A 55,852-nucleotide genomic window follows, 5' to 3' on the forward strand; every position below is an offset into this window, starting at 1 on the left:
GGTCCGAACTCGGCAGGCATCTCCCGCCACTGCCCACTGGAACGGAACCGCCAGATCACTCCCTCGAACTGCTCCCGCAACCGCTTGGGATACGGCCCGTACCCACCGATCGGCAGATACGGCTCGATGAACTTCCACTGAGCATTGGTGAGTTGCCTACGCGTCACGACAACAGTCCTACCGGACTCCACCCCGCGAACGGGGCAGAACCCAACAGTTGATCACGACATCACACAGGCCCTAGAGCGTGCGGGTGGCTTCGTACGTAAAAGACGCCCGCTGTATCGCGATGGCCGAGGCCCTGGTGCCCTTACTGCGCCGTACGTGTCCCGAGAACGACGCAGGGTACGGCGGCTCGTTCCAGGTGAACCTGGACGATGAAGAGGCGGTCGGCCTGGGCGGTGTGGAACTCATCCGGGCCGCGATGAGAAAAGCGGCCAGGCAAGCCGGCTGGAAGGCCACCACGTTCGGGTGGATCGGTACCCGACACGGAACCATGGTCGGTGTCTCGGACCGGCGCGATGTGCCCGAGGAACACAGTGCCGTCATCAATACGGCGATGAACGAGAAGATGCGCGCCGCGCTGCACAAGGTGTGGGGCGAGCCGGGCCCGGCTCCCGTACAGCGTGGCTCGGTGGCCCTGATGACCCAGGAGTTCCGCGCGGCCGTCACCGCGGCGACGGCCTGACACCCTGCTGCTCGCGGGCCTCGGGCCAAGCGGTTCAGGCACACGCGCGTGACGGGGCAGGTCGCGTCGGCGGGTCCGGAGTTCGCACGGCACGTGCGGCACAGGCCGTGACGTGGCGCCCTGCCCGGATACCCCGCTGCCGATCGTCTCCCTTCATCAAGGACGACCCCGAAGCCTGCGCACCACAGGGTCCGGACGGAGCGAGGACTGGCGAGGTCTCACGGAGTTCCTTAACCCCCCTGTTCGGCGGGGGGCTTTGCCCGCAGGGCACCGACCCTGGCCCACCTCCCGTAGGCGCGCGCCCGATGCTTCTGGGTGCTTCCGGGCAGGTTCGCGTCACGGAGGGCGGCGCTGGTCGGCCTCACCGGGGAGCCTACGCCGGGCCGGGGTAGCTCCCCAGACCGTTTTCGACCTGGGCGAATGCCCGCTCGGCGCGTTCCGCGGCGTCGGCCGCGACCCAGCGGGCGGCCTCGCCGCCGAGGATGCGGCGCTGGTGCTCGAAGATCAGCGCGTTGCGGGCGCCGGTCAGCTGGGCGGCCGCGACCGCGGCGAGCATGGGGTCGCCGCCCTCCTCGGCGAGCAGGTCTGCGAGCTCCCGCTCGGCCTGGCGGAAGGCGTGGGAGGCGCGCTGGAGCAGCACCGGCGTGTTCATGATGAGCTGGCGGGCCTGGAGGGAGCGCGGGTCGTCGTTGAGGCCGACAGACGGGTCGCGCGCCGCGATCAGTTCGAGGAACTGGCGGCGCACCGCGGCGACCGCCGACTCCCCTGGCGCGCGGTCGCGCACGGCCCGTACGACATCGCCGACGTGATCCATCATCGGGGCGGTGACCAGGTCTTCCTTGGTGCCGAAGTAGTTGAAGACGGTCATCTTCGACACGTCGGCCGCGGCGGCGATCTCCGCCACCGAGACGTGGTCGAAGCCGCGCTCGGTGAACAGGTCGAGCGCGGTGCGCCAGATCCGCGTCGCGGTCTCCCGCTTCTTGCGCTCGCGCAGCCCTTCACCCTCAGCCATGGGCATCACTGTACCAGGATGAAATTTAGTCCGAGATAAAACATTGACTCGGTAAATTTTCTGCTTCATGGTGGTGCTCATGACCAGAGTCCAGACCCTCATCGCCTTCGCCGTCTGCATCGCCACGATCCTGCTTGCGGTCCTCGACATGAACATCGTCTCGGCGGCCACCGTGCCCATCGCCCGCGATCTCGACCCGGCGCACGGGGTCGACAAGATCCCCTGGCTGATCAGCGCCTTCGCGCTCGCCTCGGCCGCGGCCCTGCCCCTGTACGGAAAGCTCTGCGACAGCCTCGGCGCCAAGAAGGTCTTCGTCGGCTCCGTCGCCACCTTCCTGGTCGGCTCGGCGCTGTGCGGCGCCGCCCAGTCGATGGCCGAGCTGATCGCGGCCCGCGCCCTCCAGGGCTTCGGCGGCGGCGGCCTCATGAGCGTCACGATGGTGGTCCTCGCCCAGCTCAAGAGTCCGGACGGCAAGGGCGGCGGTACCAAGGGGAGCGGCATCGGCGGGATCGTCGCGGGCACCGGCATGGCGGCGGGGCCCTGGGTCGGCGGCACCCTCGCCGACCATGCCAACTGGCGCTGGATCTTCTACATCAACCTGCCGCTCGGCATCACCGCACTGGTCGCCGCGATCCTCGTACTGAAGCTCCCGGTCTCCGCGGTCCGCCACCGCATCGACTACCTCGGCGCGGCCCTCGCCGCGGCGTTCACCAGCAGCCTGCTCCTTGCCACCAGCTGGGGCGGCAAGCAGTACGCGTGGGCCTCGCCTCAGATACTCGGCCTGATCGCGGCGAGCCTCCTGTCGCTCGCGCTGTTCTTGCGCCGCCAGAGCACCGCCGCCGAGCCGGTCCTTCCGCTGTCGATGTTCAAGGTGCCCCAACTGCGGTACGGCTTCGCCATCCAGGGGCTGCTCGGCGCCGCAATGATGGGCGCGCTCGTCTACGTGATGGTCTATCTCCAAGCGGTGCGCGGCATCGCCCCCGCCGCGGCGGGCCTCTACCTCGTCCCCATGGCGCTCGGCATGGCCGTGTCCGGCCTCGCCGCGGGGAAGCTCGAAGGCCGCGGCTGGCGCGTCAAGACCTTCGTGCTGATCGGCACGGTCACCGCCGCCCTCGCCCTCGCCCTGCTCGCCACCCTCGACGCCGGTACCTCGCTCTGGCGAATCCGGACGGCCCTGCTGTTCATGGGCTGCGGATTCGGCCTGCTCATGGGCCAGCTCATCCCGTACGTCCAGAACGCCGCCCCCGCCCACCAGCTGGGCATCGCCACCACCGGCATCCGGTTCTTCCAGACGCTGGGGAACGCGCTGGGCGCCGCCGTCTTCGGCACGCTGCTCAGCCGGGTGTACGAGGCGAAGGTGCCGGGCGGCTCGACCAGCGCCATCGCCCAGTTGACGGGCGCCGCCCGCGACCACGCGGTGCACGGCTTCGTCACGGCGATGGACGCGGTGTTCCTGGCGGCCGCCGGGGTCATGGCGCTGGCCGCGGCCGTTGCCGCCCGACTGCCCGCCGAGCCCCGCGCCACCGCAGCACCGGCCGAGGACCGCGAACTCGTCGCCGCCTGAACGTACTTCGGCCCCGTACTCCCTCAACAGGGGTGCGGAACCGGGGAGTTGGCCTACGGCTAGGCCAGCACCGGGATGGTCGCCTCGTGGGCCGTGCGTAGCTCGTCCACCCCGAACACGAAAGCACCTCATCCTGACTGGTCCTCAGGAAGCGTCCGTATCGTGATCGATGAGGGACGTCCCGGATGCCAGAGCGCGGGCAGCGTCGGCGAAGTACTGCTCGTCGGCATCAGGGGCAAGACCGAGCGGGACGCCCTGGCTGAGGCCGACGAACAGTGCCCTGAGCGCGGTGGTCAGGCGTTGTGCCTGGTGCGGCGTCACGACACTGCCGTTGTGCGATCTTCCGGTGAACAGCGCGATCAGATGGTTCTCCTGTGCCCGGATGGACGCGGCGAGCTGGGATCCCAGCTCTGGGTCATGCAAGGCCATGTCCAGCAAGGTGATCTGGAGCGACAGGCCAGACAGTGCGTCCGGGGCGTCACAGGCGCGCCGGTAATGCCGGGCAAAGGCGTCGACCGCTTCCAGCAGGTCGAGTCCAGCGGGAACCGCCTGCTCGATCTCCTCGTAGTACGGCTTCAGGTAGTCGGCGACCAGGGCGACCACCAGGCCGTTCTTGCTCCCGAACAGCGAGTAGACAGCGCCGGTGGTCAGACCAGCGCGTTCGGCGATCTCATCAAGCCTGGCCCGGTACCCGTTCCGGGAGACGACCTGGAACGCAGCGTCCAGCAAGGCTCGCCGGTTGCGCTCCTTGGTCTCCGCTCTCGTCATTCTCATAATCTCATTATTACCGTAATCTTGTTACGGGACTAGTTGGGGCGAATTTCAAGGAGGACGCTCATGGCCCGGGTCGTGGCATCGCGGGGGAACCGCCGGGCGGTGGGTGCCATCGCCGATGGCGCCTTCAAGGTGTTACTCGCCGCTGTCTGCATCGCCGGCGCTGCCCCGCTCGGCCGGTTGCTCGGCGCGCCGACCTGGCTGATGGTCGCCGCAGGCATAGCCCTGCTGATCTGCGGAGGCATCGAGATCCGATACACGCGCAGCCGGTCGATGCGCACCTACACGCAGCTCATGATTGCCTACGACAGCGGCTGGGTTCTGACGGCTGTGACCGGCCTTCTGATGGCGCGGCAGGGCAGCAGCGCCGGGGGTGAAGTCTGGATGGGGTACCAGACAGCCGCTCCCATCGTGTTCGCCACACTCTTGGTCGCCGCTGCCCCTACGCAGATGGCCTCGGGAACTCAGCGAGATGCCCTCGGATTGAGCGAGACAGTCGCCCCGCCCCCGTCTCGCTCACACTGAGGCACCCCAGGTCAGGCAACCACGCCCCATTTTCAGCGAGACCGGACACGCGCGCCGTGGTGGGGGGCGTGGCTGCTGGACGCAGGGAGCCACGGTCTGGTGGTGAGAGGGGTGCTGGGCCGTTGGCATCTTCCCTTCCGGCGGGGAACAGCGGCGCAGGCGGGCCGAGCGTCAGCGGTGTGGTCTCGGGCTGTCAGCGGACGTGCTTGTTCTGCGGGGTTGTTCGTCTGGGGAGCGACGGCATGCCACGCCACGAGCTGAACGCACGGCCACCGCATCCCCGCCCCGGACACACGGCCGCTGCCCGATCCGCAGCCGCGTCAGCCCCGCCTTGTCCCGCAGGAGCTCCACCGTGCTATGGAAGGGCTATAGTTTTCCTATGGCGTCGACGACGATTCAGGTGCCCAGGGAAACGCGTGATCATCTTGCCGAGCTCGCCCGGGAGCGGGGGGTGAGTATCGGGCAGCTGGTCCAGGAGCTCGCGGCCGCCCAGCCCACCGCCGCGCAGCGCGCGGAACGCCTGGCGGCGGACCGGGAGACGGTGCGCCACATGCTCGGAGTCAGCCTCAGCGACAACGACTTCGACCAGGCCCCCGACGTCCTGGGCAACATTTACAAGATCGCCGCCGAGAAGGCCCGCACCGCCCGGGACAGCGCCGCGTGATCATCCTCGACACCAGCGCAGTCAAAGCCCTCGCCACCGGCCACAAAGCACTCGCTCTGCTCGCCGGGAACATGGCCCGCACCCCCGGCGACCGCCTCACCATCCCCGCTCTGTGCCTCATGCAGGCCGAAGCCGACGACGAACACCTCTCCCGCCGCATCCTCGCCCTCTCCGCGGTCACCATCGACCCCCTCGACACCATCGCCTCCGTCAGCGTCGGCACCATGATCCGCGACGGCTATGGCGGACCCGACACCTGCCATGCCCTCTACTGCGCCCTGCCCAGGGCGGAGTTCACCGGCATGTCCATCCTCCTGACCGCCCACGAGGACGCCTACCCGCCCGGCGTGGTCACCGTCGACATCGACTCCCCGGGCATGCTCGGCTTCCACTGACCGCCAAGGGCACGTGGGTTGCCAGGCGCCCCCCTTGCCATCAGGCCAAGAGGTGCCGCTCCCGCCACTGCTGGGCTTGTCCTCCGGTACCGAGTGAATGTCCACGGGGCCCGGGGGCATGTCCGGGTAGCACGAAGTCCCGGGATTTGACCGTGCTCCCTCACTGTGTCTGGTTCGTGGGTTGTCCACCACCAGCAGGCCACCGCCCTCGGGCGGGTTTGGTGATCGTGTGCCCCAGCTGGAGCAGCAGGCCCGAGACCACGGCCTGGACGGCTGCTCGCAGGCTGTCGTCGGATGCTGGTGGTAGCCGGCGAGGGTGGCGGCGGCTTGCGGTACGGCTCGTCCGCAGCGCACCCTGCACGCCACGCAAAGAACGCCCAGCCGGGCACGGCCCCACCCGGGGTAACTATCCGCGGGGCTGCTTCGGCGGCGGCCATAGCCGGCGCCTTGGACCTGGACGCCAACTTGGCGTCCTTGACGGGGGCAGGGCGTGCGCGGGCCCCGGGATTCGGCATCACGCCTCTGCCCCAGAGGTATTCTCACCGGTATACTCGGGTGTGTGGACACCACTATCAAGATCGATTCTGTGGCGCGGGACCGGCTCGCCGCGCTGGCGCAGGCCCGCGGGACGACGATGCGGGCGTTGATCGAGGAGTTCGCCGCCGCCTCCCTCACCCCGCGCCAGCTGCACGAGCGCGCGGAGCGGACGCGAGCGTTTCTGGAGGCCGAGTTCGGCCACCGCCTGACCGAGGACGACACCACCACGCTGCGGGCCCGGATGCGTGAGGCGCAGGCCGCGCACCGCCAGCGGCTGGAGAAGCCCGGAGCGGGCTCGAGTGAGGCGGCGTGATCCTTGAGAACTACGTCCTGGACACCAGCACCCTGCTGGCACTCGGCGGGAACAAACAGGTGTCCGGCCTGATCCACATCGCCGCCGGCGACCCCACGGTGCGCCTGTGGGTCCCCGTCATCAGCGCGCTGGAAGCCGAAAGGGAACGACAGGGAGTCGTCGACTACCTCGGCATCCTGGACACGTTCCACACCCTGGACGCGGACTACGAAGCCGCCTACGCCATCGCCGTGCTCCATCGCCGCCAGATCCCCTTCGGGGTGGCGGCGGCCGTCCACGCCGCCCGCCCCACCATGGAACGCCCCGACGGTGCCCTGATCGCCACCGTCAGCCCCGACGCCTACGACGGGCTCGGCGTCCCGGTGATGGACCTCAACTGTTGAGGCTGGTCCCGCTCCTTGGGGCTGGGAGCCGACGTCCCGGAAGCACGCACGAAGTGCATGAGGACCGCCTTCGCATCGGCCTCCGGCAGCAGGACCCCGGGAATCGGTCATGCCATCCCGGGTCTGCATGCACTTCAGTTGACCGTCAGGACCAACGACCAACACCAGCCTCTGCCACGCCCAGTCGATGCCGAGCTTGCGCAGTGCGGCGAGTTGTTCCGGGCTGAGGTTGTCCCGCCTCCTTGGTGTTGCTGTACCAGATGCCGCACTTGGTTTGGGTCCCGTCGGGCAGGACCTCTGCCGCCTTCCGCGGTACCGGCCGGCCCGCGCCCTCCCGCTCGACCCCCTGCTCGAGGGCCGCGAGGCCGCTGCGCCTTGCTCTTCGGCGCACGCGTGGTGGCCGGGGCGGGAGACGGCGCTTCATGCGGTGTCACGCCTAGCCGGGTCAGCCCCTCCTGCTGCTCGGGCAATAGCCGTGCCCCAGGTGGCTGGTTGCTTCTAGCCGTCACCGTGGGAGGCGCCGCCGCACGCCACAACGCGGCGGGAAGATGGGGCATCGGGTGTGCGGGAGACCGTCCCCGCGCCGCGCGCCCGGACGGCGCCCCGGTCTACGTGATCATCGACAATCCTCTCCGCCCACAACGGCAAGAAGATCCTGCGCTGGGCGAAGAACAACAACGTCCACCTGTGCTTCACCCCGACCAACGCTTCCTGGGCGAACCCGTTCGAGGCGCACTTCGGACCACTGCGCCAGTTCACCCTGGCGAACTCGAACCACCCGAACCACCCGAACCACCCGGCCCAGACCCGCGCGCTGCACTCCTACCTGCGCTGGCGCAACGCCAACGCCCGCCACCCCGAGGTCCTCGCAGCCCAACGTCCAGAACGCGCCCGTATCCCCAGCGAGAAGAGACTGCGCTGGGGCGGGCGGCCCCTGGCTGACATGGCCTGAACGCGTTCCCTCGTGGGAGAGGGACTTCAGCGGCGCCGCCGCCCCGGGACCAGGGCGCTGAGCAGCGCACAGAGGGACGCCCCGAAGAGCAGCCCGCCCCACGGCATCCCGTCGACCGGGTAATGCCGAATCACCCCATAGACGAAGGAGCCAAGCCCGCCACACACGAAGAAGAGCAGGAAGCCTCGAAGCGCGGACCACCATCTCGGGCGGGCTATGTCTGAAGTCACGGGAGGCATTATCCACACGCGACGGTGTCTGACCACGGCCACAGAACTGAGCACTCCGGCATGCCGATGAACAATGCGGTCAAAGCACTATGGGGCATCGGCCTGGACGACTGCAGCGCCCCACGAAGTTCCGGGATCTGACCGTGATCCCGGTGCCCTCTTCGTGTACTTCCTTGACCGCCCGCTCAACGATCACACGCAACCTCGGTCACCCTGTTGCGGCCTTCGGCTTTGGGAGGCGGCGAAGAGCGCGCCGAACTCGTCCATGTCACGTCGGATCCCGCCAGTGAAGGCGAGCAAGGACGGGTCCGACAGGGTGGCGGAGCCGGGTTTGCCGATCTCACCGACGAGGGTCACTCTCCACGATCACGGTACGCCCGCCCTGGCGTGGTCGTTCGGCCGCTTCCTCCTGCGTGCGTGCCGACCTCGCCTGCTTCCCCGCGGCGCTGAACATGTCCAGCAGGGTCATCAGGCCTTCTCGGATCACCGCCTGGTCGTCGAGCATTGCCGCTAAACCCTTGGCGCTGTCCCTTCCCTGTCCTTCCCACGTCCCAGGATGACCGGTCAGATGTCCCAAGCCGCAGGTCAGCGCTCTGGGACGAGTAGAGACGTCCCCTGCCAACGTCCCAGCGGGCCAAACGGGTTCGGGCCTGGTGCAGAATCCTCGCTGTTGGCTCCGGGGTAAACCGACGGATCACCGGGCGATTGCCTGATCCTCTTCGAGAGCGGCTTCGGAATGAACAACGCGGTGCAGATGGACGGCAAGTACGGCCAACACACCTACGACGACGTGATCTGGGTCCAGCACTGCAACGGGCTGTCGGAGGACGGCATTGTCGGCCCCACCACCTGGGAGAGGCTCTACCCCCCCAACTACGTGTGCCAGCGGTTCGACAACTGACGGTTCCGTGCAGCACCGACGGCCGACGCGGGAACCGCCCGGCCCACCCACCACTTGAAGGGCAGACTCATGAAGGCAGCAGGCAAGCGTGCCGTACGTAACACCGCGATGCTCGGCGCGGTGGTGGCAGCCGTCGCAGGACTGACCGCAACGCCGGCCCAGGCGCAGTACAGCTACTGGCAGGCCTGCATGCAGGAGGTCGGCAGCTACCACTACCTGGGCTGGGACCTCCCGAACGTGACGCTCGGCAAGGGCTCGGGAGGCGTCTGCGTCAAGGAACTGCAGTCCGATCTCGTGCAGTTGGGCCTCGTCCCGAGCCAGGACGTCGCCAACTTCGTGGACGGGGACTTCGGCGGCAAGACGTACGACGCGGTCGTGGCCTACCAGCGCAAGTACTCCGACGCCGGCGGCGTGGACGGTCTGGTCGGACGGAACACCTGGCACGGCCTGATCGCACGTACCGAGTTCGAGTAGGCCGTCCTGGACGGCGCGGGCGGCGGCGGGGTCCGCGAGCCCGGCGGCCCCTGACCTACGCGCCAACGCTGCGCCGCTCAGTGCTGTCAGTCCTTCGGGGCTTTCTGGACCGCTCCGCCTTCCGCGAGCACCCCCAGACGGCGCGGACATCCGGCTGCTCCCCGGCCGACGAGGGCAGGGTGACCTTCAGGCCGCGCCGCCCGTGACACGCAGGCGAGGGTGATTGTTTTCCGAGTGGCCACCGACGTCCAGTTCGTCCTCGGGGACGACGAGTCCGAACTCGACCGCTACGAGGCCGTGATCGAGCATCAGGCCAACCACGCCCAGTACCTTGCAGTCGACGCCCCCGACGACGCCCCCGTCGGATACTTCACCCGACTTACGCCGAGTTGGGCAGCCAGTGCGTGCGCGCAGCCGTGCCGGCAGCCTCCGGCCGCTCTCGCGGTCGATGGGGTGTCCACCACGATGTGCCTCTTGCGGCCATCCACCCGCTTCCCGGCATCGAAGCCTCGGCTCGCGGCCGGCACGGGATGTGGCCCCCTTCACCGACTGGGACATCCGGGATGCCCCGTTGAAGGCGATTGCGCAGGCTGGCAGCGGCCGGTGTCTGCCCGGGAGCCCGCCAGGCACCGTCCCGCCCGGCCTGTGCGAGGCCTCGGCCGCCGTTGTGGGGGGAGTGGTTGGCGGGATGGCCCGCGCGGGTCATCGTATTGACGTCCGGGCCGCCGCCCGTCCTCGCCGCTGTGCCGGTCGCTTGGGTCGCTGCTCCTGGGCGTGTCATCGGCCAGGAGCAGGCCGACCGCGTCCATCTCGGCCTCCATCTCGCCGCTGTCCGGGTGCTGTTGCTGCTGCCGCCGTCCGGGCCGGCGTGCAGCGGGATCGTGGTGACCGTCCTCACCGCGCTGGTCGTCCTGGAAGGCGTGGCACTGGGCAAGTTCGAGGACAGCCTGACCCAGCACGGGCACATCAAGAACCTTTCCGGAAGTGTGGCCGAACCCCTTCACCCGCGCCCGCGCCAGGGGAAACCCGTCCCACGTCGCGGGCCCGCTCCGTGGGACACGTCCCTGGGACGGACGGGACGTCCGTACACCTTTCGGAGGGGCCACGGAGCACGGCAGAGTACGGCGAGTCCTGCCGCAACAGGGTGGCCACGCGTCGGCGGCGCCAACCCGTCCGACGCCTACCGGCGGCAGCACCCCCGAACGTCGACCGAGTCGCGCCCCGCGTGGCGGAGTCCGACGCGGCGACCCGATCAGGCATCACGCCCCGTACCGCCGGGGGCCGTTCATCCCGAGGGCACACCGCCCCGACCCCGTCTCGCGAGGAGAAGCACATGAGCAGGAAGCCCTTCGGCCGCGCCGCGGCGGCACTGGCCCTGGCCGGTGCCGCCCTGCTCACCCTGGCCGGGCCCGCCAGCGCAAGCCCCAGCGCCCCGACCCTCGGCGATGGTTACGCCAACAACACCCACGCCGTGTGGTGCGTCCAGCACAACCTCAACCACTTCCTGAATGTCACCACTCAGGCCGACCACCCCGCGCCGGTGGCGGAGGACGGGATCTGGGGCCCGCAGACCAAGTCCGCTGTCCAGTGGCTGCAGTCCCACACCATCCTCGGCGGCCGGTCGCTCCTCGCCGACGGCTTCGTCGGCCCGCTCACCGGCAACGCGATCATCAGCGACGGCGACCCGTACTACGTCGGCAGTTACGACGCCTACTGCTGGCAGTACATCCCCACCACCTACGGCCCCTGATCACAAGTACCGCGAGGAGCAACACATGACCGCGAAGTCCTTCGGCCGCGCCCTGCGGGCAGTGGCCATGGCCGGAACCGCGCTGCTGGGCCTGGCCGGCTCCGCCAGCGCGTCCGACACCGCTGGCTACATCGGCGACGGCTACGCCAACAACAGCCGGGCCGTCTGGTGCGTTCAGCACCTGATCAACGACGTCGCCCGGAACAACAACCGGGCGACCATCGACGAGGACAGCATCTGGGGCCCGCGGACCAAGGACCAGGTCCTATGGTTCCAGGCCTTCGTCCACGTGCAGCCGGACGGCATAGTCGGCCCCTTCACCGGCGACAACATCCTCTACCGCGGTGATCAGACGTACGGAGGGAAGTCTGGCTCCTGCTTCGCCTACGTCCCCAGCGACGCGGGGCTGTTCGAGTAGCGCCCGCCCGTCGAGCACACCGGGCGACAGGGGGCGGAGCGTCCGCGTTCCCCTGACGCATCACCACGGATCCGGAGAACCCCCGCTGTGAAGTCCATCCTTCCCGCCCGGCGCCACTGGTCGCTGGGCCTGGCCCTGGCGGCCGCACTGACCGGCTTCGGCGCCTACACCGCCTCCGCCGCGACCGCGCCGGCCCCGATCCCGATCACCTCCCCGGCCTGCCCGGCCGACCTCCAACAGGGCGAGGCCGACGGCTGCGTCACCCAGCTCCAGGCGGAGCTCAACCTGACCGGCGCCCACCTCACCGTGGACGGCCAGTTCGGGCCCGCCACCGACAGCGCGGTGCGCGCCTTCCAGGGCGCGCACCGCCTCACCGCGGACGGCATCGTCGGCCCGGCCACCAAGTCGGCGCTCGATGCCGCGGCGGCCGCTGCCTCGGGCACCGTGGACCTGCGTACCCAGTGTGGGGTCCTCCAGACCGGGGTGAGCGGGCAGTGCGTCTCAACCCTGCAGACGATGCTGAACACCTTCAACGCCGGCCGGCTCGTCGTGGACGGGCAGTTCGGGCCGACCACCGACACCGCCGTGCGCAACTTCCAGGCCGCACAGGGCCTGGCCATCGACGGGGTCGTCGGCACCGGCGTCAAGAACGCTCTCTTCACCGGCACGCCCGCCCCGCTGCCCAGCAGCCCGATCCACTCCGCCAGGGTCCTGAACGCGGCGAAGTCGTACCTGGGCGTTCCGTACGTGTGGGGCGGCGGGCACTCGCTGCGCGGCGAGGGCCCCGGCCCGTCGCTGGGCACCTGCGACGGCTACACCGGCTCGATCCAGCCCTGCCCGGCCAACACCACGGTGGGCATGGACTGTTCGGGCCTCGTCCGGGCGGCTTTCTGGTTCGGCGCCGGCATCGACCTCGCCAACGGCGGGGACACCACCGAGCAGACCCTGGACAAGCACCTCACCCCGATCACCGAGGCTCAGCGGCAGCCGGGCGACATCGAGTACTTCGGCACCGGCGCCCACAACACCGTGCACGCGGTGCTCTACGCCGGCACCGACTCCGCCACCGGCGCGGACATGATGTACGAGGCCAAGGAGACGGGCAGCAACGTGCACTACGTCACCCTGCACACCGGCGGCTACTGGTACCACGTCACGGCCTGACCGCCCGGCCACGTGCGGGGGACGCCAGTCGCCACCCGCACGACACCCGAAACCACCCACCCCGGGGCTGTCCGCCCAGCCATGCCGGCGGGGACTCACCGTCCGCCCCGGACCATCGACCTGACCCTTGTGAAGGAAACACCCATGCGTACCAAGCTCGCTGCCGTCGCCGCGGGAGCCGTCCTGCTCACCGGTTTCGGAATCGGCACCGCCACCACCGCGTCCGCCAGCACCCCCGCCGTGTGCTCCTACTACGGCTACAGCAGCGACAACGAGGCGGAGGTGAGCTCCGGCGACAGCGGCCCGGAGATCAAGGCGCTGCAGTGCGAGCTCAACTACAGCGTGCGCGGCGCCGGTCTCCAGGTGGACGGGGTCCTCGGCAAGAACACCCTCGCCGTCGTGAAGAAGTTCCAGGGGTGCGCCGGTCTCCGGCCCGACGGCATCGTCGGCCCGCTGACCTGGGCCAAGCTGGACTACCAGAGCGACATCGACACCCAGGCGAACTACCTCTGCTGATCCGGCCCGACCAAGTCCTCCCAGTCTGACGTGCGCGGGCCGGGCTCGGTGCCCTGGCGTCCAGTGGAGGGGCGGACCGGGCCGGCCCTGGCCTCCTCCGGCTCAGGCGGACCGCCTCCTTGGCTACTGGGCTGCGGGCGGGCGATCATGTCGAGCGCGCTCTGGATGGCATTCATCTGCGCGAGGACGTAGGCCAGCCGGCGGCTTTTGGGGAACAGCCGCGCATGCGGGTCGAGGACTCCCGTGATCACACTGCTGATCTGCGTGTACTTCACCTCGGCCCACTGCCGCTCCCACGCCTCCGGTTCGACTGGGGAAGAGGCGGTGTTCCAACCGTGCGCCATCCGGCTTCGCGTGCAGACTCAAGCAGTCTCGGGGCAGAAAAACGCTCGGCCGGGATCTCCCGGCCGAGCGTTTTCGCGTACGGCCCGTCGGGCCGGGCGGTGACCCACAGCCGGGCAGCGACCACGGCCGGGGCCCGTACGCGGCCACCCGGGCGGCTCGGCCCGTGAAGGGGAAGGGCGGCAGGATCCGGCAGACGGATTCCGGCGGCCGCCCGGACTCCAGTGGTGCGGGGGTTTCCATCCCGGTGTCGTAGAGCCAGGTCAGGACGGCGGCGACGACGAGCATGGCTGGCAGGCGGTACCGGCGGCTCCTCGGCCCGCGGCCCAGCAGTGCGCCGAGCGCCAGGAGTGCGACGAGCAGGACGGCCCACTGGGACACCGTGGCCGTCGCCAAGTTCGGGGCAGGCTCGTGGTCCTGGCCCAGGCAGAACCGCTAGGCCGCGATGATGCGGCTGTTGCCGAACAGCGTGCCGCCCGTGGCCAGGACCGCGGCGGCCGCCACCCATCCCCAGTCGGCTCCGCCGCTCCCGCGCCGACCGCACGCTGCCTCCACGTGTTCTTCGGTTCTTCCGGAAACGCAGATCGCCGGATTCCGGTTCCACGATGTCCGTCGGCCCGGGGCCGATTCCCGTCCCCACCGTCCCACGTCGTCTCGCAACGGGATTGGGGACGGTTGGGACGAGCTGAGGATGGCTGCCGGGGCCGGAATCGATCTAGGTTCAGGTCCGCGAGTCCCGCCGGCGATCCTGCGTTCCGGCGCGGCCGGCCGTGCCGTGCCCCTCCTGAACCGCGCGAGGCAGCGCACGCGGCGGGCCCTCTTCAGCCCTGCACCCCGCTCCGGCGGGCCGACTTCCCTTGGGTGGCGACCATGCCAGATCACCACACTCCGCAACCGGAGGCACCACTCCGCCGCACGTTCCAGGACGTGGTGGCCGCCGGCCTGTCGCGTCGTCAGGCCCTGACCGGCGGCACCATCGCCCTCGCCGCATTCCTCGGCCTCTCCACGTCCCCAGCCTCCGCCGCCTCCGCCGCCTCCGGCGGGCAGCCGGGCGCGGCCGGTGCGACGGCGCAACCGCTCGGCTTCACCGCCGTACCCGCGAGCAGCGCCGACACCGTCGCCGTGCCCGCCGGGTACTCCGTACAGGTGCTCGCGCCGTGGGGGCAGGCCGTGCGCGACGGCGGCCCGAAGTGGCGCGCCGACGGCGGCAACACCGCGGCGGAGCAGGCCGAGCAGGTCGGCTCCCACCACGCCGGCCTGCACTTCTTCCCGGGCACCGACGACTCCCGCGGCACCCTGGTGCTCACCCACGAGTACACCGACGCCGCCCTGCTGTACGGCCGCACCGGCGCGGCCACCAACGGACAGGTGAGCAGGGAGCAGGTCGCCAAGGCGCTCGCCGCGCACGGCGTCAGCGTGCTGGAGGTGCGCCGCACCGGCAGCACCTGGCAGCTCGCCGACTCCCCGCGCAACGTGCGCGTCACCGGTGGCACGCCCGTCGCGTTCTCCGGACCGGTGGACGCCGACCACCCGGCCCTGCGCACCGGCAAGCCCGCCACGGGCACGCTCGGCACCGGCGCACACGGCGTGACCCCGTGGGGGACGTTCCTGGCCGGCGAGCGCAACACCGCCGGCTACTTCGGCACCGACAGCAGGACGTGGCGGCCGACCCGCGCCCAGAAGCGGGCCGGTCTCAGCGCCCGCGGCGACGGCTACGGCTGGCACCGCGCCGACGCACGCTTCGACCTCGCGGCGAACGGCAACGAGGCCAACCGCTTCGGCTGGGTGGTGGAGATCGACCCGGGCAACCCGCAGGCGGCGCCCGTGAAGCGCACCGCGCTGGGCCGCTTCCAGCACGTCGGGGCGAGCGTGACCGAGTCCGCCGGCCGGGTCGTCGTCTACAGCGGCGACGACGAGAACGGCGGCTACCTCTACAAGTTCGTCGGTTCGGACAGCTGGTGGCGGCTGCGCTCCCAGGGCCGCAGCCCGCTGGACCACGGCACCCTGTACGTCGCCCGGTTCGAGGACGACGGCACCGGCCGCTGGCTGCCGCTGACCCACGGCCAGGGCCCGCTGACCGTCGCCAACGGCTGGGCCGACCAGGCCGACGTGCTGCTGCGGGCCCGGCAGGCGGCGGACTCGCTCGGAGCCACCCCGCTGGAGCGGCCCCAGCAGACCTCGGTCCGCCCCGACGGGACGGCCTTCTGCGCGCTCGCGAACAGCCCGGGCCTCGGCCACTGCGCCGCCGGCCCGAACGCCCGCCGGGCCAAGGTCAGCCCCCGCGCCGAGAACCCGTACGGCCACATCGTCCGCTGGCGGGAGGACGGGAACGCCGACCAGGGCGATGGCCGGGCGACCGGCTTCCACTGGGACGTCTTCGTGCTCGCCGGCGATCCGGCCCACGACCGCCAGGTCCACCTGGGCGCCGCCGGCATGTTCGCCTCGCCGAAGAACCTGTGGTCCGATGCCGACGGCCGGCTGTGGATCGGGACCGGCATCTCGGCCTACGACCAGAACCGGGCGGAGACCGGCCACGAACACCTGGGCAACAACGCGCTGCTGGCCGCCGACCCCGCCACCGGCGAGGTCCGCCGCTTCCTGACCGGGCCGCGCGGCGCCGAGATCGCCGGCGTGGTCACCACCCCGGACCGCCGCACCATGTTCGTCAACATCCAGCACCCCGGCGAGCACACCAACGCCTGGGGCACGCCCACCCCGAACGAACCCCGGGTGGTCAGCAACTGGCCCGACCACGACCCCGCCGGGCGGCCGCGCTCGGCCGTGCTCGTGATCCGGCGGACGGACGGGGGCGTCATCGGGGCCGCGTAGCGCGCCCGACGCCCGACTCGCCCGACCCCACCCGTCTGTCAGCAAGCTCAGCACGACTTCCGGAGAACCAGATGGTCACCATCATCTCGCGCAGTGAATGGGGCGCCCAGCTCCCCAAGGCCCCCGACTCCGATCCCTTCTTCCCGTGGCTCGGCGGCATCGTCATCCACCACGAGGGCGGCGGGCACAAGTCCGTCGAGCCCCACGGCCGGTGCGCCGCACTGGTCAGGAAGATCCAGGACCAGTCGATGCACCACGACCTCAGCCAGGATGTCGCGGAGTGGACCCACAATGGGGAGCCCGAGTACGACGACATCCCGTACAACTTCGTGGTCTGCAAGCACGGTGGCATCTACGAAGGGCGGGGATTCGGCCAGCGGTCCGCCGCGAACGGCACCGAGGTGATCGGGGCCAACGCCAACTACTACGCCGTGATGGGCCTGATGGGCGCCGACGACGACGTGACCCCGGAGATGGTCGCGGCCATCAGGGCGATCTGCGGCTACCTGCAGGACGAGAAGGGCGCGGGCCCCCAGATCCTCGGGCACACGGACGTCCGCCCGAAGAAGCACACGGACTGCCCCGGGAAGCTCTACCCGTACGTCAAGAACAACTCCTTTATCCACCGGGGGTCAGGCACCGGCGCCGGCCCCGACTCCGGCACGCTGCACATCTACCCCCGCGCCCAGTGGGGTGCCCGCCCGGCGAAGGACATCACGCCGGTGGCCATCGGCGACCGCACCGGGTTCACCGTGCACTACTCGGACGGGCCGACCACCCAGACGCTCCGGTCGATCCAGAACTACCACATGGACTCCAACGGCTGGTCCGACATCGGCTACAACTTCCTGGTCGACACCAGCGGCCGGATCTTCGAGGGCCGCGGCTGGTACCTCCAGGGCGCGCACGCCTACGGGGCCAACACCACCCACATCGGCGTCTGCTTCATCGGGGAGAGCGGAGACGCCACCGACATCGCGATGTCCGCGATCCGGTCGATGTACGAGAAGGCCTGCGACATGGCCGGCCACGTCCTCACCAAGACCTACCATGGCATGCTCCCCGGCAACTCCACCGACTGCCCGGGGGCTCAACTGCGCGCCTGGGTCCAGAACGGCATGCCGGCGCAGGTCCGCCCGATCGACTGGGCGGGCTCGGACTACACCCCGCCGCCCACCGACTCCAGCGGCGCGGGCGGCGGCGGCATGACCCAGGTACGGTCGGTCTCCGCCCAGCAGAAGGCGGTCAACGACCTGGGCTACAGCCCGGCGCTGGCCGTCGACGGCGCCTGGGGCCCGCTGACCGCCGCCGGCGTGCGCTGGCTCCAGGGCAAGGTCGGCGTCACCGCCGACGGCCTGTGGGGGCCCGGCACCGAGTCGGCGTTCAAGGCCTTCGGGGGCGGCTCCTCCGGCGGCGGCCCCATGACATCCGTGCGCTCGATAGCGCGCCAGCAGCAGGCCGTCAACGACCTGGGCTACAGCCCGGCGCTGGCCGTCGACGGCGCCTGGGGACCGCTGACCGCCGCCGGCGTGCGCTGGCTCCAAGGCAAGGTCGGCACCAACGCCGACGGCCAGTGGGGCCCGGCCACCGAGTCCGCGTACTTCGCGTACGTCGACGACGGCGCCGGCCTCACCGTCGACGGCCAGTTCGGCCCCATGACCATCAAGGCTGTCCAGCGGGTGTGCGGCGTCACCCCGGACGGCCAGTGGGGGCCCGACTCCAAGCGGGCACTGCAGCACCACCTCAACGTGTGGGGCAACGCCGGACTGGTCGAGGACGGCGACCCCGGCCCCGCCACCTACAAGGCGCTGCAGACCTTCCTCAACGCCAGCGGCGCCGGCCTCACCGTCGACGGCCAGTGGGGCCCGGCCACCATCTCGGCCCTGCAGAACGCCCTGAACCAGGGCAGGTTCTGACCCTCGGCCCGTACCGGAGGCGCCGGGTGATCCGCTGCGGATCACCCGGCGCCTCCCGTTCTGCTCTGGTAGGCATGCCCTTTCCCGATGAGTTCGCCCCCGTGACGGTGCTGGACCACCAGCCGCAATGGGCGGTCGACTTCGAACAGCTGGCCAGGACGCTGCACAGCGCCCTCTCGGACCAGGCCCGGGCGATCGACCACATCGGCTCCACCGCGGTCCCGGGCCTGGCCGCGAAGGCCCGCGCTGATGGCCATCCCGGAACCGGCGGTCTGTGACGACCAGGTCACCGCCGGGCCCGGCGGGGCGATGACCGTCGAGGTCGGCGTCATCACCGGCGACCTCACCGTCCAGACCACCCGCCGCCCCGACCAGGTGGTCGCCGTCGCCGTCCAGTACACAGGCGCGGACGAGTGGTACACCCTGGCCGGCAGCCCCGCACGCGTGCCCGACGGCGAACTCGAGGACTACCACGACCGCGTCCTGGCCGCGGTCGAACAGGGCGGGCAGGCTGTCGCTCCCGTATGAACGGACAGCGCCGGCGGCGATCTGCTACTGCCGTCTTTCCGACAGCGGGCTCACCCGCCCCGGATAGCCTGGGCGCGGGTCTTGAAGTCTTCGACGAGGTCGCGGTGTTGGTAGACGATGTCGCGGCGCAGTCGGCTCTCGGTGATCAGTCTGGTCACGGTGAGGTTGCCGCGTGCGGAGTGCAGTGCGGTGCCGGTCAGCAGCCGGTTGGCGGCGGCTTGGATGGCGGAGCGTTCAGCCGCGTGGTCACGGGGTTTGCGGTTCACAGCACCCTCCCCCTCCGAACCGGCCCCGACAGGATAGTCGTTGCCCTGTCTCCGGTCTCTGGGCCGTCGAGGGTAACTCGCCCGGCGCGCGGTCGCGCTTGGGGGCACCGCCGCGGGCGACCAGGGAGAGGTACGGGGCTTCGCTTCCGCGCTGTAGCAGCGTCAGGGTTTGTTCAGCGCGCCTTGGGCGCGAGCGATCAACCGGTGCGCGTCGGCCCCGTAGACCGCGGATTCGCGCAGGGTTTCCCAAGTGCGCAGGTAGGTAGCGACGCTGTCCGGGTCGTCGATCCGCAGTTCGGCATGCCATGTCTCGACGATCACCTGTCTCTGGTCGTAGACCCAGAACGCGGTTGCGGGCGGGATCTTCAGGGAGGCGCCCAGGGGGACGATGCCCAACTCGACCGTGGCCAGGCCGATGACTCCGGCCAACCGGTCGAGCTGGGCACCGAGGACAGCGGGCGGGCAGACCAGCGCGTACAGCACTGGCTCCCAGAGCAGGATCCGGTACCGCTTGCCCGGCTGGTAGAGGCCTTCCTGCATCCGCATCCGCGCGCGCACGGCGTCATCGGTGTCCCGCGGCGACCGCTGGAGTTCCGAGTAGCGGGTGAAGATCGCACGGGCATAGTCGGGAATCTGAAGGACACCGACGACCATGGCGCCTTCCCATGCGTGGAATTCGGCAACCTGCGCCTGCGCAGCAACGTGACCGAGCTGGACAGGCTTGTGCCCCTCCGCAAGCTGTCGCCGCCACGAGCGTACGTGGTTTTCCACGCCGGCCAGCATCGCCAGCAGTTCGTCTGCGACTTCCGGCTGACCTGTCGCCTCTGCCCACATGCGTAGGTCATCGGCCGTCGCGGTCTGTCTTCCGTTTTCCAGCCGTGACACTTTGGACTGTGCCCAGCCGAGAGCCCCCGCGAGATCTACGCCTGTGAGCCGACCTCCAGGGCGGGACTCGCGCACTTCCCGGAGTCGCGCTCCGAGGGCCACCCGTGCTTGCTGGAAGTCGGTACTCACCGGCTCTCTCTCACTAGCCTGCGGCGACTTCTGCCGCGAACGCCTCGTACGGAACGGCATAGTGCCATGCCGCATCGCGTGCCTGGCAGTAGCGGAGCACCGCGGCAGGCTCGGTGATCAGCTCGACGTCGATCAAGTTGTCTGCGTCGTCGAAGTTGAGGAGCGCGGCCATCCGGGAGTCGAACAGCCAGAAGTCCTCGTGAGGAAGGCGCAGGCGCTCGGCGTCGCTGCGCCATAGGTTGCGCATCTCCTCACCGACCGCGGCGTTGCGCCGGGCGTTTTTGAGTAGATACAACTGGCCGGGTGTTGGCGGGGAGTCGACGATGCGGACCCGTTCGAACCTCTTGCCCAGGGCGGTCTGTTCCCGGCGGTCGGCGCACCACTCCAGGTCTGCGCCTGACCAGTCCACCGTTTCGCCCCGCCCGAACTGTGCGTAGGTGTCGGTCAGTTCGTCTGAGGCGTACCGGCGCCGCGTCTCCAGGCGCCACGCGGTGTGCTTGAACACGCTGAACAGCTGGTCGAACTCTTCTAGGTCGATGATGTGCGGGGTGCGGGTCTTCGGGCCCCAATCGACCAGGACCTCGCGCGGCACAACGATCGCCTGCTCGCCCGGGGACAGGTGCTGAAGTTGCGCGATGTCGGCGGGGTCGGTGAGCGGCCGGCCATGGACGATGACTTCGCCGCTGTCGAGATCTTCGTGGACGGCCGGGCACCCGTTGACGCCGGAGCCGGTGCCGTTGAAGCGCAGTCGTCGCATGATCGTGTCCTTTCGCCGGGACATTGATCCACCAGAATCGTCGGGTGGTGAGCCCTGCGCTACAGAGTGCGCCTGCCCGCATTGAGATACAGCCGCATATCTGGCCAACGCTGGTGCATATGCTCGCATATTGCATGGTGATCTCAAGTCCCCCTCCATACGGTCCAGTTCATGGCGATGGACAGCAACACGATGGACCCGTGCGCAGCAACTGAGCGGCTGCGTGACGCACTGACCCGCGCCGGGATCGTCCTCCCCTCACTGGGACTCGACGACGGCGGATCACTCGGTCTGATCAACCTCGGACGCGTGCGCGCCGAGGTGGCGATCCGTCTCGCGGTACGTCTCGACAAGGGGCACACCGCGCCGTCCTCGTCCTGTAGCCCGCCACCGCCGACGCACACCACCCGCCCCGGGGAGTCTTCGTGAGCAGCGCAACCGACGCCGCACAGAGAGAAGCCGTGACAGCGTGGCTCGCCGAGAGCCTGAACCGCCCCGGCAACGCCCGCCAGGAGTGGCAGGAGAGCCATGTCGCGGTCCTCGCCCTCGGACGCCGCTTCTCAGCCGTCCGCCTGACTGAGGAACTGGTGCATGCCATGGCTGCGGCCGAGGGCGCGACCGCGATCACGGTCCTCCGCACACTGAACGGCCCCGTCATCCACGACCCGTACGGGCACCGGTTCTATGCCCTGGTTCCGTCCTCACCGGGCTCGGACCTCGGCCCGTACGCCAAGCACTTGGGGCTTGGCCACTACGTGGGCGTTCCGCGCGTCGGCGACCACGAGCCGAACGGCACCCACGCCAGCTACTGGGCCGTCCCCATGCGTGCCCCCGGCGATCTGTGCGACCCCGGCCGCGTGCACAGCATGATCACCGGTGGTACTGGGCTGCTGAACCAGGAGAAGGCGGCCGACTCGTGACCTCGACGCAGACCCAGCAGGGATACGTGACTCCCGAATGCCGCGAGGCCAACGAACTCCGATGGGCGGCCGGACACCGTCACTGCCCCGGCCCGCTCGACGTACGGCCATCGTCAGGATCAGGCGTTCTCGAAGTGCTTACGTGCGCCTGCTCCTGCCACCGCAGCCCCCACTGACTCCCCGTCCCGGCCGAACACTCCCTGACAGGACCACAGCCGGGGCGGGGTGACGCAGCATCACGCCGACGAACTTGAATCATGGCGTCGCCTGCAGACCTGTACCTTGAAGGCCCGGATGCGTCTGGCCGCCGCCAACCGCGAGGTACATGTCCTCGACGAGGTGCAGGAGGTGAGGCTGGTGGGAGACCCGCCCCGGCCGTCTCGTCTGACACGCCAGTGGAACCGCGGACCCTATGTCGCGCGGCAGTGGGAGTACGAGAAGGGTCCGGACGGCCGTCGGCACAAGGTCGTTCTGTTCGACTCGCGGGACATGCGCGATCCCCTGCGGAACACAGTTCTCAAAGCGGGCTGGACATGGCGAGGAGTGTTGAGACTCTGACATCCGTGCGCCACAGGCGGGGCGCGAACTCGGCCTCATCCGATAGGCCGTCTCTGGTGTGCAGCACCCGCGCAGCCAGGCCGGCATCGGCAGCAGCGGCCGGGACCACGGCCCATTCCGCGTCCGTCATGTCCGAGGAATACCGCCGAACACGTTCCAGGTGATCGGCCGCCCGAACCGGTGGGCCAGCCCGGCACCACGTGGTCCGATGAACGGCCGTTGCGGCCGTGGACCAGGCAGAACAGCCGATCCGGCGAGCAGGTGGCGTCCGACCGCAGCCACGGGGAGACATCCACGGTGAGCACGATCCGCCCGTCGAACCGCGGAAGCGGCAGCGATATCAGCAGGCCACGCAGGGCATCAGCGTCGAGGCGGCCGTGGTTCAAGGCGCCGTACAGCGAGCCGTAGCCGCGCTGATGCTCGGCCAGCAAGGACAGCTCGACCGGCGCCCGGGTCGGCCCGTCCGCACACAACAACGCGTCGGCCAGTTCGAAGTACGCATCGGCCCGCGCGGACAGGCACCCGTAGAAGGCCGTCCGAAAGCGTGGCAGTTCCGCAAGCGCATCCCACCCGCCGACCAGCGGCAGCACACTCATCCCACGGCCTTCCTGGTGAACTCCCGTACTCCCTCACAGAGTTCAGGATCACGAGGAAGGCCGCCCCCCGTACTCTGCGATCACTCCAAAGAGTGACTATGCGACCGAGCCCGAGGGGTAAGGGAACAGGCTCAGCTGATCAGAACCGGTGCTTCCCCGAGACCGAGATGTGCCGGAAGCCATGCGGGGTGATCAGCGGTTCGGCGGCTTGACCCAGCCCTTCTTCACCAACTGGTCGCAATGCCACCTGCTGTGGGCGGGGGACTCGCCCTTCTGCTTGGTGGCAGCCAGGCAGTCCGAATAGGAGTACGGCGGTGCAGGACGGGAGACGGGGGCAGCGCTCGCCATCGGAGCGGCCAGGCTGATGGCCACGACCGCCGTGGTCAGGGCAATGCTCATTCGACGCATAGGAGTTCACCTCTCGCTCAAGACGGGATGTTCGTGAACGCCAACGATCCTGGTCGTCTTACGACACGACCCCGTGGTCCTGGCATCTCGCACACCGGCCCCGGACGCCAGGCCAGCATCACCGAACGTGCGCAACGAGGTTAAGGAACAAGATCATCTCCGGGCGGATGCGGAGGAAGACGTCCGGATCCGTTCCGCAGGCCTCCACCAAGCAGGAACCGGCCGACATATTTGTCATGTCCTGTCATGCAGTGCCGGCAGCAAGGGAGACCCGCAGTGAACGCATCCTCGTCATCCGCCGTCTGGTCGCCCGGCGAGCGCGTCGACGGCCGCTATCGGGTGATCGGCGAGCTCGGCCGCGGCGGCATGGGAGTCGTGCACCGGGTGCGGCATCTGGTCTGGGGCATCGACATGGCGGTCAAGAGCTCGCGGCCGGAGATGTTCCGCGGCGCCAGAGGTCAGGAGCTGTTCGTCCGGGAGGCCGAGGCGTGGGTGTCGCTGGGGCTGCACCCGAACGTCTGCGCCTGCTACTACGTCCGGGTGCTGGACGGGGTGCCGCGGGTGTTCGCCGAGTACGTCGACGGCGGCAGCCTGGCGGAGTGGATCGGCGACGGCCGGCTCTACGAGGGCGGCTCCCAGGCCGCCCTCGCCCGCGTCCTCGACACGGCCGTCCAGGTCGCCCGCGGGCTTGAGCACGCCCACCGCCGCGGCCTCGTGCACCAGGACGTCAAGCCGGCCAACATCCTGCTGGACGGCGCCGGCACCGGGAAGATCACTGATTTCGGCCTCGCCCGTTCCAAGACCGTCGCGACTGCGACCCGGCCCGACGCGGCGCCGGGTATCAGCGTGCTGGTGCCCTTGGGTGGCATGACGGTCGCGTACGCGTCGCCGGAACAGCTCGCCGGGCAAAGCGTCGGGCGGCGCAGCGACGTCTACAGCTTCGCGGTCTCGGTGCTGGAGATGTTCACCGGCGGGGTGCACTGGTCGGCCGGCTCGGTCGCCGGCATGGTGCTGGAGGAGTACCTGGCCGACCCGGTGAACCCGGTCCCCGTGCCGCCGGAGGCGGGCAACCTGCTGCGGCGCTGCCTGCGCCAGGACCCCGCCGAGCGGCCGTCCTCGATGGCCGACATCGCGGATGTGCTCACCGGGATCTATGAGCGGCACACCGGCTCCGCCTACCCGCGTCCGGCCCCGCAGGAGGCCGATCTGCGTGCCGACGAGCTCAACAACCGCGGCCTGTCGCTGCTCGACCTGGACCGGATCACCGACGCCGGGCGCGCCTTCGACCAGGCACTGGAGGCCGATCCGCACCACGTCGGCGCCGTGTACAACGGCGGGCTGCTGCGCTGGCGCACCGGCGCCCTCACCGACGTGGAGTTCATCGCCCAGCTCGAGGCGATCCCGCAGCACCCCGCCACCTCCTGGCAGGTGCGTCTGCACCTCTCCCGTATCCACCTCGAACGCGGCGACCTCGAAACGGCCCGCGGCCTCCTCGACGACCTCGCCCGCGAGCGGCCGCAGGACAGCGAGGTGCAGGCGGCGCTGCGGGCCGCGGCCTCCGGGAGCGTGGCCGACGCCCGGCAGGTCGAACACCGCGAACTGCGCGGTCCCGACGACCTGCCCGGACCGCCCGCGCGGCTGATCGTTTCGCACGAGGTGGGCGGCTACCGGCCGATCCGGTTCACCCCCGACGGGCGGCTCGCACTGACCGGCGACTGGGACGGCGCCATGCGGCTGTGGGACACGGCGACCGGCGCCCTGCGGCTGAAGCTCGACGCGCACCGCGGCCAGGTGCAGAACGTCGACCTCACCCCCGACGGGGCGTACGCGCTGTCCGCCGGGCGCGACGACACGGTGCGGCTGTGGGATCTGGGCAGCGGCCGGTGCGTCGGCACCATGCGGGGAGGCAGGCAGACCAACCGGCACCCGGTCAGGCTGAGCGCGGACGGCGGCGTCGGCGTGTGGGTCGGCGATGACGGCCGCATCCAGGTCTGGGAGCCGCATACCGGAACCTGCCGGTGGCTGCTGGGGACGCCGCTCAAGTGCCAGCTGGACGCCTGCCTGTTCGAGGTGAGCGCGGACGGGCAGTACGTGCTCACCGCCGAGACGGACGGCGCGCGACTGTGGCGGCTCGCCGACGGCCGCTCGCGGGCGCTGAGCGGCAGCTCGCCGGCGACCTCGATGTGCTTCAGCCCCGACGGGCGCCATGCCGCGGTCGCCTCCTCGGACCGGATGATCCGGGTGTGGGACCTGACCGACGGCCGGCTGCTGCACGCCTTGACCGGGCACACCGGGGCGGCCCACCACCTGGCGCTCGGCAACGGCGCGCGGCGGCTGCTGTCCGGCTCGGCCGCGGACGGCACCGTACGGGTCTGGGAGCCGTCAAGCGGCCGGTGCCTGCGTACCTTCCCCGTGCACCGCAACGGGGTGCGGCACGTCGGATTCCCGGACCCCGGCGAGCAGTTCGGCCTCGCCGTGGACGCGGCCGCCCACTCGCCCACGCACCGATGGCGGCTGCCCAACGCCGGGTACGCCGCCGATCCACAGGTGATCAAGCCGCGCGAGTACGCCGAGGTCAGCCGGCTCGGCGGCCAGGCCGAGGAACTCCTCGCCGAGGCCCGCCAGGCCATCGCGGACGGCCGCCGCAAGGCCGCCTTCGACCTGCTGACCCGCGCCAGGGCGATCGACGGATACGAGCGCGCGCCGCAGGTCGTGGACGCCTGGCACGAGCTGGGCCGCACGGCGCGCCGCACGGGCCTGCGCGCGGCGTGGTCGCGGCCGCTGGACGCCGGCCGGCTCTCCTACGGCGCCGTCACCGCGCTCGGCACGGCAGCCGACACCCGGCTCGCCGTCAGCGGCCAAAGCGACGGCACCATCCGGGTCTGGGACCTGGACAGCGGCGCCTGCACCCGGCTGATCGAAGACCACCACAGCAGGGTGAGCAATGTGGCGCTGAGCGACGACGGCCGTCAGATCCTGTGCTACGGCACCAAACCGCATGCGCTCACCCGCTGGTGGCCGGCCGACGGCGAGCGGCGGCAGCTGAAGCCCGCGTGGAACATCATGCGGAGCGTCACCTTCACCGGGGACGGGCGCCATGTCCTGTTCGTCGACGGAGAAGGCGGCATCCACCGCTGGGACCTGGACCACGACCGACGCACGGAGTTGACGACCGGCCCCGCCCGCGGAGTCGACGCGATCTCCACGTCGGCGGACGGCCGGTTCGCCGCGGCCGGCGGATACAACGGCGCAGTGCTCCTGTGGGACCTGGGCACCGGCCAGTGCCTGCGGACCTTCAACGGCCACAGCCGGCCGGTGCTGTCCACGTGCGTCAGCGCCGACGGCCGGATGGTCCTGTCCAGTAGTACGGAGGACGAGCCGGTGCGGCTGTGGGACGCCGGGCAGAAAGGCTGCGTGCGCGAGTTCACCGGACACCAGGGCTGGGTCTCCACGGTGCGCTTCACCCCCGACGCCCGGTTCGCGTTCACGGCGGGCCACGACCGGACCATACGCCTGTGGGAGGTCGCCACCGGCCGCTGCCTGCACATCCTGACGGCCCACCAGGAACGCATCCGCCACCTCGAACTCTCCACCGACCTGCGCAACATCGTCTCTGCGGGCGACGACGGACTGCGGCTGTGGGAGCTCGACTGGGAGCTGGCGGTCGACTAATTCGGGCGGTGCCGCGGGCCATGCGCACTGACATCAACGCTGGATCGTTCCCCGGCCTCCCGCTCGGCCCGGATTAGCAGGTGACCGGTGACCTGCTCGCAGTCCACCGCCGCCCAGGATGAGGTAGTGGCGGTGCCGGTTCAGTGGTCTGGGGCAGGCAGGGGCCGTTGCTCCAGGCTGTCAGCCCGGTTGCCTGCACCTGACGGCTTTCGTGGGCTCGGATGCTGTCAGAACGTCGGCAATGGGTTCTGGCCGAGCATGCGCTGCCCGTTGTCGGCTGAGGCGCGCACCGCGTCGAATCCATATTCGGTCATCGCGGATTCGTAATCGGCGAGCGCGTCGGTGATCGGCTGGCCGTGAGCTGCCTTCCCCAGGGCGGCGGCGAGCAGGCTGGCGTCGCGCAGGGCAGTGTTCGCGCCGATCCCGCCTGCTGGGCTCATCGCGTGGATAGCGTCCCCGAGCAGCGTGATGCGGCTTGGGCGCCATGCGGGAATGGGCACGCTGGTGCGCAGGGTGAGTGGGAAGATGCTTTCGGGTAGCCAGTGTTCAATGATCCGGCTGACCTGGGGGTGCCACTCCTCGATCAGCTGGAGGGTCGCCCCCCGCAGTCCGGCTCCGTCCATTGCCTGCAACTGGGCGTCGTCGTAAGGGAGAAGCTCGCGGCGGGAGCCGAAGGAGACCGTCATGTAGTCCGCGCTGTCATCCAGAGCCGCCGTAGGCGCAAGTCGGCTGGCCGCCCGGCCCGGCGGTTCAGGGAATTCGACCGGGCCGACGCCGACGAACTGCTTTCCCGGTCCGATGACCGGCGTGAACACAGCAAACATCTCATCCCGGAAGAGGGACCTGGTCGCCTTCGTGAGGGGTACCTTCCCGTACAGCTGCCGCACCCCTGTGTCCACCACCTGTGCGTGCGGCAGATGCTGACGGCGTACCGGGGAGTTCACTCCGTCCGCGGCCACGAGCACATCACCGCTCGCCTCGGTCCCGTCGCCGAAGCAGGCGATGACCCGGCCGTCCGACCCGGCCCGGTAGTGGGTGAACCTCTTGCCGAACGAAACGGCATCCTCCAATCCCGTCAGCAGTATCCGGCGCAGCGTCAGCCGGTCGACCGCGAGATGAGTACCTCCGTCTCCCCCCAATACGGCCAACTTCCTCAGCTGGCTGTCGAATACGGGGGTGCACGGCAGTGGCACCCCGGCCGTGGCCCGGAACAACCGATACAGCTCCGTCGGCAACGTGTCTGCCAGTGAGCAATCCCCGTGGGTGTCGATGTGGATGCGATACCCCTGTTGACGGGACACCAGGGCAATATCACGTTCGTACACCGAGAAGCTGATGTTTCTTTGACGCAGGCCCTGTGCCAGGCATAAGCCGCCAAGCCCCGCGCCAATAACGATCACATGTGGATACGGCATGCCAGGTCCCTTCCTCACGCAACGACAGAGAAAGGGACACGCAGGTCACACCTGGCCGTGGCAGTCCCGTATACGGAGGCTGCCGGCGAAGTGAGGTGTTCGGCGCCTTGCAGCGCTGCCCGGACTAACCCGTACCGGGCCGTGTCTTCGCGTGTCCTCAAACCTCACGCTAACAAATCCAGCGCCCGAAGTTCTAGTGCCGCATCAGGCAACGTTTGCCCTGGTGACTACTTCGTGTAGGCGTTGATCGGTGGCGTGCTTGTTCCGCCCATTAGATGATGTAGCGGCGGATCATGCTGCCCTGGGCCTTGTGGCTGGGGTGGTCGGTGCCGTCGAGTGCGAAGTAGCGCAGGGCGGTGAACTGGGCCTCGATCCGGTTGAGCCAGGAACCGTTGGTCGGGGTGTAGGCGATCTCGACGTTGTTCGTCGCGGCCCAGGTGCCGACCCTCTGGCACCGCTTGGTGGTCAGGTGGGGTGAGTAGTTGTCGCAGACGATCGCGATGCGTACGTCCGCCGGGTGGAGCGAGCGCAGGTAGCGGCAGAACTCCAGGAACTTCGATCTGTTCTTGGTCTTCTTGATGTGGCCGTGGAGCTGGTCCTGGGCGAGGTCGTAGGCGGCGAACAGGTGCCGGACCCCGTGCGGGCGGGTGTAGGTGGCCCGTCGGCGGGGCCGGGGATCGCGGTCGGGGTCCTTGTGCCGTCCGCCGCGCTCCGCCCACTGCCGGCCGGGGCGGGGCTGGAGGTTGAGCGGCCCGAACTCGTCGAGGCAGAACACCACTTCGGGCTCGCCGTCCTCGGGGGTGACTTCGCCGTCGGCGATGGCGTAGAGGTGCTCGACCCGGGCCTTCTTGGCGGCGTAGTCCGGGTCGCGGGAGGTCTTCCAGGTCTTCACGCGTTGAAACGAGACGCCCTCCTCACGGAGCAGGACCCGAAGGCCCTCGTGGCTGATGTCGTCGACCACCCCCTCGGCGACCAGGAAGTCGGCCAGCTTGACCAGGCTCCAGGTCGAAAAGGACAGGCCGTGCTCGGCCGGCCTGGACTTCGCGATCTTCTTGATCTCCCGGCGCTCGGGGAGTGTGAACGTCCTTGGCCGGCCACCCTTGTACTTCGGGTAGAGCGAGTCGAAGCCGTCGTCGTTGAAGTTGTGGATCACGTCCCGGACCCGGTCCGCGCTGGTGAACGTCACCTCGGCGATCTTTGTGACGGACATGCCCTGAGCGGATAACAACGCCATCTGGGCACGCCGCCATGTCACCACCGAACCGGTACCCCGGACGATCCGCAGCAGCCGCCGGCCTTCATCGTTCATCGATCTCGCGGACCCGCACACGTTCAGCCACGCGATTGTGGCCGCTCTGCGACACCAACGAGCAGTAACCGCGCGACAATTCGTGACAGGGCGAACCACGCCTGAAACGGCACTAGGCTGGCTCGGTGGGGGTCAAAATGCGGGGACGATGGGGCAGGCAGCCGGTGTGGGCGCGGTGGGCTCTCACGGTGTACTTGATCGGTTTTCTCGTAGGGACCCGCACCCACGTTCTCGATGTCGCCCGTTACGGTGTCCACGCCTATGCGATGTTCCCGCAGGTGCCCTTGCAGGCGTTCTTCGTCAGCCTGGTGGTCATCGATCCTCTGGTCATCGTGCTGGTGGGACTCGCGCGGCGAGAAGGGATCTGGCTGGCGGGCGCCGTGATGGTGCTGGACTTGTGCGGCAACTGGTGGGGCAACTGGCACTGGCTTCACGACGATCCCTCGCAGCTGATGCGGCTGGTGCCCCTCACGATCTTCGGAGTGTTCGTCGTCGGGTCCGTGCTCCCCTTGCATCGCGCGGTCGCCGGGGCGGCGGGCAAGCCCGAGGCAGCCCTGCCGTCTGCCTGACGAGGACGGTTTGCCGAGGCCCGGCGACCGTCAGGTCGCCAGGCCCTGGAGTTCGGCGACGGTCAGCCCAGGCCGACGCGATGGACCTGATCACCTGGGACATCAACGTCGCCCAACAGGTGCTTCCCCAGATCCCCTTGGGGATGATTGCCATGGCTCGCAGACCAATCGCAAGAGACCGATCGGAACGGAATTCATCATGACAGAACCGTGGAACGCCGATACCCCCAAAGTGATGACGCTCCCCTCAGGGCGGAGAGTCCGCGGACGGGGGCTCAGGTACGACCTCCCCAAGGGGCAAGCTCCCACGTTAGCTGTACATCTGACGGAAAATCAGCCGCCCGAGGTGCCGTGGGAATCCCTGTGGATTCCCTGGCGAGATTTCTGGCTTCCCGCCGACTCAACGGACGCCATGCGCAAACTCCGTATGGCGTATGACCGCGCCTCGGACGAACGCTTGGAGATTTGTTGCGGGGGTGGAGTCGGACGGACCGGCACGGCTCTCTCCGCGTTGTGCGTCTTCGAAGGCATGAACCCCAAAGAGGCGGTCAAATGGGTGCGGCAGAACTACCACCCCCGTGCGGTCGAGGTGCCGTGGCAACGACGTTTCATCCGCCAGGTGTTCGCCACCGGCGCGGCTCGCCACGAGCAGTCGTAGGGTCGGCTCGTGCGCTGTGCGGCGGATTTCACGGCCGCCGTTACACGGTGTTCCACCACCCATGGACGGGAGATTGAGCAGAACGCCCGGCGGCATCCCGGTCCCCGATGTGCTCCACGACGTAGCCGCGTACGTCGTCCAGGACCTCGTCGGCATCCGACTCGATCCGGTTGAGCAACCGGTGGATGCGGTCAGGAGTAGTTGCAGCGGCTCGCCCCGCCTGAGGGTTCCAGATCGTCGCGGTTGTCCGATCCTCGTGATGTGTAGGCAGTCCCGAGCTTCGGTGAGCATGCGCGGTGTCGTCCCAGTCATCTGTAGGCAAGTTTCCGAGTGTTCCGGTCTTGTGTAGGTACGGCGATCGCGGTGCTTCTGGGGTCGAAGCAGATCGGCCCAATGCCTCACACATCCCGAAGCCTTGCAGGTCAGGGATAGCTCCGGTCGATGTCAGAGGCATGCGCAAGGATCTCGCCATGACTGTGACTGCTGCCGACTACGTGTGGTTCAACGAGCGCTTCCCCGACCTCGCCGAAGCGTATTGCTTCACGGTGGTGCACAACCTTGCGCCCTCGGACGTGCTTGCCCGCCTCGGAGGACGGAACGAGCCCTCCCAGACCGGGGTGGCGGCGGTAGTGGATGCGGCTTTCGATCTCCTCGATCGTTCGGACAACACCCGGCAGTTCATCGCCATGACCACTGTCGGGGACTGGACCCTGCTGATCGAGCCCGTCGGCTACCTCGGCGTCACCGAGGACCGAGCCCTGCCAGCATCAGCGGGAACGCGATGGGTCTCTCACTTCCGCAATATCAACGGGCTCGCCTCGTTCCTCTGGGCCGAAGACACCACCGAGCGACTGACGTTCGAGCCCGGAGTACCCGATCACCGCTGGGGAACGACCCCTGATGAACTCCTGGAGGCCATGCACCACAGCGGCTTCCAATTCTGGGACGAGACCTCCGACACCGCAGAAATCCTGGCCGCAGAGGCAGCATTCGCCCTCATCGAGCACCTGACCGGTGTCCGCATCACACCGGGACTCCTCCAGGACACCACCTTCATCTGCGGCAGCGCGGAGATCAGATGAGCCGACGCCTAGGTGACGCATATGCCCAAAGCACAGACGCCTACACCCAACCGGGACAATCCACCCGAGCCCGCCCCACACAACTCTAGGCACCGCAGGTCAAGGCCTCGCTTCCCGCTCTGAGTGACGAGTGACCGGTCGCGGCCCCCGGCTGCCTCGCCCTGTGCATCGAAGTTGTCCATCGGTGCCAGGTACGGTGCACGGTCACACCTCTGAGTACGGGAACTGAGTAGGGCGACGGTGCCGCCGGCCTGGGAGGTGGTGTTCGGATGGCTTCATGACGTCGACTTCTTCCGCCGCTCCCGCGGCGTCCGCCTCCCGCCAGGGGTTCAGGGTCCTGGGAGTGTCCGTTGCCGCCGGGGCCATGGTGGTTTTGTTGCTCGTGGGCTTCGCGATGGGCTGCACCGCCGTCATGGGCGGTCCCGTTCGTTCCCAGGCGCAGTTTTTGGAGCACGTCCGCGAGACGCAGGGCGCCGGCGAGGACACCGTTCGCTTCCTGGGCTCGGAACCGCGCTCGGTCGTCCTGAGAAAGGACAGCGCCAACGCATCCTGCGTGGACGACCTGGGCACGGATACGGCCGGCGTCAGCCGGGACCAGCCCTCCATCTCCTGGGCCCCGCAATTCCGGGACGGCGACGCCGGGTATCGCGCGGCGCTCGCCAGCCTTCGCAGGCGGTGGTCGGAGCGGGGATGGAAGGTGACGGCAGATCCGCAGACCGACCCGGTCACCGGCAGAGCGACCGGCCTGCAAGCCATCCGTGCCACCGACGACCACGGTGTCACCCTGTCGCTGAGCCCCGGCCGGCGTACCGGTGAGGGCCTGGTCGTCGCCGACGGCGGCTGCGTCCGCCACGAGGGCTACTGGACCACGAGTGACCGGACCACCTTCTAATGGACCCGACCACTCCGGCGCGTTGTGGTTGTTCTGGAGGTGCCCCCGGCAGTGGGCGAGATGCCGAGCACCTAGGCTCGGCACAGGCGGAATCTGAAAGATCTTGCCGCCCGTGTCATAAGGCGACTCTCTGACCAGTGGGTTCGGAGCTGTCTCAGTCCGCGTCCGTGCGTCTATGTCTCACGAACCGTGGGTTTTTTGCACCCGCCGCCCCGACCAGCTGGTCGCCGTCGGCGTCCAGTACACCGGCGCGGACGAGTGGTAGACCCTGGCCTGCAGCCCCGCACGCGTGCCCGACGGCGGACTCGAGGACTACCACGAGCGCGTCCTGGCTACGGTCGGAGACAGGGGGCAGGCTGTCGCTCCCGCCTGAACGGACAGCGCCCGCTGCTGTCGCTCTGATCTGCTACCGCCGTCTTTCCCGGCGGAGGGCTCACCCGCCCCGGATAGCCTGGGCGCGGGTCTTGAAGTCTTCGACGAGGTCGGCGATCACGCGGTAGTGGCGTTGCCAGTTGAGTGACCAGGGACAGTTCCAGTCGGTCGATAGCGGTCAGCTGTGCGGCCCGGGTTGTTGCGGTGTCGTGGTTCTTCCCGAGGCCGCCTGTGCGGCGAAGGTTGGCGAGGTGTTGTCCGATGGGCATCATCTGGTCGTCCTCGCCCCACACGGCGGCCTGACGCGAGGTGCCCGGTGGCGCGCCGGTAGGAGCGGAGCGTGGCGAGCTTGTTCTCCCAGGCTTCCTCGCCGGGCTCCCACACCATCCCGGCCTCCGGCGCGTCCAGCAGCGTCTTGCCCCGTTCCTCCAGCTCCCCGGTGCGCAGGGCCTTGCGCTGCTGGTGCACCCACCGCCCGAGCGGGAAGTCCTTCGTGACGCCGACCTCGACCTCTACGTCGTACGGGACGGCGTAGAGGCCGGTGATCTGGTTTTCCTAACTCCCGGCCCCGTCAACGTTCCATTCTCGCGGCAGTTCGCCATCACAGAAGACGCAGACGAAGTCGTCTTCCCGCACGATGTTCAGTTGGCTGCAGGCGGGACAGCGCCGGAACACCACCTCGTGGGTGAACCCGGAAGGGTGCTCGATCCCGGCTGCATCCAGAGCCTCCACGACGGCCTGCCAGGAACTGATGTCCGGGCAGTATCCGGTCGACTGGTTACTCACCTCAGCGACCACCCACTGGCCTGACTCCCTGCGGAAGCTCATCTCGCCGGCACCCAGAACGGTGCCGCCGCCGGCACACACTACGTGTTCGCTCCGACGCGGCGCGAGCCGCAGCACACCCATCGAGTCGATGACGAACGTGCAAGGCTCGGCCAGCTCCACCGCTGCCAGACCCGACACCCAGTCGTTGAAGTCCGATGCCGAGAGGATGCTTCGACCCTCAGTCTCCGGCCGGACAAGGTCCCGCAGATCAGGCGGTCCCACATACCGATAGCTCCACCCCAGCAAGCTCACGCTGGCCAACGTAACCCCCGCCCGAGGCCAGGGCCTGGGGAATTACGTGAACTTACCCTTGGGGAATGACGAGAACGTTCACAACAGCGGGTGGATGGCGAACGGGGTCCGGCCTGTGCAACGCTGCCAAGACAGCCAGCCTGGTCTGGTGGGAGGCCCCGCGCCGGCCCGAGGTCAGTTGATGACCAGGGCGAGGTACGGGTTGTCTTGCTTGACTGTGCGCGGCCGTACGCCGCGCGCTTGATGCCCCTACCCACGGGGGTGTGATGGGCTCGACCTCGGATGCGAGGGCGAACCATGAAGAACCTCACCGTCAGCACGCAGCACTACGCCGACCGAACTGTGATCACCGCGGCCGGGGAGATAGACCTCACCTCGTGCCCCGCACTCGAGCAGGCCGCTCTCATCATCCCGCTCAACGGTGGAACCCTGCACCTGGACCTGTCCGATGTGACGTTCATGGACTCCAGCGGCCTGAACTACCTGCTACGCCTACGCAAACGCATGCTCGCCGAGAACGGCGCCCTTCTGGTGACCGGCCTCCAGCCACAGCCTGCCTCCGTACTGCACCTGACAGGGACCCACGATCTCCTGGTCGCTGAAGTCGCCGACGAGGCGGCCTGAAAAGGGAGCAGAGCTCGTTGGGCGCATGCTGAGAGCATCGAGGACCTCGACCTGACTTCCACCTTCCTGCGCAGCAAAAGCGAGCAGGCCCGACGGTTCCAGAGGACTGGTCCCGTCGCCCTGGGACTTCCTTCCATTCCTCGTCAGACCCCCGATTGCATAGGGCAACGCAAGTGCCGCCTGCGCTGCGATAGTCAAGGCATGGATCGAACGCATGAACCCGCCGACGGAACGCTCCTAACGACCGAGGAGCAGAAGGCGGTCCACGCTGCTCTGGTCTCTGTGGGTGCCGATCGCTGGGCTGGGGGGCAGCCATGCACGTTCCACTCGCTGCTCGCACGTTGGGTCGGCGTAGTGGCAGGGGTCGAGGGGGGCTATTCGTGGTGCGCGCCAGAGCTAGCCAACGACATCTGGTGTCGGACCGCGCTGGCGCGTATCTGGCCCCTCTTGCCCCCACGCGTCCAGTCCGTTTGGCAACCAAGACTCCAAGAGCTCGATGGGCGGTTCCGCGTGGCAACCGTCCAGCGGCCCGGCCGAGGCGATGACGAGGGACATTGGTGGAAATGGCGCATCCCTCGACTGCTTGAGGCTGAAGCTGGAGACCCCTGTGAACGAGGCTGGCCCTCAGGCTGGGAAGTGATGCCTTTCCCCAAGCCAGACTCGGTTCAAGTCGTTGTCTGAAGGTCAATCACTCGTCGAATCCGGTGGAGGGTGAGGTCTGTTACAGCGGATTCCTCACTGAGACCGGTGTGCCCGCACGAGTCGGAGGATTGCCCTCACGGACATGTACGGACGCCTCCGGTACGCCTAGCGTCGAAGGCGACTGGCAAAACGGTTCGCGGCCGGGTGCTTTGCCCGGCTACCGCCCCCCACAGAGATCGGCAGCGTCATGGGTTTCGACCGGAAGAACGAGCGTGTCGAGCGTCAAGCAAAGGCTCTGCCACCTCGGAACTCAGCAACTCAGAGCGCCAATGCGGCGCCCTTCTTGGAGAACCGTCAGGCCACGCAGCCGTCCGTCCAAGCCGTGCAGCGCATGGCGGGGAACGCTGCAGCCACCGCGTATGTGCAGCGGGCCACCGACGAGGAGCGTGCCAGGGCCAACGCTCGGCGGGAACGGTGGGCCGAGCGCGACACCAGGCGCGGCGGTGCTCAGCAAGCGGAGAGCTTCACCACGCGCGAGACCCCGTTCGGTCCGTACAACGAGCGCCCCGGGCGCGGCGGGGCTCCGTACATCACCACCAACATGGATCAGTATCCGGGAACTCAGGCGACCGACGGCCGCTACGTCCGTGAGGAGGAGAACCAGTTCAACGGCCTGATCCCCGCCCTCGACGCCGAGCAATTCCTCCCCCTCGTCGAAGCGTTGAAGGGGCGGGAGCTGAGCAAGGAGGAGATTGAGGGTCTGAGCGACGACCAGTGCCGGGCCGCGGCGATGCTCATGGGAATCGCCACCGCCGAGGCGGTTCGTGAGCCGGGAGCGCTCAAGCACATACGCAGCGCGCTCCGGCGGCAGGCCGACCCGTCTCACGAAGCACCGGAGTTCCTCAACGACTACCCGCAGGGACGTGTCGGTGGTGCCCAGCATGAGAAGCGCGTCCGGGCGGGACGCAGGCGAGGCACACCCGAGGTCGAAACCATCCTTGAAGCCTCGTCCTCGTCGGACGAGAGCATGTGAGTCTCCGGTCGGCCGGGGCGAGCGGGTGTGGGTGCGAACCCTGGGCAGCGCGGCTCACTCGCGGACCGCAGCCGCGAACTGCTCTTCCAGGTCCGCGCGTCCCTCGGGGTCGTCGTCCTGGTCGTGACCGTCGGCCTCCTCATCGACGTCGTCGGGACCCCCGTGGACGGTGCATACGGCGTCCGGGTTCGGCCGGTCGCTGGTGTGAGCGACCAGCAGGTCCGTCACTGATCCGCGAGGTTGTGACCGCCCGCGAGAACGGCCCACACTGCGCCGAACGTCGCGGGAGTCGCGACCTGCTCGGCGCTTGTCACTGTGCATCCCCAGCGACAGCGGTGACGGCGCCAAGGGGCACCATCCTCCGGGTCGGGGATTGCTCTGACCTGCGATAGTTGGCGCCGAGGTAGGCGAGTAGCTGTGCGAATCACAGGGGGAGAGAGTGGAGCGGATCACCGAGGACCAGGCCGCACGGCTGGTCCGCTTTGTCTTCGCGCGAATCCCCGACCCAGCCTCGTGCCAAGGCGAAGCCCGTCGGACCGCCACCGCCCTGCGCGTGGCTGCAACCAAGCAGATCGCGGCGGTGCGCTTCCATCGGTCCTCCCTGCCTGAGCAAGCGGCAGGGACCGAGCTGCACGCAACCGCCTCATGGAACCTTCTAGTCGCCTTCGCTGAAATCTGGCACGACCATCCGGAGTTCCCTGCCGACGCAGCCATAGAGACGTTTGAGTTCGACTCCGAGTCGCCACTCTCGCCGACTACGAACCACGACCCGCTGCGTGAGCGATAAGCCCTGCCGGACTTGGTGCAGAGAAAGTCCAGCTCCATCAGCGCCGTGCCGGGCCCGGAGACGTCCTGGGCCGGCTCGGGGTACGCGGAGCCCTCATCTCGGCGTTCGGGGTGGTGTGTGCGGGTCGGCCGGCCTCTTGCCGATGCTGCGGCCGCCCTGGGAGGCGCTTTCGCCCCCGGCCGGAGTCCGGCCGGGGGCGGCGGTCGTTCCAGGCCGGGACGGGCAGGAGCCGGATGCGGATGGCACGCCGGTCGGACCAGCAGCCGCACGCCTCCATCTCGGGAAAGGCACCGCCGGTCCACCAGCCGCCCTCGCCTTAGCAGCGCGGCAGTTGGGCCGGGGCTGGGCGGTGATCTTGATGCGTTGCCGGTCGGCGTACAGCTGCAAGTGGCCGGCCTTGAGGACGGTGGCAGGCGCGATGACTGTGATGGGCACGGCGGCTGCGATCAGCACGGCGGTTCGGGGGCGCACGCCGTCAGGCGGATGGGTGACGGTGGCCGCCTGGCGCCGGGGTGCGGTCATGATGAGGGGCTCCTTCTGCTTCTCGATGCGCTCTGGAAGAGGGAGGGGTGTTGCTCCGGGGCGGCCGGGTTCGATGCCGGCGGCCGCCCCGGGCGCTCAACTGGCCGTGGGGGCGGTGGTGGTGCGGACGGCGGCCGCGAGCAGCACGGTCAGCTCGTGGCCGTGGTCGACGGCGGCGTCCAGGCGCTCGATGAGCTCCGGCGCCTGGCCGCGGTTGCGGGGTAGTTCGAGTTGGCGATGGTGAACTGCCGCTCGATGTGCTTGCCGGTGAGGTAGGTGTGTGGCGGTCCGGAAGTCCCGGGGCCCGAGTCTCGGAGTCGCCCCGCTGTACCCGACGGAGTCGGTCCAGCCATCGTCATCCCCGTGGGCACCTCCTGCGTCGGATACTCAGATCACTGCCTCCACTCAGCTAGGCATGGATGGGGTCGGCGACGGTGGCGGTCTACTGCGGAAGGCGGAGGCGAGGTTGTCCAGCTCGGCGAGCCGGGCCGTGCATCGCGGGGGTGCCCCGCGGACACGCCGCCCGGGCCGTCCGCACCGTCCTCGCCGGAATCTGCTGATGACTCTCCCGCCGCAGCGACGTCATTCCAACCCCTACTGCTGACACGGCCCCACTCCGACCAGCCAACCACCAGTGCCAACCGTCAGCCGCCCACCAAGATCACCAACGGAGTCACGGCACTGGAAGAAGATCTGGTCCTCGAACCCGCTGGAGCGGATCAACCGCGAGATCAAGCGCCGCGCGGACGTGGTGCAGATCTCTCCCAACGACACCGCGCTGATCCGCCTGGTCACCGCCGTGCTGGTCGAGATGAACGACGAGTGGATCGCCTTCCCCCGCCGCTACCTCCCCGCAGGAAGCGTGGCGCTCTACCCCGACGAAGCCGAACCCGACCAACACGCCACCACTTCATGATCGTTGGCCCGCAACTGGTACACCACTCCAAGGGACACGACCTTGAGCCGCGACGGACCGGCGAGCAGGCCCTCGGAGGCTGTGTGAGATCGCGCCACTTCGAGCAGGTTATTTACGGCCGCGACGTTTGCTTCGGCCTGATCCACTTCACAGCGGCAGCACAGGTTTTGCCTAGTCAACGTGCATGCGCAGGGGTTCAAGGGACCTGCCGCGTCTGCGGTTTGGGCCCGCGGGGCCTTCGAGATTCCCCTTGCCTCATACACGTGTTTTGTGGCTATGGTGAGCGCCGCGTGTACAGGACCTTCACATTCCGCGTGCACGCGGATCATTCGGCGGCCGGGGGGCGCCGCCGCCCAGGGGGAGACTGCGGCCGCCATGCCGCCATCGTTGCTTCGTGCACCGTTCCGTCTGTGCGGCGCGTACTGACGCGCGATCAAGAGCCTTGCCATAGCGGCTCGTGATCAGCCCTCGGCTGTCGATCCCGCCGGTGTGAACGACGATACGAAGGATGCTCAGGTGCGCTCCAGTCCATGGTTAGGGATACCAGGATCGAGAAGATCCACAGTCCTGACCTCAGTCATAACCTCTGTTACCGCGCTGGCTGTCACGGCCGGGCTCGCCATCCAGCCCGGTTTGACCGACCTGGGGCGGGGTGCTGAGTCGGCGGGCAATTCCTATGCCTGGAACGAGGACACCGCTGCTGAGCAGTTGCGGCAGGACCAGTGCCTGATGGCGGATGTGCTGCGGCTGGGCGGGTCGTCCATGGCCCAGAGCGCCCAGGACGGTCTCAACCAGCTGGCCGACAAGCTCCACACTCTGGCCGACCGGCAGTACTGGCAGAAGACTCCGCTCGCTACGGCGTACCAGGCGGACCGTGACGGGGCGGCCAAGCAGCTCGACGCCATGGCTGCCAAGCAGAAAGAATGGAAGGGACCTCTTTCGGGGCTGTCGGCTCCGGCCGGTTTCGCCAGTGTCGCCGACTTCTCGGACCCGCCGGGTACGGCCGGTGACGGCCGGCAGAGCTTCTACGATCAGACCGGTCTGTCCCGGTGGATCGCGGACCGGTTCTGGAAGGCCGAGAGCGACTTCTACCAGGACTCCACGCCGACGGCCGATGCGAAGACGCTGCAGGCCATTGATGCCGTGGGCTTGCCCCGCTACGGCACTGACCCCACATCGGGCGGGCTGTCGGGCGAGGAGTGGAACCGCGCTCTGGCGGAGCGGAACGCGTTCCGGTGGCTGCGCGGCGACTGGTTGGACAAGGCCGGATCGGACGACGCCCGCATCTTCTTGGCCTCCGGCGGATTCCCGCGTACCGCGCCGCAGCCGGGCACGGCGGAGTACCGCATCGCGGTCGAGGACCTGAAGTCCCGTTTCGCATCGTGCGCCTGGCGTGATCCGCTCGATCCGGACAAGGTGCTGGGCGGCATCACCGACACCGCCGCGTCGGAGTGGCAGCAGGAGGTGGCCGCGCAGGCGGTGCAGCGCAACCAGATCCTGAGCGCCAGCGCGGACGCCACCAAGGCGTTGGCCAGCGGCGCGAAGGCGCTGGGGGAGCTGCTCGGCGACTCGTGGGTGGCCGATCACATCGCCCGCTGGCAGGACTACTGGTCACCCGGTGGTGCCGGCTGGGTCGGTGACGCGCCGGCCGTGATCGAGGTGCATGACGCACAGGGCAAGTGCCTGGATGTGGAAGGCGGCCGGACGGACAATGGAACCCCCGTCCAGCTGTACACGTGCAACGGCACCGCAGCCCAGCAGTGGAGGATCTATGGCGACGGCCGCGGTTCGCACCTGCAGAGTGTCGATTCCCTCAAGTGCCTGGACGCGGCGGGCGGGAAGACCGACGACGGCACTAAGATCCAGATCTACCAGTGCAACGGAACGGCCGCCCAGGGCTGGGAATTCAACCTCCGCGCCACGACCCCGCTGAAGAACGTCGGCGCGGGCAAGTGCCTGGATCTGCACACCTTCAACAACGGCAACGACGCATGGCTGTGGCCGTGCAACGGCACCGGGGCGCAGAAGTTCGACGTCAAGCCGACCGGTCACAACGGCACCGTGCCCCCCGACACCCAGTTCACCCAGGCCAGGAAGGGCATCAGCGGCGCCCAGAGCGGGGCCAAGCAGCAGCTCGAGATCCTCCGGGCCCAGCTCGCCACCGCGCAGAAGGCCGCGGCCGCGTCGGACACCGCCGAGCAGACCGCCTACACCAGTGCGGATGCTGCGGGCGCGCCGCGTGGCCGGGGGCTGCTGGTGGGTCAGCAGAAGAATCAGGTCACCCAGGCCACGCTTGCCGCGCTGCAGGCGATGGTGAAGGCGGGCGAGACCGCCGAGGCCGCCACCCGCGCCTCCGGCGGCGACAGCCAGACCATCGCGCAGCGGGCGCTGGCGCAGGCCGCGCAGGTGCAGACCGAGTTCCGCAAGAAGGCCGCGGAGACGGCCGAGTTGCAGGCCAAGTCGGCCGCGGACGCAGCGAAGATCCACCGCGACAACGCGAAGAAGGACAAGGAGACCGCGGAGGCCAAGCTCGCCGACACTCTGAAGGCCGAGGGCGATGCGAAGGCGGCCGCGGCCGACGCGCACGCCAAGCGCCTGGCCGCCGAGGCCGAGGCGGCCACCGCGAAGGCGGAGAAGGACACCGCCGTCCTCAAGCAGGCCGAAGCCGCCCAGCACAAGCAGAACGCCCAGACCGAGGCGGGCAACGCGAAGACGGCCAAGGACAAGGCCGAAGCCTCCGAAGCAACCGCCGTCGAGAAGAAGAACGCCGCGGTCAAGGCCCGTGACAACGCGAAGGCCAAGCGGGACGACGCCTGGGACGCCCAGCAGAAGTCTGACGCCGCACGAGCCAAGGCCGATGCGAAGGAGGCCTACGCTCAGGCCCACGAATCTGATGATCAGGCGAAGGAGTCCAGGGCAGCGGCCGACGAGGCGAACCAGCACGCCGACGAGGCCGAAGCAGCCGCCGGCCGGGCGCGTTCCGAGGCTGACGCGGCATCCCAGGCGGCCGCGGACGCCGACGCCGCGGCCACCCGGGCCGAGGCGGCAGCGAAGCGTGCCCGCTCCGACGCGGACGGCGCGCAGGCGGCCAAGGCGAAGGCCGATGCCGCGGTGAAGACCGCGACCAGCGCCGAAGCCGACGCACTCGCCGCATCCCAGCACGCTGCCTCCGAAGCCAACACTGCCGTCAAGCTCGCCGACGAGGCCGAGGCGAAGGCGAAGGTCGCCAAGTCGCAGGCGGACGAGGCCAGCAAGGAAGCGGCGAAGGCGGTCGAGGCATCGGCGAAGGCCGCAGGCTACGCCCACGTCACCGCGCAGGCCGCCGAAGACGCTGGCAATGCCGCCGTCCAGGTCGCCAAGCCTGCCAACGACGCCATCCAGCTCGGCTCGCCCTACATCACCACCGACTCCGCCGCCGGCCTGGTCGTCCTGGCCGGACAGGCGTCCAAGACGATCGCCGAACAGCAAAAAGCCGTCGCCGACGCCCACGCCCAGAACGCCCAGAACGCAGCGGCCACCGCCCAGGCCTTGGCCGACCAGGCGCAGGCCGACACCAAGGAGGCCTACCAGCACGCGGCCAATGCCGCCCGCTACGCCGCCGACGCCCGCGGCTACGCCACCGAAGCCCTCGGCTACGCGGCCGCCGCCGCTACCGCAGCGTCCAAGGCCGCCGACTCCCTGGCCCGCACCATCGAGTACGACCGCCAGGCCGCCGAAGACGCCGCGGCCGCCGATACCGCAGCAGGCCAAGCGGAGGGCTACGCGAAGGACGCCCGCATCGCGGCCGACCAAGCAGCCCTCGACGCCGACGCCGCACACGCGGCAGCCGCCCAGGCCACCCAGGACGCCCAGGACGCCCGCGCCGCGGCCGACCGCGCCGACATCGCAGCAACCCAAGCCGAACAGGCCTCGAAAGACGCCGACAGGTTCGCCAAGGAATCCCAGGACGCCGCAGACCAGACCGCGGTCAAGAACAACAACGGCCAGCTGCAATCCGGCGCCACCACCGGCGTCGGGGGAGTCTTCTTCGTCGTCGACCACATCGAGCAGATCGGTGAACCGCAGGACGTCAAGAAGGAGAACTGCAACCCCATCATCCACACCGGGGACTGCAAGATCACGGCGACCATCCACTTCAACGAGTACGTCGACCTCTACATGTGCACCGCTGAGGACGCACCCGCCACTCAGTCCGGGTGCCCCTCCTCGGACGTGGTCTACCTTGGCCCGACGATGTTCCCCAACCTCACGGAGACCATCACCAAAACCCTCACGATGACCGAGTTCAACTCGGGCATCGACCCCATAAAGGTCCTTTTCGGCGACTTCATTGAATGCGCCAAGAAGATCCTCCCCGGCAATGACGGCGGCAGCTGGACCGCGTGTGCCTGGGCCGCCAGCTGGTTCGTCGGCGGCAAGACTCTTTCGGTCCTCGCTGATGCGCTCCATGCATTCAACGCAGCGCTCCACACCGGCATCGGTGTCCGGGAAGCCTTCGCAGCTCTGAAGGCATTGAAGCTCGATGCAGCGACTGCCGCCGAACTCGAAGAAACCATCAACGTTTACGAGGAGGCACTCAGCTCTTGCAAGGTGAACAGCTTCCCGGGCAGCACGCCGGTGCTGATGGCCGATCGCAAAACCAAGCCGATCCGAGACGTTCACATCGGCGACCTGGTGCTTGCGACAGACCCGCAGTCCGGGCGATCGACCCCACAGCCTGTCACCAACGCCTTCAGGCACAACACCCAGCATTTGGTCGACATCACTCTGGGAAACGGGGCACTCACCAGTACCGTCGGCCACCGATTCTACGTTGAGGGACGCGGCTGGGTCCGGGTCTCCGCTCTGCATACTGGAGACCGCCTGAGGACGCCGGACGGTACTACGCAGACCGTGACTGGCCTGCACGACCGGCCCAACCTGGCCACCCAGGAGGTCTTCGACCTCACGGTCGACGGACTTCACACCTTCTATGTCCGGCCCCAGGGCCTGCAGCCACGGGACGTCCTCGTCCACAACTGCACCCAAGTCATCGCCGATGAGAACATCGAGGGAGCCCACACCCTGCGCGACCACGTGAACCCCACCAACAGGGAAATGGAGCAGGAAGCCCGGGCCAAGGGCATCGCAACGAGGTGGAACGATGCGGCGACAGCCGAACGGTCCGTCGACGCGGCCTTCAAGGAGTGGATCAAGAAGGCCAGCAACGCGAAACGGCTGCAGCGCTGGATCACCCAGCAGTCTCACAAGAAGTTCTTCGACCCAAGCACAGACCTGTTGGGTATTGAATGGACGCTCCGGGACCAGGGTTCGCTCGGACTCAGGTGGGTCAAGGACGGTCCTCAAGGGGAGGCTGTTGGCAACAAGGTTGTCATCCAGCTGAAGTATGCCGGCAAGCACAAGCCGAGCAAGTACGTCGTGTACACGTCCCACCCGGAGTGAGGAAGAGCCCGATGGCGGAACAGAATGAAACCACCGATGCCGAAGACTCACAGGAATTCATCCTGGACATCGGGCTGACCTGGATGGCCTCCAAATCCCAGTACCCGATGTGGGTTTCCTCGGCCGACTTCGACCGATACGTACCCAAAACCGGACCAGTGGACGTACAGCTGAATATCGTGAACGCGGCTGCTACCGAAGACAACCGCACAGCCGCCATGCAGATCGGCGAAGACGTACGCAGACTGCTGGCTTCCCCGCTGACAGACGATGTGATCCGCACCGTCTGGCTCGGCGCCACAAAGGCGTACTTCGACCCGGCCAAGCACGGCTTGAGCGGACGCGACTGGCTGCGGCTGATCGAACAGAGATGGACAGACAGCGTTCGCCAAAGGGACCCGGCCTTCACGCCCTCCCCTCCTCGCCCGGTGACCGACGCCACCCTGCGAAGGGCTGTGCTGGGAGAGATCGACTCCGTCGCGTCTGATCTCGAACGAGCAGCCTCCAAGGGCGATGTGCCGTCTCTGGTGCCGGCGCTGGAGCAGGTCGTCCGCGCAGCCTGCGCGGATCTCGGATACCGGCTGTTCCTGCGGGCGATGAGGGCATACTTCGTCGAAATAACCCAAGAGCGCTGCGATGCCCTGATCGCCCTCGGCGAGGTTTTCCGCTACCCCGAATTCCTCGTAGACGACAGCCTCAACGTCAGAGACAACTGATCTCCCATGGGCCCCGCCGAAGCGGAGCGCACGCGCTCAGGCTCCGACGGGGCCCATGCAGCTCGCCATTCGCAGGGGAGTATCCACCTACCCCAAGAAGGCTCCACCAGCGTCCTAGCGGTACGCAACGGTGGTCATCCGCGCCGAGCACCAAAAAAGAGAAGGCCCTGCCCCGGGCGAGATCGCCGGGGCAGGGCCGTTTCCGTTACCTGCACGCCCAGCCGCCCGCCCTCGGCCGATACACAGAACAAGCACGCTGCGGCATCAGGCAGCCCACGCCCCAAGTACTGAACACGCGAGCGGTCCCACTTCGGAATCTTGCTAGGGGAGTCGGGGTTCGCTTCTGTGCAGCCTCCGCAGCGGCGAAAGGAGCCTCCGGCGGCGCAGCCGCGCTCGGATCCGGTAGCGGAGCGAGGCGCGCTCTTCGCTCTCCTCGATGGCGAGGACCTGGCGGTCGATGCCGGTGCGGTGGTGATCGGCGAGGGGAGTGTAAATCTAACGGCGGATCCGACGATCATGGGAGAGACGTCAAGTGGCTGACGCCGCCGTGGAGTTGGGGATCGTGGAGCCTGTCGAGAAGGACTTGTCCGGGCCGCCTGTGCCTGTGTCGGACGAGCAGTTGGTGGCGATGCTGGTGGAGCGGGCCCGGTCAGAGGGGCTGCAGCTGACCGGGCAGGGCGGGCTGCTGCAGCAGCTGACCAAGCGGGTCCTGGAGTCCGCCCTGGAAGGTGAGATCACTGATCACCTCGGCTACGAGAAGCACGAATCAGCCGGCCGGGGCAGTGGCAACTCCCGCAACGGAGGCCGGGCCAAGACCGTGCTGACGGACGTGGGGCCGGTCGAGATCAAGGTCCCGCGTGACGTGTCGGGCACGTTCGAGCCGCAGATCATCAAGAAGCGGCAACGCCGGCTGACCGGGGTCGATGAAATGGTTCTGTCGTTGTCCGCGAAGGGGCTCACGCACGGCGAGATCGCCGCCCACCTGGCCGAGGTCTACGGAGCCGAGGTGTCCAAGCAGACCATCTCCACCATTACTGACAAGGTGATGGAGGGCATGGCCGAGTGGCAGAACCGGCCGCTCGACCGCGTTTACCCCGTTTTGTTCGTCGACGCGATCAACGTCAAGATCAGAGACGGGAAGGTCGCGAACCGGCCGATCTACGTGGTGATGGCCGTGACCGTGGACGGCACCCGCGACATCCTCGGCATCTGGGCCGGCGAGGGCGGCGAGGGAGCGAAGTACTGGCTGCACGTGTTCACCGAGCTCAAGAACCGCGGCCTGGACGACACGCTGATGCTGGTCTGTGACGGGCTCAGGGGCCTGCCCGAGGCCGTGGAGGCCGTCTGGCCCCGCACGATCGTCCAGACGTGCGTGGTGCATCTGCTGCGGAACTCGTTCCGTTACGCCGCCCGTCAGGACTGGGACAAGGTAGCCAAGGCTCTCAAGCCCGTCTACACCGCACCCGGCGAGGACGCAGCCACGGAACGCTTCCTGGAGTTCCAGGAGGCGTGGGGCCGGAAGTATCCGGCGATCGTGAAGCTGTGGTCCGACGCCTGGGCCGAGTTCGTACCCTTCCTCTCCTTCGACGTCGAGATCCGCAAGGTCATCTGCAGCACGAACGCGATCGAGAGCGTCAACGCACGCATCCGCCGAGCTGTTCGCGCCCGCGGGCACTTCCCCAACGAAGCCGCCGCCCTCAAGTGCATCTACATGGCGCTGATGAGTCTCGACCCGACCGGGAAGGGCCGCAGGCGGTGGACCATGCGCTGGAAAGCACCCCTCAACGCGTTCCAGATCGCCTTCGAAGGACGCCTGACCCCAAGCAACAACTGACCATCAACAAACAAGGTCAGCCGTTAAATTGACACACCCGAGCCGCGCAACGGTGACGGTAGGGGCGGCTGCTCTGGTGGTCGGGGCTGCATGCGGCGCTACGGCAGGCATCGCATGTGCAGTAGCGGGAGGCGTGACAGCAGGTCTCTGGGCAGGTGCCGCTGCCGGTGGTACAGCCGCCGCGCTGGGAGCCAGTACCGAGAGTGCTGTCTTTGGTGGCGTGGCTGCCGGGGTACTGGGGCCATTCGTGCCTGGATTCAAATAGCGGCGAAGGATTGAACGGAGAAAGCATGGATCGGAAAAGAGCAGCTCGGCTGGTTCTGTGGGTCGTCTGCGGCATGCTGATCTTCTTCGCTGTGTACTACGTCACCCAGCGGTGACACGTGGTGGCCGTGGCCCGGCAGCCAGCCGGGCCATGGCACCAAGATGTGGGGCGCCACCACCTACAGAAGCGGAGTGTGATCGGCGGTGCATGGACCCTGGCGCGGCCTCGACCGCATCCGATGGGCGGCCATAGCTCTCTCGATCTGCGCAGTGTCAACGATCGTCTGCGTTGTGTGGGTTGATTCCATGTTCGCCCTGTGGGTTTTTTACGCCCTTTCCTTCGTATCGATCACGCAGGTCTTCCAAGGCATAAGGGAAGTGAAGCGGCAGACGCGGCTGGACAGTCACCGATAACAGCCCGTTCCACTTGGGAGGGTTACGTCCAGGGAAGTGGTGTACGGGGTTCGACCTGATCCGGGGGTTTGCTCCGGCGTTGGGATGAGGCCCGCATAGATGAACGGCCACCGGCTGATCTTCGAGGTGTCGAAGCCCGAAGGAGATCAGCACGATGACCGCACCCGACAGTCTGCCCCTGCACACCCTCGCCGAGGACAACCTCACCGCGGCGAGTCCCGATCTGCTGCGCGCGATGGTCAAGACGTTCGCCGACGCGCTCATGTCCGCCGAAGCGGACGCCCTTTGCAATGCCGAATACGGCCAGGTCAGCGACGCGCGCGTCAACCACCGCAACGGATATCGCCCGCGCGAGTGGGACACCCGGGCGGGCACCGTCGAACTTGCCATCCCCAAGCTCAGGTCCGGGAGTTACTTCCCGCACTGGCTCCTCGAACGACGCCGGCGGGCCGAACAAGCCCTCATCTCGGTGGTCGCCACCGCCTACCTGCTGGGGGTCTCCACCCGCCGAGTGGAGAAGCTCGCCGAGTCCCTGGGCGTCACCCAGCTGTCGAAGTCCCAGGTCAGCGCGATGGCCAAGCACCTGGACGAGCAGGTCGCCGCGTTCCGTAACCGGCCTCTGGATACCGGCCCTTACTCGTTCGTCTGGGTCGACGCGCTGACCCAGAAGGTCCGCGAGGGCGGCCGAATCATCAACGTCCACGCGTTGATCGCGGTCGGCGTCAACGCCGACGGCCACCGCGAGATCCTCGGCCTGGACGTGGCCACAGCCGAGGACGGTGCCGGCTGGCTGGCCTTCCTGCGCTCCCTGATCGTCCGCGGCCTGTCCGGCGTCCAACTGGTCGTCTCCGACGCCCACATGGGTCTGGTGAACGCGATCGGTGCCACCCTGCCCGGCGCGAGCTGGCAGCGATGCCGCACCCACTACGCCCGCGCACTGCTGAGCCAGGTGCCCAAGTCGGCCCAGCCATGGGTGGCCACCCTGCTGCGGACCGTCTTCGAACAGCCCGACACCGATGCCGTCCAGGCCCAGATGCGGCACGTCCTGGATGCCCTGGAGGCCAAGTTTCCCAACGCCGCGGCCCACTTGGATGCCGCTCAGGGCGACGTGCTGGCGTTCACCGCGTTCCCGCGGGAGATCTGGCGGCAGATCTGGTCGAACAACCCACAGGAACGACTGAACAAGGAGATCCGCCGCCGCACCGACGTCGTCGGGATCTTCCCCGACCGCACCGCCCTCATCCGGCTCGTCGGCGCAGTGCTGGCCGAGCAGAACGACGAATGGACCGAAGCCCGCCGCTACATGGGACTCGACCTGCTCGCCAAGGCCCGCCTCCACCCGATCGAGTCAGAAATCGACGACACCGTCCTCCCAACCGAACTGTCCGCATAACCTCAAAACGAGATCACCGAGTGGCCGTTGATACACCACTCACGCGGACGTGACCCTTGGGAGGCTGGGCTGCTCACCGGGTCAACGCTGTCCGACGCCGCGCCCGGCTGCTCCCTCAGCACCTGGACGGCGTCCCGCTCCGGCCTCTCAGTGACGACTCGTAGACAACGTAGTCCCAGATGTCTCGCACCATAGCTCTGGGGATGTCCCCCGCAGGCCCTGGCCTGCGGGGGACACGGGGGACACAGGTCACGGTGTGGCCTGCCTCCACTGCTGCTGGCCCGCGTCATTACGGTCCCAGATCTGCACCTTGGTGCCGTTGTGGAAGGCGCTCGACGCATCGGCATCCAGGGCCCGGCCGGAGGCGATCTGGGTGATCGTCGAGAAGCCGTTCTTGTAGCCAAACCCGGTCCAGCTCTCGTACTGGGTGCCCCAGCAGTACTCCAGAATCGCCCACGAGCCGTTCGCGAGGGAACCCGACGGATCGGTCGACAGACACAGACCCGACTGTTGGTGCTTCAGCTGATAGACCGTTCCGTTGGTCCACACCCGCGTCCACTGCTGGTCAGCGGTCCCGTTGCAGGTCCACAGCTGCACGTGCGACCTCAGCTGCGCACTGCCACCGTCCAGACACATCGCCGAACGACCGTTCTGCATCGCGCTCGGCCCGTCAGCGGCCTGGGCCGACCCGGCCCCCGCAAAGGGAAGCAGCAGGCCCCCTAACGCCAGCACAGCCACCGCGAATCGCTTGCTCATACCTTTCACAGCACCCCTCCGCATCAAAGGTATGGACCAACTGTCCGGTCCGGATCGTATCGGGACCTCCACGCATCCGGCTGGCGTTTGCTGCACTTCGCATGCCCCGTCGCAGACTCGCTGGTCGGCTGGCTGGTCGCCGTTTCTCCGTCCGACACCCGGCATTGATGACGGTCAGCAACTCACTGGCACAGTGCGCCACACCGACATCGCTGGACCGACGAGCGAAACGAGAGGTGCCATGCCAGAGGACCCGATCAGCCAGAGGTGGCCCGCATCCTGAACGAGAAGCTCCAGCGGGTGATCGACAAGCAGACGGAGCACCATCGCCCTGGCCAACCACACCGCGTCCCTCGACCGGCTCGAGAAGGGCCAGGAACAGCTGAAGGAGGACCTGGGCGAGATGAAGGACATGCTCCGCCAGCTCCTCAGCCGTGACACGAGCGACAGCTGACTAGCCTCAGCGGTCAGGCGGCGGGCGGCTGACCCCAAAGCGAGGCCTGGTCACGGCCCCACGGCGAAACCCGCCATCGCCCACGGGACCTCCGGGGTGGAGCCCGCGGGACACGTTGTCGGCTCTCCTCGCTGCCGTCCCTGATGGTCTGTGCAATGACCCCGGTCGGGCATGCGTCCCTGGTGGCCGCCCGGTGAGAGCCGCTCCTGAGGGCCTGGGCCGCTACCGGAGCCCCAGCGAGAAGATTCCTGGGAGCCGGCTGGACGCCCTGAGCGCACCGTCGCCAGTCCACTCTCTCCTGTCCGAACGTCCCTCGAAACCCGCCCCGTTGGGGACGGCAAGCTGTGCCTGACCGCCCTCCGTCTCTATTCCTCGTCGCGCAGGTCGACCGGCCGCAGGCGCTGCTTGGCTGCTTCCAAGAGTTCTGCATAGTTGGAAGCAAAGATTCCTGGGAGGGACTTGTCGAGTTTCCCGGCAATCTTGTGGATGGGAGCCCATAGCGCCCTGTCGTCTTCGTCCACGATCCGTGAAAGGTCGGTCATTTGAAGTCGCTCCAGCCAGTCTGACAGGACCAGAGCTTCGTCGACTGTGAGGCGGATCTCGATGTACTCAGTGTTTTTGTTGTCTTCCATCAGCATTTCCGTTTGAGCAGGGTGGGGCGTTACATCTGTATCGAAACATGCTGCCCGGTCCTGAGGTCACATAATGCCTGGCTGAAGTGTCGCGGTAGTCGCCAGCCCACCGGCCGGAGCCTGCCCGGGCGGATGAGCGAAGTGCCGTCGCACCTTCCCGCCGAGCCGCCCGCGCGTCACCAGCGGTACCCGCGTGGCCGCCGGCGCCTCGAAGCCGTGGAAGCAGTAGAAGCAGAGCCGACCACCAGTAAGTCGTCCTGCATCGAACCCCTCACCCCTCCCCTTCACGGCGTCATCCGGTAGCTGCCGTTCCCGTCGGCCCGGGAAACCCGCCGCCCCACAAGACGTGCCGTACCGGCCCGTGAACGCTGCCCTGCGGTCCAATCGTGAGGTCCACCGCGCCCTGATGGACAAAACCTGTTCGCCGACGTGTCCGCTTCGCAGGTCAGGCTGCGTTTCGGTCGAACGCCGATAGACGTTGCGCGCGCCAACTACAGGGAGGAATAGGGGCCTTGCTCGTCCATGGTTGGATTCCTTCCTGCCCTCGTCGGTGCGCAAGCGCCGGCCTGTCGCCAGGCCGACGGCTGAGTTGCCTACCCAGGGCATAGCAGGGGTAAGCAGGGCACGCAGTCGACAGGGAGCCAGCTGTGATCACGCCTGCCCTGACCGCTTTTCCAATCGGTTGCGCCGGCGCTCCCACCACCAGTCCCGGATGTGGAGACGAGCACGGGTGAACCGGCTGTCGAACACGCGGAAGGACGGGTCGCTCAGCCGGACCATGTCTTGATCGACACCCAGGGACATGCCGAAGAATTCGCCCTTCTTGAGTTCCTCGTACAGAGCGATGCCGCTGATGACGACGGTGTTGATCGGGGCCTTGGCGCGGTAGCTGTTCCGCTTCTCGTCCGGCATTCGGTTGAGTTCGGTCTCGGCCGGACGGCCAGGGCGCGAGGGCGGGACGGCGGGCCGGTGTAGCCGACGACGTCGGCGTCGATCGTGTCTGCGTGCCGGATCTTCACCCTTCTCTGCACCAAGTCAAGGAGAACCTTTGAGGTGTTGGTGCGGCGGAGGTCGTAGAGATCGCCGATGACGCGGCGAAGGCCGGGACGAAGATTCCTCCGTCCCGGCCTTCGCGCTGCCCTTATGGCACTGGTGGCCCGGCCGGACCGTTGGTCGGCACCGAGCCAGCTGGAGACGCAGGCTGGGGTGCCGCACCATTCGCGGCCTGCTGTAGGCCACGGAAGGCGCCGCTGATCCCCGATCCGATCAGGCTTGCCTCCGACGCAGTGACAGGCCGGCCGAGGAACTTGGCAACCACCACGACCATCGGAGGGATGAGCGCGACTGCGACCCAGGTGTGCCCGCTTTGGGCCAGCCAAACGGTGGCCAGGAGCAACGCGATCAGCGCGAGGAAGCCCATCACAGTCTCAAAGCGTTGTTGCTTCCGTTCATCTGCCCGCTGTTCCCGTTCGTGCTCACGTTGCTCGCGAGCGTTCCACGCCTCCAGCAACGATGCCTTGCCGGGGCCGTCCAGATCCGTCTGCTGCAGCACGAGCTGATAGACGTCCCGAAGGCCTTGATCTCTCTGGCTTCGCGTCATCGGCCCGGCCCCCCCAGTCGGCCCATGTCTTGCGGGATCTCCCCAGCTCGCAGACTGCGAGTCAACTCGGCGACGATCCCTCGCTGCCGACTCCGGGCAGCCTCCCGGCGCTCGATCCGGACCGCGAGATACCTGGATACGGCTCCCGAGACGACCGCGCCCGACGTGGTAGCGATATACAGGGCCTCCAGCATGGACGCCACTAACTCACCCCCGATATATGCCTGTTGCCGCGAATTGACCGCACCCATACCAGTAGAACACGGCACTCGGACATTCCGGCCGCGCCGGTCGCCATGCCTGAGATCCAATGACGTCACCCGTCGGGGTGACGGGTGCCGGGCAGGCCGAGCAGGACCTTCGACCGGGGATTTTCCCGAACAACATCTCCGCCTTGAACGGCTATCGAGGTGTGCTGGGCCCGCCTGCCTTGTTGCATGGTCCGTGGCTTAGGGGTTCAGGTTGGTGGCCCGGCAGTTGCGGCAGGCGAGGTAGCCGTGGCTGCCGTAGCGGTGGATGGGGGCGGCACACAGCATGCAGGGCCCCACTTCCCAGGGCGGGCAGCCCAGTTCGGCCGCGACGGCGCGGCGTTCCCCGGGGGAAAGACGGAGCTGGACGGGACGGCTGGGGGCGCGGTGAAGCTGCGGAGGTTCCCCGTCCAGGGTGCGCACGCCGGTGGCGGAGCTGGTGTCCCGGCGTGGCCGGCGGGCGTCGCGGTGGGGACGTTCGTCGCCGTAGCGGCAGGTCGGATCGATGTCCTCGCCGGTGAAGGTGAGGGGCACCTCCTCGATGGGCGGCCGGTCGCCCTGCCCGTCCGAGCGCCCTTCGAGCTCGTACCAGAGTCGGACGTCGTCGGCATGGGCCCACAGGTGCGAGGTGCGGCGCGGATTGTCAGGGTCACGGGTGCGGATCACCTGGTGCTCGCCGTCGGCGGTGGTGACGATCAGTTCGTCGAGTGCGGTGGCCCGTTCCTGAGGAAGGCACAGGGCAGGCAGGAACCAGCCGTAGTGCCAATCCCTGCAGGCCTGGCCGTTGTTGGGGCAGGGCCGCTCGCTCGACGGGGTGCACTTCCAGATCTGCAGGTGGCGTACGCCGCCCCGGACCAGCATGGCCAGCGGGGATGCGATGCGCTGCCAGGGAACATCGTCCACCCTGAGCCACGGAGCCCTGTCGATCAAGGAGGAGGCGGCGTCCGGGGTGACCCACACGGGCGTGATCGTATGGTCGCGTGCCTGGGCGGTGCGCCGGTAGACCGCGGATTCGCTGATGGGGGAGTACTGCGACTTCCATCCGACTCTGCTGCCCTGTCCGGCGACCAGGACGTCGCTGATCCGCGCCCCGTCGGAGGTACGGACGTTGGTCTCCACAGCCAGCCCGTGGGACGTTGCGGTGCGGGCGATCCGGTCGTTCATCGCCTTGCGCCGCTCGGTCTCCGCGGGCGTGGCCACATGCGTGAGCGGCAGATGCACCGCGGTCAGGACAATGCCCTCGCCCCGCCGCTGACCGCGGACGAACATCCACGGCGTCTTGTCCGCGAGCGCGCATCGGCAGGTGCCGCCAGCCCGATCGGTCAGGCACTGCAGCAGCGTCCTTGAACGCTCGGAGACGGGCCGGGTGACCTCTTCCAGCAGGCCGGGGCGATCCGGATGCCCCAGGTCCGGCCGGGACAGGTTGATCTCTATGCCGTACTCGGTGTGAAACACCCCGTTGGCCATACAACGGACGGTAGAGAGTTCCGGTCAAAGCCGGTAGAGGCACGGCATCGGGCAAACAGCCTGGGGTGCGCATCGTGCTCCCCTTCTCGTTCCCCAGCCGCGAGACGGGTACGGGTACGTACCCGTACCCGTACCCTGTGGAGTGGAGAGGAGTACGACCGTGGCTGATGCCAATGTGCGCATCCCCGAGGATGCCAAGGAACGCCTGGCGGCGATCGCTGCTGCGGAGGGGCTGTCGTTGCGGGCCTATCTGGCCCGGCTCGCGGAGACCCTGCTGACTCCGGCGGAGCGGGAGGCGCGGGCCGAGCAGGCGCGGGCGGCGCTGCAGGAGTGGAACGGCTACGCGCCGAGCACTGCGGAACAACGGGACCTGGACGCGGAGCTGGACCGCCGGCTGGAGCAGGCGGCCGGGCGATGAGCGAGGCGATGCACATCGTCCTGGACGACACGGCGATGGCCGCTGCCGGGCAGGGCAACGTCCTGGCGTCCCGGCTGATCCATCGTGCTCATGCCGAGCCGGACTGGTTTCTGTACGCGCCGGTGTGCTCGCTCATCGAGGCGGATCGGGCCCGGCCGGGGACGGCCGAGCACATCGCGGCGATGCCCGGCATCACGGTGCTCGATCTGGACCTGTCTGCCGCCCTGGCCGTGGCGAGGGAAGCCACCTGGGGCCCGGCCCACGCCCAGTACGCGGCGCAGCCCACGCCGGACCGGCCCGACGGCGCGGTCGTTGCCACCACCGTTCCCAAGCAGTGGGAAGGCCTCCCCGTGCGGGTCCTGGACCTCACACCCTGAGCCGGCCCCGCCGTAGCCCAGCGGCCGGGTCACCGGTGGCCGCGGTCCGCGGCGGGCGGCGGCCCGTGTCGTCGAACTGAGCGATTTCGCGCTCGTACTCGACGGTGATCTCCCCGTAGTAGTTGACCGCGGAGCTGCGGGCGGGGGAGATGTGCGCGAGGACCTCGGCGTCGCCTCGCCGCCGGCGGTGCGCAGTTCCTCAACGGCCAGGCCCATGTACTCGGTGTGCCAGCAGATGACGGCGTTCGTCACGATGGTCAGGCACCACGCCTGCTCGTTTTGCTGGTCGGGCTGGCGGCGGGTGACCTCTGCAGGGCAATGCGGCCGAGAAGTTCCAGGCCCGGCGAAGGAAGCCGTGCGGCACGACGACGAGGAGCCGGTTAACTGGCACCGATACTCCGACACGGAGAAACGATTCAGCGGCATCTAAACGGGTGATATCGCCTCCATGCTGCGTCTCCAGTTCCAGCGCGGGTTACTGCCCAAAAGGACAGAGGCTCCCGGAGCTGAAAGGAAACACGTATGAGCATGCGCACTCTGGCTACTTTCGCAGCAGCACCCGAAGCTACCCCTCACAGCCTTTGGCGTTGGCGCTGCACGGCTGCTGCCATCGCTACAGCCGGAACGGTGATCCTCTCCGCTGTGACTGTCGCACCGGCCAGTGCGGGCGCGGCCCTTGCGCCGCCGCCCGTGTACACCTGCGCAAAGGTGTCCGTTTTCCAAAAGAACGGTCCCGAATATGGAGACTCGATTATTGGCAGTGCCCCCTGTACTCGCCCGAAGGGAACATCCTACCTTCACAACATCGACAACGCTTTCGTCGTCGTAGAAAAGGGGACAGGCGTCAAATATAACTGCAAGGGGACGGAA

Annotated in this window: 54 protein-coding genes and 6 pseudogenes (1 of these 60 cut by a window edge); 36 read left to right on the forward strand and 24 right to left on the reverse strand. The window is 68.4% G+C overall.

Annotated elements, in window-relative coordinates:
- The coding region (locus AC07F3_RS38355; protein ID WP_479119571.1) for a transposase at window positions 1-167 on the reverse strand (167 nt) is incomplete at its 3' end.
- Between the two features lie 122 nt (window positions 168-289).
- On the opposite strand from AC07F3_RS38355, the gene AC07F3_RS38360 reads away from it, so the two are divergent.
- Entirely contained in the window at window positions 290-688 is a 399-nt protein-coding gene (locus AC07F3_RS38360; RefSeq protein WP_479119490.1) for a hypothetical protein, read from the forward strand.
- 373 nt (window positions 689-1,061) lie between these two features.
- Here AC07F3_RS38360 and AC07F3_RS38365 read toward each other — a convergent pair whose 3' ends face one another.
- A complete protein-coding gene (locus AC07F3_RS38365; protein WP_479119491.1) occupies window positions 1,062-1,700 on the reverse strand; it encodes a TetR/AcrR family transcriptional regulator in 639 nt (212 codons plus the stop codon).
- A 79-nt stretch (window positions 1,701-1,779) separates the two neighbouring features.
- On the opposite strand from AC07F3_RS38365, the gene AC07F3_RS38370 reads away from it, so the two are divergent.
- Window positions 1,780-3,264 carry an MFS transporter gene (locus AC07F3_RS38370; RefSeq protein ID WP_479119492.1) on the forward strand — a complete coding sequence of 495 codons (1,485 nt, stop codon included), beginning with the start codon at window positions 1,780-1,782 and terminating at the stop codon, window positions 3,262-3,264.
- Between the two features lie 144 nt (window positions 3,265-3,408).
- Here AC07F3_RS38370 and AC07F3_RS38375 read toward each other — a convergent pair whose 3' ends face one another.
- Window positions 3,409-4,032, reverse strand: coding sequence for a TetR/AcrR family transcriptional regulator (locus tag AC07F3_RS38375; RefSeq protein WP_479119493.1), 624 nt, complete (start codon window positions 4,030-4,032; stop codon window positions 3,409-3,411).
- Between the two features lie 69 nt (window positions 4,033-4,101).
- Between AC07F3_RS38375 and AC07F3_RS38380 the strand changes: the two genes are divergently transcribed.
- The 6 genes and pseudogenes from AC07F3_RS38380 to AC07F3_RS38405 form a co-directional block, all read left to right on the forward strand.
- Window positions 4,102-4,563, forward strand: coding sequence for a hypothetical protein (locus AC07F3_RS38380; protein WP_479119494.1), 462 nt, complete (start codon window positions 4,102-4,104; stop codon window positions 4,561-4,563).
- A gap of 451 nt (window positions 4,564-5,014) precedes the next feature.
- The gene (locus AC07F3_RS38385) at window positions 5,015-5,227 is read left to right on the forward strand and encodes a hypothetical protein (protein WP_479119495.1); all 213 of its coding nucleotides are present in this window, start codon (window positions 5,015-5,017) and stop codon (window positions 5,225-5,227) included.
- Entirely contained in the window at window positions 5,224-5,622 is a 399-nt protein-coding gene (locus AC07F3_RS38390) for a PIN domain-containing protein (protein WP_479119497.1), read from the forward strand. Before AC07F3_RS38385 ends, AC07F3_RS38390 begins: the two co-directional genes overlap by 4 nt.
- 559 nt (window positions 5,623-6,181) lie before the next feature.
- On the forward strand, window positions 6,182-6,472 hold the full coding sequence (locus tag AC07F3_RS38395; protein WP_479119499.1) for a hypothetical protein: 291 nt from the start codon (window positions 6,182-6,184) through the stop codon (window positions 6,470-6,472).
- Window positions 6,469-6,855, forward strand: coding sequence for a PIN domain-containing protein (locus AC07F3_RS38400; protein ID WP_479119500.1), 387 nt, complete (start codon window positions 6,469-6,471; stop codon window positions 6,853-6,855). The genes AC07F3_RS38395 and AC07F3_RS38400 overlap by 4 nt, the downstream gene beginning before the upstream one ends.
- 579 nt (window positions 6,856-7,434) lie before the next feature.
- A pseudogene (locus AC07F3_RS38405) lies at window positions 7,435-7,807 on the forward strand (transposase); the annotation flags it as partial.
- 26 nt (window positions 7,808-7,833) lie between these two features.
- Here the strand turns inward: AC07F3_RS38405 and AC07F3_RS38410 are convergent.
- Window positions 7,834-8,037 (reverse strand): hypothetical protein, encoded by a 204-nt coding sequence (locus AC07F3_RS38410; protein WP_479119501.1) that lies wholly within the window; start codon window positions 8,035-8,037, stop codon window positions 7,834-7,836.
- A 340-nt stretch (window positions 8,038-8,377) separates the two neighbouring features.
- Window positions 8,378-8,542: a hypothetical protein gene (locus AC07F3_RS38415; RefSeq protein ID WP_479119502.1), complete on the reverse strand. Its 165-nt coding sequence runs from the start codon at window positions 8,540-8,542 to the stop codon at window positions 8,378-8,380.
- Window positions 8,543-8,773: 231 nt separating this feature from the next.
- Between AC07F3_RS38415 and AC07F3_RS38420 the strand changes: the two genes are divergently transcribed.
- The gene (locus AC07F3_RS38420) at window positions 8,774-8,938 is read left to right on the forward strand and encodes a peptidoglycan-binding domain-containing protein (RefSeq protein ID WP_479119503.1); all 165 of its coding nucleotides are present in this window, start codon (window positions 8,774-8,776) and stop codon (window positions 8,936-8,938) included.
- Between the two features lie 69 nt (window positions 8,939-9,007).
- Window positions 9,008-9,412, forward strand: a complete 405-nt coding sequence (locus AC07F3_RS38425) for a peptidoglycan-binding domain-containing protein (protein ID WP_479119504.1) — start codon at window positions 9,008-9,010, stop codon at window positions 9,410-9,412.
- A 186-nt stretch (window positions 9,413-9,598) separates the two neighbouring features.
- On the opposite strand, the gene AC07F3_RS38430 is transcribed toward AC07F3_RS38425, so the two are convergent.
- The gene (locus tag AC07F3_RS38430; RefSeq protein ID WP_479119505.1) at window positions 9,599-9,733 is read right to left on the reverse strand and encodes a hypothetical protein; all 135 of its coding nucleotides are present in this window, start codon (window positions 9,731-9,733) and stop codon (window positions 9,599-9,601) included.
- 1,012 nt (window positions 9,734-10,745) lie between these two features.
- On the opposite strand from AC07F3_RS38430, the gene AC07F3_RS38435 reads away from it, so the two are divergent.
- From AC07F3_RS38435 to AC07F3_RS38450, 4 genes are all read left to right on the forward strand, one after another.
- The gene (locus AC07F3_RS38435) at window positions 10,746-11,162 is read left to right on the forward strand and encodes a peptidoglycan-binding domain-containing protein (RefSeq protein WP_479119506.1); all 417 of its coding nucleotides are present in this window, start codon (window positions 10,746-10,748) and stop codon (window positions 11,160-11,162) included.
- A gap of 25 nt (window positions 11,163-11,187) precedes the next feature.
- Window positions 11,188-11,580 (forward strand): peptidoglycan-binding domain-containing protein, encoded by a 393-nt coding sequence (locus tag AC07F3_RS38440; RefSeq protein ID WP_479119508.1) that lies wholly within the window; start codon window positions 11,188-11,190, stop codon window positions 11,578-11,580.
- 87 nt (window positions 11,581-11,667) lie between these two features.
- Complete coding sequence (locus tag AC07F3_RS38445; RefSeq protein WP_479119510.1) at window positions 11,668-12,744, forward strand: C40 family peptidase; 1,077 nt, start codon at window positions 11,668-11,670, stop codon at window positions 12,742-12,744.
- 144 nt (window positions 12,745-12,888) lie between these two features.
- Window positions 12,889-13,260, forward strand: a complete 372-nt coding sequence (locus AC07F3_RS38450) for a peptidoglycan-binding domain-containing protein (RefSeq protein ID WP_479119511.1) — start codon at window positions 12,889-12,891, stop codon at window positions 13,258-13,260.
- On the opposite strand, the gene AC07F3_RS38455 is transcribed toward AC07F3_RS38450, so the two are convergent.
- Window positions 13,248-13,535, reverse strand: coding sequence for a hypothetical protein (locus tag AC07F3_RS38455; protein WP_479119512.1), 288 nt, complete (start codon window positions 13,533-13,535; stop codon window positions 13,248-13,250). The two genes, AC07F3_RS38450 and AC07F3_RS38455, sit on opposite strands and share 13 nt — an antisense overlap.
- Before the next feature lie 937 nt (window positions 13,536-14,472).
- On the opposite strand from AC07F3_RS38455, the gene AC07F3_RS38460 reads away from it, so the two are divergent.
- From AC07F3_RS38460 to AC07F3_RS38475, 4 genes are all read left to right on the forward strand, one after another.
- The gene (locus tag AC07F3_RS38460; protein ID WP_479119513.1) at window positions 14,473-16,431 is read left to right on the forward strand and encodes a PhoX family protein; all 1,959 of its coding nucleotides are present in this window, start codon (window positions 14,473-14,475) and stop codon (window positions 16,429-16,431) included.
- A 71-nt stretch (window positions 16,432-16,502) separates the two neighbouring features.
- Window positions 16,503-18,347: a peptidoglycan-binding protein gene (locus AC07F3_RS38465; RefSeq protein ID WP_479119514.1), complete on the forward strand. Its 1,845-nt coding sequence runs from the start codon at window positions 16,503-16,505 to the stop codon at window positions 18,345-18,347.
- Window positions 18,348-18,421: 74 nt separating this feature from the next.
- Window positions 18,422-18,625, forward strand: a complete 204-nt coding sequence (locus AC07F3_RS38470; protein ID WP_479119516.1) for a GrpB family protein — start codon at window positions 18,422-18,424, stop codon at window positions 18,623-18,625.
- Window positions 18,597-18,875 carry a hypothetical protein gene (locus tag AC07F3_RS38475; protein ID WP_479119518.1) on the forward strand — a complete coding sequence of 93 codons (279 nt, stop codon included), beginning with the start codon at window positions 18,597-18,599 and terminating at the stop codon, window positions 18,873-18,875. Before AC07F3_RS38470 ends, AC07F3_RS38475 begins: the two co-directional genes overlap by 29 nt.
- A gap of 50 nt (window positions 18,876-18,925) precedes the next feature.
- Here the strand turns inward: AC07F3_RS38475 and AC07F3_RS38480 are convergent, their stop codons facing one another.
- From AC07F3_RS38480 to AC07F3_RS38490, 3 genes are all read right to left on the reverse strand, one after another.
- The gene (locus AC07F3_RS38480; RefSeq protein ID WP_479119520.1) at window positions 18,926-19,141 is read right to left on the reverse strand and encodes a hypothetical protein; all 216 of its coding nucleotides are present in this window, start codon (window positions 19,139-19,141) and stop codon (window positions 18,926-18,928) included.
- A 162-nt stretch (window positions 19,142-19,303) separates the two neighbouring features.
- On the reverse strand, window positions 19,304-20,155 hold the full coding sequence (locus AC07F3_RS38485; protein ID WP_479119522.1) for a helix-turn-helix domain-containing protein: 852 nt from the start codon (window positions 20,153-20,155) through the stop codon (window positions 19,304-19,306).
- Window positions 20,156-20,168: 13 nt separating this feature from the next.
- Entirely contained in the window at window positions 20,169-20,915 is a 747-nt protein-coding gene (locus AC07F3_RS38490) for a DUF6879 family protein (RefSeq protein WP_479119572.1), read from the reverse strand.
- A 168-nt stretch (window positions 20,916-21,083) separates the two neighbouring features.
- On the opposite strand from AC07F3_RS38490, the gene AC07F3_RS38495 reads away from it, so the two are divergent.
- Both AC07F3_RS38495 and AC07F3_RS38500 read left to right on the forward strand, forming a co-directional pair.
- Complete coding sequence (locus tag AC07F3_RS38495; protein ID WP_479119524.1) at window positions 21,084-21,341, forward strand: hypothetical protein; 258 nt, start codon at window positions 21,084-21,086, stop codon at window positions 21,339-21,341.
- Window positions 21,338-21,832 carry a hypothetical protein gene (locus AC07F3_RS38500; protein WP_479119525.1) on the forward strand — a complete coding sequence of 165 codons (495 nt, stop codon included), beginning with the start codon at window positions 21,338-21,340 and terminating at the stop codon, window positions 21,830-21,832. The genes AC07F3_RS38495 and AC07F3_RS38500 overlap by 4 nt, the downstream gene beginning before the upstream one ends.
- A 740-nt stretch (window positions 21,833-22,572) precedes the next feature.
- Here the strand turns inward: AC07F3_RS38500 and AC07F3_RS38505 are convergent.
- Window positions 22,573-22,986, reverse strand: a pseudogene (locus AC07F3_RS38505) (transposase); the annotation flags it as partial.
- 192 nt (window positions 22,987-23,178) lie between these two features.
- Entirely contained in the window at window positions 23,179-23,385 is a 207-nt protein-coding gene (locus AC07F3_RS38510) for a hypothetical protein (RefSeq protein ID WP_479119526.1), read from the reverse strand.
- A 285-nt stretch (window positions 23,386-23,670) separates the two neighbouring features.
- On the opposite strand from AC07F3_RS38510, the gene AC07F3_RS38515 reads away from it, so the two are divergent.
- A complete protein-coding gene (locus AC07F3_RS38515; protein WP_479119527.1) occupies window positions 23,671-27,066 on the forward strand; it encodes a protein kinase domain-containing protein in 3,396 nt (1,131 codons plus the stop codon).
- 227 nt (window positions 27,067-27,293) lie between these two features.
- On the opposite strand, the gene AC07F3_RS38520 is transcribed toward AC07F3_RS38515, so the two are convergent.
- Together AC07F3_RS38520 and AC07F3_RS38525 are read right to left on the reverse strand one after the other, a co-directional pair.
- Window positions 27,294-28,481: an FAD-dependent oxidoreductase gene (locus AC07F3_RS38520; RefSeq protein ID WP_479119529.1), complete on the reverse strand. Its 1,188-nt coding sequence runs from the start codon at window positions 28,479-28,481 to the stop codon at window positions 27,294-27,296.
- 204 nt (window positions 28,482-28,685) lie between these two features.
- Window positions 28,686-29,821, reverse strand: a pseudogene (locus tag AC07F3_RS38525) (IS630 family transposase).
- A 157-nt stretch (window positions 29,822-29,978) separates the two neighbouring features.
- On the opposite strand from AC07F3_RS38525, the gene AC07F3_RS38530 reads away from it, so the two are divergent.
- Both AC07F3_RS38530 and AC07F3_RS38535 read left to right on the forward strand, forming a co-directional pair.
- Window positions 29,979-30,359, forward strand: coding sequence for a hypothetical protein (locus AC07F3_RS38530; RefSeq protein ID WP_479119530.1), 381 nt, complete (start codon window positions 29,979-29,981; stop codon window positions 30,357-30,359).
- A gap of 199 nt (window positions 30,360-30,558) precedes the next feature.
- The gene (locus AC07F3_RS38535) at window positions 30,559-31,017 is read left to right on the forward strand and encodes a protein-tyrosine phosphatase family protein (RefSeq protein WP_479119531.1); all 459 of its coding nucleotides are present in this window, start codon (window positions 30,559-30,561) and stop codon (window positions 31,015-31,017) included.
- A 40-nt stretch (window positions 31,018-31,057) separates the two neighbouring features.
- Here the strand turns inward: AC07F3_RS38535 and AC07F3_RS38540 are convergent, their stop codons facing one another.
- A complete protein-coding gene (locus AC07F3_RS38540; RefSeq protein WP_479119576.1) occupies window positions 31,058-31,195 on the reverse strand; it encodes a hypothetical protein in 138 nt (45 codons plus the stop codon).
- 274 nt (window positions 31,196-31,469) lie between these two features.
- On the opposite strand from AC07F3_RS38540, the gene AC07F3_RS38545 reads away from it, so the two are divergent.
- The gene (locus tag AC07F3_RS38545) at window positions 31,470-32,099 is read left to right on the forward strand and encodes a DUF6461 domain-containing protein (protein ID WP_479119532.1); all 630 of its coding nucleotides are present in this window, start codon (window positions 31,470-31,472) and stop codon (window positions 32,097-32,099) included.
- A gap of 343 nt (window positions 32,100-32,442) precedes the next feature.
- Window positions 32,443-32,991, forward strand: coding sequence for a hypothetical protein (locus AC07F3_RS38550; protein WP_479119534.1), 549 nt, complete (start codon window positions 32,443-32,445; stop codon window positions 32,989-32,991).
- Window positions 32,992-33,463: 472 nt separating this feature from the next.
- On the opposite strand, the pseudogene AC07F3_RS38555 reads toward AC07F3_RS38550, so the two are convergent.
- Window positions 33,464-33,918: pseudogene (locus tag AC07F3_RS38555) on the reverse strand (helicase associated domain-containing protein); the annotation flags it as partial.
- Window positions 33,919-34,452, reverse strand: a complete 534-nt coding sequence (locus tag AC07F3_RS38560; protein WP_479119535.1) for a hypothetical protein — start codon at window positions 34,450-34,452, stop codon at window positions 33,919-33,921.
- Between the two features lie 288 nt (window positions 34,453-34,740).
- Between AC07F3_RS38560 and AC07F3_RS38565 the strand changes: the two genes are divergently transcribed.
- Both AC07F3_RS38565 and AC07F3_RS38570 read left to right on the forward strand, forming a co-directional pair.
- Window positions 34,741-35,067: an STAS domain-containing protein gene (locus tag AC07F3_RS38565; RefSeq protein WP_479119537.1), complete on the forward strand. Its 327-nt coding sequence runs from the start codon at window positions 34,741-34,743 to the stop codon at window positions 35,065-35,067.
- Between the two features lie 889 nt (window positions 35,068-35,956).
- Entirely contained in the window at window positions 35,957-36,742 is a 786-nt protein-coding gene (locus AC07F3_RS38570; RefSeq protein ID WP_479119538.1) for a hypothetical protein, read from the forward strand.
- A 54-nt stretch (window positions 36,743-36,796) separates the two neighbouring features.
- Here AC07F3_RS38570 and AC07F3_RS38575 read toward each other — a convergent pair whose 3' ends face one another.
- The gene (locus tag AC07F3_RS38575) at window positions 36,797-36,970 is read right to left on the reverse strand and encodes a hypothetical protein (RefSeq protein WP_479119539.1); all 174 of its coding nucleotides are present in this window, start codon (window positions 36,968-36,970) and stop codon (window positions 36,797-36,799) included.
- 211 nt (window positions 36,971-37,181) lie between these two features.
- Here AC07F3_RS38575 and AC07F3_RS38580 point away from each other — a divergent pair, with 211 nt between their 5' ends.
- From AC07F3_RS38580 to AC07F3_RS38605, 6 genes and pseudogenes are all read left to right on the forward strand, one after another.
- On the forward strand, window positions 37,182-37,529 hold the full coding sequence (locus AC07F3_RS38580) for a hypothetical protein (RefSeq protein ID WP_479119541.1): 348 nt from the start codon (window positions 37,182-37,184) through the stop codon (window positions 37,527-37,529).
- A 1,198-nt stretch (window positions 37,530-38,727) separates the two neighbouring features.
- Window positions 38,728-38,967 (forward strand): annotated as a pseudogene (locus AC07F3_RS38585) (transposase); the annotation flags it as partial.
- A gap of 729 nt (window positions 38,968-39,696) precedes the next feature.
- On the forward strand, window positions 39,697-44,409 hold the full coding sequence (locus AC07F3_RS38590; protein ID WP_479119573.1) for an RICIN domain-containing protein: 4,713 nt from the start codon (window positions 39,697-39,699) through the stop codon (window positions 44,407-44,409).
- An 11-nt stretch (window positions 44,410-44,420) separates the two neighbouring features.
- Window positions 44,421-45,125, forward strand: coding sequence for a hypothetical protein (locus AC07F3_RS38595; protein ID WP_479119542.1), 705 nt, complete (start codon window positions 44,421-44,423; stop codon window positions 45,123-45,125).
- A gap of 628 nt (window positions 45,126-45,753) precedes the next feature.
- Window positions 45,754-46,959 carry an IS256 family transposase gene (locus tag AC07F3_RS38600; RefSeq protein WP_479119574.1) on the forward strand — a complete coding sequence of 402 codons (1,206 nt, stop codon included), beginning with the start codon at window positions 45,754-45,756 and terminating at the stop codon, window positions 46,957-46,959.
- An 832-nt stretch (window positions 46,960-47,791) separates the two neighbouring features.
- Entirely contained in the window at window positions 47,792-49,030 is a 1,239-nt protein-coding gene (locus AC07F3_RS38605) for an IS256 family transposase (protein ID WP_479119543.1), read from the forward strand.
- Window positions 49,031-49,279: 249 nt separating this feature from the next.
- On the opposite strand, the gene AC07F3_RS38610 is transcribed toward AC07F3_RS38605, so the two are convergent.
- The 5 genes from AC07F3_RS38610 to AC07F3_RS38630 form a co-directional block, all read right to left on the reverse strand.
- Window positions 49,280-49,786 carry an RICIN domain-containing protein gene (locus tag AC07F3_RS38610; protein ID WP_479119544.1) on the reverse strand — a complete coding sequence of 169 codons (507 nt, stop codon included), beginning with the start codon at window positions 49,784-49,786 and terminating at the stop codon, window positions 49,280-49,282.
- A gap of 819 nt (window positions 49,787-50,605) precedes the next feature.
- On the reverse strand, window positions 50,606-50,872 hold the full coding sequence (locus tag AC07F3_RS38615) for a hypothetical protein (protein WP_479119546.1): 267 nt from the start codon (window positions 50,870-50,872) through the stop codon (window positions 50,606-50,608).
- Between the two features lie 651 nt (window positions 50,873-51,523).
- Window positions 51,524-51,784 carry a hypothetical protein gene (locus AC07F3_RS38620; RefSeq protein ID WP_479119547.1) on the reverse strand — a complete coding sequence of 87 codons (261 nt, stop codon included), beginning with the start codon at window positions 51,782-51,784 and terminating at the stop codon, window positions 51,524-51,526.
- Between the two features lie 229 nt (window positions 51,785-52,013).
- A complete protein-coding gene (locus tag AC07F3_RS38625) occupies window positions 52,014-52,472 on the reverse strand; it encodes a hypothetical protein (protein ID WP_479119548.1) in 459 nt (152 codons plus the stop codon).
- A gap of 449 nt (window positions 52,473-52,921) precedes the next feature.
- Window positions 52,922-54,187 carry a competence protein CoiA family protein gene (locus tag AC07F3_RS38630; RefSeq protein WP_479119550.1) on the reverse strand — a complete coding sequence of 422 codons (1,266 nt, stop codon included), beginning with the start codon at window positions 54,185-54,187 and terminating at the stop codon, window positions 52,922-52,924.
- A gap of 160 nt (window positions 54,188-54,347) precedes the next feature.
- Here AC07F3_RS38630 and AC07F3_RS38635 point away from each other — a divergent pair, with 160 nt between their 5' ends.
- Window positions 54,348-54,605, forward strand: a complete 258-nt coding sequence (locus AC07F3_RS38635; RefSeq protein WP_479119552.1) for a hypothetical protein — start codon at window positions 54,348-54,350, stop codon at window positions 54,603-54,605.
- Window positions 54,602-54,982, forward strand: a complete 381-nt coding sequence (locus AC07F3_RS38640) for a PIN domain-containing protein (RefSeq protein WP_479119553.1) — start codon at window positions 54,602-54,604, stop codon at window positions 54,980-54,982. The genes AC07F3_RS38635 and AC07F3_RS38640 overlap by 4 nt, the downstream gene beginning before the upstream one ends.
- A gap of 171 nt (window positions 54,983-55,153) precedes the next feature.
- Here the strand turns inward: AC07F3_RS38640 and AC07F3_RS38645 are convergent.
- Window positions 55,154-55,408 (reverse strand): annotated as a pseudogene (locus AC07F3_RS38645) (Tn3 family transposase); the annotation flags it as partial.
- 96 nt (window positions 55,409-55,504) lie between these two features.
- Between AC07F3_RS38645 and AC07F3_RS38650 the strand changes: the two are divergent.
- Window positions 55,505-55,852 carry the 5' portion of a hypothetical protein gene (locus AC07F3_RS38650; protein WP_479119555.1) on the forward strand. It continues 96 nt past the right edge of the window, so the window shows 348 of its 444 coding nt (coding positions 1-348); its start codon is at window positions 55,505-55,507; the stop codon falls past the right edge of the window.

The sequence above is a fragment of the Streptomyces sp. NPDC045846 genome, assembly GCF_056431605.1.

What these genes read in the sequence shown, in the direction of transcription:
- AC07F3_RS38360 (WP_479119490.1), top strand. Translation starts at nt 290, where the DNA reads ATGGCCGAGGCCCTGGTGCCCTTACTGCGCCGTACGTGTCCCGAGAAC.
- AC07F3_RS38365 (WP_479119491.1), bottom strand. Translation starts at nt 1,700, where the DNA reads ATGGCTGAGGGTGAAGGGCTGCGCGAGCGCAAGAAGCGGGAGACCGCG.
- AC07F3_RS38370 (WP_479119492.1), top strand. Translation starts at nt 1,780, where the DNA reads ATGACCAGAGTCCAGACCCTCATCGCCTTCGCCGTCTGCATCGCCACG.
- AC07F3_RS38375 (WP_479119493.1), bottom strand. Translation starts at nt 4,032, where the DNA reads ATGACGAGAGCGGAGACCAAGGAGCGCAACCGGCGAGCCTTGCTGGAC.
- AC07F3_RS38380 (WP_479119494.1), top strand. Translation starts at nt 4,102, where the DNA reads ATGGCCCGGGTCGTGGCATCGCGGGGGAACCGCCGGGCGGTGGGTGCC.
- AC07F3_RS38415 (WP_479119502.1), bottom strand. Translation starts at nt 8,542, where the DNA reads ATGCTCGACGACCAGGCGGTGATCCGAGAAGGCCTGATGACCCTGCTG.
- AC07F3_RS38420 (WP_479119503.1), top strand. Translation starts at nt 8,774, where the DNA reads ATGAACAACGCGGTGCAGATGGACGGCAAGTACGGCCAACACACCTAC.
- AC07F3_RS38425 (WP_479119504.1), top strand. Translation starts at nt 9,008, where the DNA reads ATGAAGGCAGCAGGCAAGCGTGCCGTACGTAACACCGCGATGCTCGGC.
- AC07F3_RS38435 (WP_479119506.1), top strand. Translation starts at nt 10,746, where the DNA reads ATGAGCAGGAAGCCCTTCGGCCGCGCCGCGGCGGCACTGGCCCTGGCC.
- AC07F3_RS38440 (WP_479119508.1), top strand. Translation starts at nt 11,188, where the DNA reads ATGACCGCGAAGTCCTTCGGCCGCGCCCTGCGGGCAGTGGCCATGGCC.
- AC07F3_RS38450 (WP_479119511.1), top strand. Translation starts at nt 12,889, where the DNA reads ATGCGTACCAAGCTCGCTGCCGTCGCCGCGGGAGCCGTCCTGCTCACC.
- AC07F3_RS38460 (WP_479119513.1), top strand. Translation starts at nt 14,473, where the DNA reads ATGCCAGATCACCACACTCCGCAACCGGAGGCACCACTCCGCCGCACG.
- AC07F3_RS38465 (WP_479119514.1), top strand. Translation starts at nt 16,503, where the DNA reads ATGGTCACCATCATCTCGCGCAGTGAATGGGGCGCCCAGCTCCCCAAG.
- AC07F3_RS38470 (WP_479119516.1), top strand. Translation starts at nt 18,422, where the DNA reads ATGCCCTTTCCCGATGAGTTCGCCCCCGTGACGGTGCTGGACCACCAG.
- AC07F3_RS38475 (WP_479119518.1), top strand. Translation starts at nt 18,597, where the DNA reads ATGGCCATCCCGGAACCGGCGGTCTGTGACGACCAGGTCACCGCCGGG.
- AC07F3_RS38495 (WP_479119524.1), top strand. Translation starts at nt 21,084, where the DNA reads ATGGCGATGGACAGCAACACGATGGACCCGTGCGCAGCAACTGAGCGG.
- AC07F3_RS38510 (WP_479119526.1), bottom strand. Translation starts at nt 23,385, where the DNA reads ATGAGCATTGCCCTGACCACGGCGGTCGTGGCCATCAGCCTGGCCGCT.
- AC07F3_RS38520 (WP_479119529.1), bottom strand. Translation starts at nt 28,481, where the DNA reads ATGCCGTATCCACATGTGATCGTTATTGGCGCGGGGCTTGGCGGCTTA.
- AC07F3_RS38535 (WP_479119531.1), top strand. Translation starts at nt 30,559, where the DNA reads ATGACAGAACCGTGGAACGCCGATACCCCCAAAGTGATGACGCTCCCC.
- AC07F3_RS38545 (WP_479119532.1), top strand. Translation starts at nt 31,470, where the DNA reads ATGCGCAAGGATCTCGCCATGACTGTGACTGCTGCCGACTACGTGTGG.
- AC07F3_RS38565 (WP_479119537.1), top strand. Translation starts at nt 34,741, where the DNA reads ATGAAGAACCTCACCGTCAGCACGCAGCACTACGCCGACCGAACTGTG.
- AC07F3_RS38570 (WP_479119538.1), top strand. Translation starts at nt 35,957, where the DNA reads ATGGGTTTCGACCGGAAGAACGAGCGTGTCGAGCGTCAAGCAAAGGCT.
- AC07F3_RS38590 (WP_479119573.1), top strand. Translation starts at nt 39,697, where the DNA reads ATGGCGGATGTGCTGCGGCTGGGCGGGTCGTCCATGGCCCAGAGCGCC.
- AC07F3_RS38595 (WP_479119542.1), top strand. Translation starts at nt 44,421, where the DNA reads ATGGCGGAACAGAATGAAACCACCGATGCCGAAGACTCACAGGAATTC.
- AC07F3_RS38600 (WP_479119574.1), top strand. Translation starts at nt 45,754, where the DNA reads ATGCTGGTGGAGCGGGCCCGGTCAGAGGGGCTGCAGCTGACCGGGCAG.
- AC07F3_RS38605 (WP_479119543.1), top strand. Translation starts at nt 47,792, where the DNA reads ATGACCGCACCCGACAGTCTGCCCCTGCACACCCTCGCCGAGGACAAC.
- AC07F3_RS38610 (WP_479119544.1), bottom strand. Translation starts at nt 49,786, where the DNA reads ATGAGCAAGCGATTCGCGGTGGCTGTGCTGGCGTTAGGGGGCCTGCTG.
- AC07F3_RS38615 (WP_479119546.1), bottom strand. Translation starts at nt 50,872, where the DNA reads ATGGAAGACAACAAAAACACTGAGTACATCGAGATCCGCCTCACAGTC.
- AC07F3_RS38620 (WP_479119547.1), bottom strand. Translation starts at nt 51,784, where the DNA reads ATGCCGGACGAGAAGCGGAACAGCTACCGCGCCAAGGCCCCGATCAAC.
- AC07F3_RS38625 (WP_479119548.1), bottom strand. Translation starts at nt 52,472, where the DNA reads ATGACGCGAAGCCAGAGAGATCAAGGCCTTCGGGACGTCTATCAGCTC.
- AC07F3_RS38630 (WP_479119550.1), bottom strand. Translation starts at nt 54,187, where the DNA reads ATGGCCAACGGGGTGTTTCACACCGAGTACGGCATAGAGATCAACCTG.
- AC07F3_RS38640 (WP_479119553.1), top strand. Translation starts at nt 54,602, where the DNA reads ATGAGCGAGGCGATGCACATCGTCCTGGACGACACGGCGATGGCCGCT.